This is a genomic window from Dechloromonas sp. A34, from assembly GCF_026261605.1.
In the GTDB taxonomy this organism is placed as follows: Bacteria; Pseudomonadota; Gammaproteobacteria; order Burkholderiales; family Rhodocyclaceae; genus Azonexus.
Genome location: NZ_CP102486.1, coordinates 223,048 through 277,548 on the forward strand (window position 1 = coordinate 223,048; position 54,501 = coordinate 277,548).

A 54,501-nucleotide genomic window follows, 5' to 3' on the forward strand; every position below is an offset into this window, starting at 1 on the left:
GATCGGCTTTGCCGGCCAGATCAGCCTCGGCCATGCCGGCTTCCTCGGCATCGGGGCCTATGCCTCGGCCGTGCTGCCGACCCATTTCGGCTGGCACCCGGTACTCGCCATGGCGGCCGGCGCCGTCGTCACCGGGCTGCTCGCCGGCCTGGTCGCCCGTCCGATCTTCAAATTGAAGGGTCATTACCTGGCGATGGCCACCCTCGGCCTCGGCATCATCCTGAATATCGCGCTCAGGAACGAAGCGACCTGGACAGGCGGCCCCGATGGCATGCCGGTGCCGGCGATGGGCCTCTTCGGCTTCGAGCTGACCAGCGACAAGCACTGGTACTGGGTCGTCGCACTGCTGCTTTCGGTCAGCGTCTGGGCCTCACTCAATCTGATCGACTCGCCCTTCGGTCGCGCCCTGCGGGCACTGCACGGCTCGGAAGTCGCTTCACAGGTGGTTGGTGTCGATGTCGTCCGCTACAAGGTCGCCATCTTCGTACTCTCCGCCGTCTTCGCCAGCCTGATGGGCAGCGTCACCGCCCACTACGTCGGCTTCGTGACCCCCAACCTGGCCGACTTCTTCCACTCCATCGAACTGGTGACCATGGTGGTGATCGGCGGCATGGCCTCGGTCTATGGCTCGCTGGTCGGCGCCGTACTGCTCACCGCGCTGCCCCAGGCGCTGGCCACCTTCGAAGGCTGGGAAACGGTGGCCTTCGGTTCGATCCTGATGCTGTGCATGATCTTCATGCCCAAGGGCCTGGTGCCGACCCTGGCCGCCAAGTTCGGGAAGGGAGACTGACATGGCGCTCCTCGATGTCAAAGACCTCTCCATCCACTTCGGTGGTGTCAAGGCCGTCCAGAACGTCAGTTTCAGTATCGACGCCGGCATCGTCTATGCCGTGATCGGCCCGAATGGCGCCGGCAAGACGACGCTGTTCAACCTGATCACCGGAGTCTACAAGCCTACCAGCGGGGACATCCGGCTCGACGGCGAGGCGATCGGCGGCAAGTCGCCCAACGAACTGGCCACTCGCGGCGTTGCCCGTACTTTCCAGAACCTGCAGATCTGCCTGAACATGACAGCGATCGAGAACGTCATGGTCGGCGCCCACCTGCGTCTCGACCGCAACCTGATCAAGGCCGCGCTGCGCTTCCCGACCCTGAAACGGCGTGATGCCGAGATGCGGGCCGAAGCCGCCGAGCTGATGCGCTTCGTCGGCCTGGAAAAATTCGTCGACTCGCGGGCCGACGCCATGCCCTACGGCGCCCTGAAACGTCTGGAAATCGCCCGCGCCCTGGCCATGAAGCCGCGCCTGATCTTCCTCGACGAGCCGGCGGCCGGCCTCAACCCCAAGGAAACCATCGAAGTCGACCATCTGGTGCGCAAGATCGCCGATTCCGGCGTCACTGTCGTGCTCGTCGAACACGACATGAAGATGGTGATGAACCTCTCGGACCGCATCCTGGTGCTCGACTACGGCAAGAAGCTGGCCGAAGGCACGGGTGCGGAAGTCCGCCAGAATCCCGACGTGATTGCCGCCTACTTGGGCGCTCACGCGTAACGAAGAGGGAACAGTATGGAAGCACTCAGAGTCATCAGCGAAGACCACCGCAACCTGTGGCGCATCGCGGCCACCATCGACCTCGTGGCCGATGAAATGGAAGCCGGCAGCAAGGTCGATCCGGCCTTCTTCACCTCGGTGTTCGACTACATCGAACAGTTCATGGATGCCTGCCACCACGCCAAGGAAGACGACTACCTTTTCCCGGCGCTGCGCGCGCGGAGCGCCGAAGCCGCTGCCGTCCTCGACCGCCTGCAGGCCGAACACCGCAACGGGCCGGAAATCCTCAAATCGCTGCGCGTCAAGCTGGCCGAAACGGCGGTCGGCAGCCTGGGCAATGGCGATTTCGCGGCGGCCCTGCGCATTTACACGCAAAGTCTGAAGAGCCACATCAGTACCGAAGAAAAGGATGCCATGCCCTTGGCGCGCGAAGTACTGAGCGCCGAAGACTGGGCCCGGATCGACCGTGCCTTCCTCGACAGCGAAGACCCGCTGTTCGGCGAGAAAGCGAAAGCCGAATTCCGTGAGCTCTATCACCGCATTGCCAGCCTGGCGCCGGAATCGGTCGGCCTCGGCGCGCAGAGCGCCGGCGAACTGCAGCGCGGTGCCGGCCCGGCCGGCGGCGACGTGCTGCTCTCGGTTTCCGGCATGGAAAGCTGCTATGGCCGGATCAAGGCCCTGAAGGGCATCGACCTCGAAGTACGGCGTGGCGAAACGGTCGCCCTGGTCGGTGCCAACGGTGCCGGCAAGACGACCTTCCTGCGCACCTTGTCCGGCGTCCAGCCGATGAGCGCCGGCAGCATCCGTTTCGATGGCGAAGACATCAGCAAGCTGCGCTCCGACATGCGCATGCGCCGCGGCATCTGCCAAAGTCCGGAAGGGCGGCAGGTTTTCGGGCCGCTGTCGATCGAGGACAACCTGCGCCTCGGCGCCTATACCCAGCCCAAGGGCCAGGTCGCGGAAGACATGGAAAAGGTCTTCTCGATGTTCCCGATCCTCAAGGAAAAGCGGAATCTGCCGGCCGGCACGCTGTCCGGCGGCCAGCAGCAGATGCTCGCCATCGGCCGCGCCCTGATGGGGCGGCCCAAGATGCTGCTGCTCGACGAACCCTCGATGGGCCTGGCGCCGCTGCTGGTCGAGGAAGTGTTCAATGTCGTCAAGTCGCTGAAGGCGCAGGGCATGACCATCTTCCTGGTCGAGCAGAACGCCTTCGCCGCCCTGGCCATCGCCGACCGCGGCTATGTGCTGGAGACCGGCCACATTACCTTGACCGGGACTGGGCAGGAACTGATCCGCAACGAGCAGGTGCGGGCGGCCTATCTCGGGATGTAATTAGAAACGGACCGGGCGATGCCCACCCGGCCTGTTTTCTCGTGTGGGCAGGGGCACGCAACCGCCTCCTAATCCGGAAAATTCACCATCCGGATTTGCTCTCTTGGAACTGTTGCGTTCCCCCATGGTGCTTCGCTGACGCGCTGGGGTATCCCCGGGGCCGCTAATCGCACTCGTCGGCATGACCGTGATCGCCCTGCAAGCTCCAGCGCAATGCCATGCAGCAGGCCAAGCCGAAATTTTGGAAATTGTATTTCGGCTCACAGGGATGCCCAGCTGACCAAAGCCCATCGGCAATAATTAGAAAGGCCCTCAGGGCTATTCGCCAATCAGAGGGCCTTGCCAGAAGCTAACTCGAATCACCATCCACATCCCCACTCCGCAGAGTGTTTTAGCCAAGACTGTGAACTAATTCGATTTATCTTGCTGGTAACTATTAGGCTATGGGAATCGGGATGAGTTCCGGTAATCAACTCTTCACTACCATTTATTTTCTGTTGCCAGCAGGCTGCGGTTTCACAGAACCCGCCAATCAAGGCTTGATGTTCGCCCAATCCTTCTTTGCCGGCAGGGCGATGCGTGCAATCGGGGCGCGTTCGGCGGCGATCACCTTGTCCATCACGTCGTAGAGCTGCTTGATCAGTTCCGGGCCGAAGGCCTGTTCGATGATCTTGTACTGCTCGACGATCAGCGGGCCGAGTTCGGAAACCAGTTTTTCGCTCTTCGGGGTCAGGCGGACGATGACCCGGCGCTGGTCTTCCGGCATGCGTTCGCGGGTGACCAGGTCCATTTCTTCCATGCGCGAGAGGACGCCGGTCATGCTCGGGCTCAGGATGTGGCAGATCTCGCAGATTTCCCGCGGCTCGAGCTGTGCCATTTCGGCGAGCGTGCGCAGGATGCGCCATTGCTGCTCGGTCAGCCCGAAGTGGGTGATGATCGGTCGGAAGTGGCACAATAGTTCTTCCCGGGCTTTCAGGAAGAGTTGCGGCAGGTTGCGGTAGGCGAGCTTGCGGGACATGGCGGGTGCTCTCTGGTCAGGTTCAGGGGCCGGCATCGAAAGCGGATGCGTTGCTTAAATGATACCAGTTGACTGACTAATATGTTAGTGATCGAATCGGCAATGTTGATTTGAGCAATACCGTGACGGGAGGTTTCGTGAATCCGAAGGAAGTGTGGGAATGACCGCGGCGCCGCTCCAGGCCATCCCGGATATCCATATCGGCCGGGTCTACGATCAGCGCGATCCGGAGTGCGAGATCCACTACGAGACCTTCGGCCGCCTGGCCCAGTTCTTCGGGCGCAACACGCCGCCTCATCGCCACTACTGCTTCTTCCAGGTCCATCTGCTGACCCGCGGCAGCATCCGCCTGAATCTCGACGAGGGCGTCTATTGCGGCGATGCGCCGCTGGTCATCTTCACGCCGCCGACCGTGCCGCATTCCTTCTATTCCGAGGAGGATACCGATGGCCATGTGTTGACCGTCCGCCAGGAAGTCGTGCGCAGCTGGTACCGGGCGATGCCCGGCCAGTGGCCGGATGCTTTGCTGCGCGAGGCGGCGTTTATCGAGCTGGCCAGCCTGCCGGCCGAAAGTGCCGCCGATTTCACGGCCCTGGTGGATACGGTCGAGTTGCTGCAACGCGAAACCGAGCGCGATGCCAAGGGGCATTCGGCGCTGGTCCGGGCTCTCGGCGAATGCGCCTTCATCCATCTCAGCCGCCTGCTCCTGGCCCACGAGCCAGCCTCGGCGCCGCGCCCGGAGCGCAGCGAGGATCTGCGCCTGTTCCTGCAGTTCTGCGATCTGGTCGAAGCGCATTTCCGCGATCACCTGACGCTGTCCGAATACGCCATCCGTCTCTCGGTCACCGAGGCCCGGCTCAACGACATCTGTCGCCGGATGGCCAACCTGCCTTCGAAGGAAGTCGTGCACGAACGGCTGCTCCAGGAAGCGCGCCGCCTGCTGCGCTTCTCCGCGGTGCCGGTCAGCGAGATCAGCTACCAGCTGGGTTTCGTCGATCCGGCCTATTTTTCGCGCTTCTTCACCAAGCGCACCGGCGTGCCGCCCAGCCAGTATCGCCTGGCCGGCCAGGCCTGATCCTCCCGGTTACGAAAAGTACAAGTCATTTCCCCAAACGTCCATTCATTAATATCTTAGTAAAAGATTTAATGTGCTTCATCAGAGAACTGCCCGACAAGGCGGTCTAACGAATGAGGAGCGAGACGACATGGCAGAAGGTAATTTCGACATCACGCGCAAGTTCGTGCGCGTCATGCGCACCCTGTCGAACGGCCTGATCGAATTCGAATTCGCCATCGGCGACCCCGATGTCGCGGTCGAGCTGGTCATGCCCAAGGCGGCATTCGACGAGTTCTGCGCCAACAACCGGGTCGAATTCATCACCGACGGGCCGGCCGTGGCCGTCGATGCCGATGCTGCCGATGCCGACTTCAAGTGGAACCTGCACCAGGCCACCCACCAGCGCTTCCGCTAAGGATTTTTGACTTTCCGGGGCGGGCGACCGCACCGATCTGTTTTTTGAGGAGACAAGCATGGCAATAGATTTGCGGACAGTCAGCATCACACCGCTGCGCCAGACCTTTGGCCATTTGGCCCGGCGCATGGGTGCCGACAAGCCGGCTTCGCGCTACATCGAAGCCACCATGGACCTGCAGCCAGTCGAGAACTACCACTACCGCCCGACCTGGGAGCCGCAGTACGAGATCTTCGATACCACCCGTACTGCGATCACGATGAAGGACTGGTATGCGCTCAAAGACCCGCGCCAGTACTACTACGGCGCCTGGACCCTGGCCCGCGGCAAGATGCAGGAAATCGCCGAAGGCGACTTCGATTTGGTTGACGAACTCGGGCTGGCCGCCGCCTATCCGGCCGCCGGCAAGGAGGAAGCGCTCAAGGTCTTCCTGCCGCTGCGCCACGTCGCCTGGGCCTCGAATCTCAACAAGGCTTACGTCTCGTCCTACGGCTACGGCATCGCCATTTCCCAGGCCGCCTGCTACGCCAGCATGGATCAGCTGGGCGTCGCCCAGTACGTGACCCGGCTCGGCATGGCCTTCAACGACCTCGATGCGCTGGCTACCGCCAAGACCGCCTGGCTGGAAGGCGCCGAGTGGCAGGAACTGCGCCGCTACGTCGAGGACCTGATGGTCGAGAAGGACTGGTTCCAGGTGTTGGTTGCCCAGGATTTCGCCCTCGAAGGTCTGCTCTATCCGCTGATCTACGAGCGTTTCAACGAAAAGCTCAACGCCGCCTACAGCCCGGTCTTCTCGATGCTGACCCGCTTCCAGCGCGAATGGTTCGGCGAAACCACCAAGTGGATGGATTCCATCCTCAAGACGACCGCTGCCGACAACGCCGAGAACAAGGCGCAACTGGCCGAGTGGGTCAAGCACTGGCGCGAGCGGGCGATCAAGGCCCTGAAGCCGGTCGCCGCCCTGGCCTTCGGCGGCGAAGCCGACCTCGTCATGGAAGAACTCGTTCTGAACCTGAATGCCCGCGCCGCCAAGGCCGGTATCACCCTGTAAAGGAAGCCGCATGTCCAACGCATTTATCGCATTCCAGAAGAACGACGACTCCCGCTGCATCATCGAGGCCATCCTCGACGACAACCCAGGGGCCATGGTCGACGATCAGCCGTCGATGGTGAAGATCGACGTGCCGAACCGTCTGGTCATCAAGCGCGAGACGGTCACGGAAAAGATGGGTCGCGAGTTCGATTTGCAGGAGCTGCAACTGCACCTGATCACCATCTCCGGCAATCTGGACGAGACCGACGACGAATTTACCCTGACCTGGAATTCCTGATTCCGGCCGCCAAGGAGAGAACACCATGGATATGAAAGCTGCCAAGAAGCTCGGCCTCAAAGAGCGCTACTCGCTGATGACCCGCGATCTGGCCTGGGACACGACCTACCAGAAAATGGAAGACGTCTTCCCGCAGACCACCTACGAGGGGATCAAGATTCACGACTGGGACAAGTGGGAGGATCCCTTCCGCCTGACCATGGACGCCTACTGGAAGTACCAGTCGGAGAAGGAACGGAAGCTCTACGCCATCCTCGACGGCTTCAACCAGAACAACGGCCACCTGTCGGTCACCGACGCCCGCTACATCAATGTCCTGAAGCTTTTCCTCGGCTCGACCCCGCCGCTCGAACTGATGGCAGCCCGCGGCTTCTCGATGATGGGCCGGCAGATGAACGGCGCCGGTCCGCGCGTCGCCTGCCAGATGCAGGCGGTCGACGAGTACCGTCACTTCCAGACGCAGATCCACTCGATCTCGAATTACAACAAGTACTACAACGGGATGGACGAGTTCGCCCATCAGCAATCCCGCATGTGGTACCTGTCCGACGGCAAGTCCTTCTTCGACGACGCGATCACCGCCGGCCCGTTCGAATTCATGGTCGCCATCGGCTTCGCCTTCGAATACGTGCTGACCAACATCCTGTTCGTGCCCTTCATTTCCGGCGCCGCCTACAACGGCGACATGGCGGCGATGACCGTCGGCTTCTCGGCGCAGTCCGACGAAGCCCGTCACATGACGCTCGGCCTCGAATGCATCAAGTTCATGCTCGAGCAGGACCCGGACAACCTGCCCATCGTCCAGCGCTGGATCGACAAATGGACCTGGCGCGGCACCCGCAAGCTGGCCTCGGTCGGCATGATGATGGATTACATGCTGCCCAAGCGCATCATGAGCTTCAAGGAAGCCTGGGAAATGTACGTCGAGGAAAACGGCGGCGCCCTGTTCAAGGACCTCGCCCGCTACGGCATCACCATCCCGAAGTGCTTCGGCCAGACCATCGAGGAAAAGGAACACGTCACCCACCAGTCGTGGATCGGTTTCTACATGAAGCCCGATGCGACGCCGTTCCATACCTGGATTCCGTCGCCCGACGAAATGGATTGGCTGTCCGAGAAATATCCCAACACCTTCGATAAATACTATCGTCCGGTGCTCGAGTACCTCGACGCCCAGGAAAAGGCCGGCAACCGCTACAACAACAAGACGCAGCCGATGAACTGCCAGGTCTGCGTCAGCACCATGAAGTTCAACGAGCCGGGCGACCCGATGGAAATGTGCTTCCGCGAGTCGGTCTATAAGGGCGAGAAGTTCCACACCTGCTCCGACCACTGCAAGGAAATCTTCGACAACGAGCCGGAGAAGTACATCCAGACCTTCATCTCGTCGCACCAGGCCCTGCAGGGCAACTGCGAACCGGACGGCGTCGATGTCAATGCGTCGGACTACAAGCCGGGCAGCCAGATGCTCGACTACTGGAAGCTCGACAAGCGCGCCACCGGCGACTTCAACGGCTCGGACGACCAGAAAAACTTCGCCGCCTGGCGCGAACAGGCCACCAAGAACTAAGGAGACAGCAATGACGATGTTGAAAACCCTGGCGCCGTACGAGTTCAAGTCCAGCGACGCCCTCGAGAACTACAAGGGCAAGCAGTTGCTGTACGTGAACTGGGAGCGCCACCGCATGTTCTCGCGCCCCTTCGTGCTGGCGTTGCCGCCGGAAACACCGTTTGCGGTGATCCTCGAGCAGATGGCCGAGTGCTTCAGCTACCACCCGGACTGGTCGCAGATCGACTGGAACACGGTCGTCTGGCAGAACGGCAACACGCCCTTCACGCCGGATCGCAACAAGAGCCTGAAAGAGAACGGCATCGGCCACAAGGACCTGATCCGTTTCCGGACGCCGGGTCTGGACGGTATTGCCGGTACCGGATATTGATTAGTTGCTAGTTATTAGTCGCTAGTTGTTAGCAAAGCAGCGCTGGTTCGCCTTTGCTAGCAACTAGTAACTAGAGACTAACAACTCAGGAGCAAACATGAGTTACGAACTGACCATCGAGCCGCTCGGCCGCAGCATCGAAGTCGAAGACGGCCAGACCATCCTCGACGCCGCGCTGCGCGCTGGCATCTACCTGCCGCACGCCTGCGGCCAGGGCTATTGCGCGACCTGCAAGGTGTGCATCACCGACGGCGAGGTCGATCACAACAACGCCTCGAGCTTCGCGCTGATGGACTACGAGCGCGAAGAAGGCCAGGCGCTGGCCTGTTGTGCGACGCTCGAAGCCGATACGGTCATCGAAGTCGAGATGGAAGTCGACGAGGATGCGCGCGACATCCCGGTCAAGGATTTCCATGGCACGGTCAGCCGCATCGAGAACCTGACGCCGACCATCAAAGGCATCTGGCTCAAACTGCCGAACGACGAGGTGCTCGACTTTCAGGCCGGCCAGTACATCAACCTCTACCTGCCGAACGACATGGGCCACCGCGCCTTCTCGCTGGCCAACGCGCCGTCGACCGGCAACGAGATCGAACTCAATATCCGCATCGTTCCCGGCGGCGCCGGCACGACCTGGCTCCACAACGAACTCAAGGTCGGCGACAAGATCACCGTCTCCGGCCCCTACGGCCGCTTCTTCGTGCACAAGTCGGCCAATGTGCCGTCCTTGTTCATGGCCGGCGGTTCCGGCCTCTCCAGCCCGCGCTCGATGATTCTCGAGCTGCTGGAGGAGGGCGGCGATCTGCCGATCACGCTGGTCTACGGGGCGCGCAATCAGGGTGAACTCTACTATCACCAGGAATTCGTCGAACTGGCGGCGAAGCATCCGCACTTCACCTATGTGCCGGCTCTCAACGACGAGCCGGCCGACAGCGGCTGGAGCGGATTCCGCGGTTTCGTCCATGAAGCGGCCAAAAACCACTTCGACAACGATTTTCGCGGCCGCAAGGCCTACCTGTGCGGGCCGCCGGTCATGATCGAGGCCTGCATCACGACCCTGATGCAAGGCCGCCTGTTCGAGCGCGACATCTACACCGAGAAGTTCTTCTCGGCCGCCGACGCCCAGCAGGTGCGCAGCCCGCTGTTCAAGCGGGTGTAACAACTTTTCTCTGCAGTACCCACCCTTTGAGGCCGCGCTTGTCGCGGCCTTTTTTTGACCAGACCTCTTCGATGACTGAATTCACCATTCCCCAGCAACTCGAAAGCGAACGCCTGATCCTCCGCATGTTTCGCGAAGACGACTGGCGCAGCATGCACGCCCATTATTCCAACCCGGAGTGCACCCGCTACACGCTGGGCCGGGTGCTGACCGAAGGCGAGAGCTGGCGGCAGACGGCCACCCTGGCCGGCCACTGGCTGCTCCGCGGCTACGGTCCCTACGCTCTGGAGGAGAAAGCGAGCGGGGCGATGATCGGCGCCGTCGGCCTGTGGTACCCGGTCGATTTTCCCGAGCGCGAAATCAAGTGGGCGCTCAATCCGGCGTGCTGGGGCAGGGGCTACGCTAGCGAGGCGGCGCGGGCGGTCCAGCGGGTGGCGCAGGCCGCCTACCCGGAGCAGCCGCCGATCAGTTTCATTCACCGCGACAATCTTGCCTCTCTGCGCGTCGCCCGTTCGGTGGGGGCGGTGTTCGAAGACGAAATCGATTTTCGCGGCAGGCGCTTCCAGATACATCGCCACCCGCTTATCGATCGGGCCTGACGTCGGAAAAGAATTCGCAAAAATATTATTCAAGAGCGTTGACTCACTAATATCGTAGTGATTTAATTGCTAACATATTAATGAAACTGGGTGCTTGCCCAAGTCCACAAAGAGGAGATGTCGCATGAACTACCGTCACATAGCCGTTCTCGGCGCCATGGCTGTTTCGCTGTCGGCCGCCGCCCAGGAAGTCACTTTCAAGATCGCCCACTTCCTGCCCTCCGCCGCGCCGACCCAGCAAAAGGTCCTGCAGCCCTGGTGCGACGAAATGAAGAAGGAATCGAACGGCCGCATCGCCTGCCAGTTCTACCCGGCCATGCAGCTCGGCGGCACGCCGGCCCAGCTGGTTGATCAGGTCAAGAACGGCGTCGCCGACGTGGTGTGGACCGGCCCGGGTTATTCGGCCGGCCGCTTCCCGGCGATCGAGGCTTTCGAACTGCCGTTCATGGTGGCCGACGCCACCTCCAGTTCCAAGGCGCTGTGGAAGTATTACCAGCAAAACGCCCAGCAGGAATTCGCCGCCTACAAGGTCCTCGCCTTCCATACCGACGGCGGCCAGGCCGTGCATACCGCGAAGAAGGCCGTAGTCGGTCTGACCGGCTTCAACGGCATGAAGCTGCGCACTTCGACCCGCGTCGGCGCCAAGACGCTGGCCGCGCTCAGCGGTTCGCCGGTCGCCATGCCTCCGGCCCAGGTCACCGAGGCCATCGCCAAGGGCGTCGTCGACGGCTCGCTCGGCGCCTGGGAACTGGTTTATCCGACCAAGCTGTCCGAAGTCACCAAGTTCCATGCTCAGCCGGCCGCCGGTGTCGCTCACCCGACCGCCACCGTGCTCACCGTGCTGATGAACAAGCAGCGCTACGACAGCCTGCCGGCCGACCTCAAGGCCATCGTCGACAAGACCACGGGCGAAGCCATGGTCGGCAAGTTCGGCGCCATGTTCGACGGTGTCGCCGCCGACACGCGCAAGAAAATCGCTGCCCAGGGCGACCAGATCACGACCTTCAGCGCCATCGAAGTCGCGGCCATGAAACAGGCCACGGCCAGCGTCGAAGAGGAGTGGGCCAAGCAGGTCGGCGACAAGGGCCTGGACGGCAAGAAGCTGATCGCCTCGGCCCGCGAATTGACCGGCACCAACAAATAAAAAGATCCGGGAAAGGAGAACAGCATGCACGATCCAATGGGGATACCCCATGAACTGGTAGAGCACGACAAGGTCGAGCACTACCTGATCATGGCGGGAAAAACGATGGCGATTTCCGGTGGCGTGCTGTTCATCGCCCTGATCGCGATGTCGCTGGTCTCGATCATCGGCCGCAAGCTGGGCTTCGGCTCGGTCGACGGCGATATCGAACTGATGCAGGCGGGTACGGCGGTGGCGGCAACGGCCTTCCTGCCGTACTGCACCCTGCTCGGCGAGCATATCAAGGTGGATTTCTTCACCGAAAGCATGCGTGATTCGCTGAAGCGGCCGATCGACGGCGCGACCGAATTGCTGTTCGCCATCGTCGCCGGCATCCTCGCCTGGCGGACCATCCTGTCGGCGATCGCCACCCACGAGTCGCAGGAAGTGACGACGCTGGTTTCTCTGCCGCTATGGATTCCGACGGCGCTGCTCGTGCCTGGCCTGGCGCTGATGATGGTCTGTGCCATCTATCGGGCCTATGCCCACTTCCATCCGACCAAGAAAATCCCGGGAGCACACAAATGAGCGGCACCACCATCGGCCTGATCGGCTTCGGCACGCTGTTGGCGATGCTCTCCATCCGGGTTCATATCGCGATGGCGATGTTCATCACTGGCTCCGGCATCTACCTGGTGATGAACAGCGGCGCCGCCAACGGCCTGCTGTACACCCTGAACAACCTGGTCTACGCCCGGGTTTCCAATTACGACCTGGCGGTCATTCCGCTGTTCATCCTGATGGGCCAGTTCGCCACCCACGGCGGCCTGTCCAAGGCGCTGTTCAAGGCGGCCGGCACGCTGATCGGCCACTGGCGCGGCGGCCTGGCGATGGCCTCGACGGCAGCCTGCGCCGCCTTCGGCGCGATCTGCGGCTCCTCGCTGGCGACCGCCGCCACCATGGGCCAGGTCGCCCTGCCTGAACTCAAGGCGGCTGGCTATTCCGGCAAGCTGTCGACGGCCACGCTGGCCGCCTCGGGCACGCTGGGCATCCTGATTCCGCCCTCGGTGCCGCTGGTCATCTACGCCGTACTGACCCAGGAATCGATCGGCAAGCTCTTCGTCGCCGCCGTGGTGCCGGGCATCATCGCCGCGCTGGGCTACATCCTGGTCATCGCCTTCATCGTCCGCCGCGACCCGGCGGCTGGTCCGGCCGGCAAGAAGGTGCCGTTCGCCGAAATGATCAAGGCCCAGATCAACATCATTCCCGTGCTTTGCGTCTTCCTCGTCGTCATCGTCGGCATCTACGGCGGCTGGGCCAACCCGACCGAGGCCGCCTCGATCGGCGCCGCCGCCTGCGGCATTATCGCCGCGGTTTCCGGCGGCATGCGGACCAAGGATTTCCTGCAGAGCGTCTACGGCACGGCCCACGCCACCGGCATGATCTTCATGGTGCTGATCGGCGCCGACCTGCTGAACTCCAGTCTCGCCCTGTCGCAAATGCCGACCGAGCTGGCGACCTGGGTGCAGCAGAGCGGCCTGCCGCCGCTGGTCGTGCTGTTCTCGATCCTCATCATCTACATCCTGCTCGGCTGCGTCATGGATTCGCTGGCCATGATCCTGCTGACCATCCCCATCTTCTACCCGATGGTCATGGGGCTCGACTTCTTCGGCATGAGCGTCGACGACAAGTCGGTGTGGTTCGGCATCCTGGCGCTCATGGTGGTCGAGATCGGCCTGGTCCATCCGCCGGTCGGCATGAACCTCTACGTCATCAACAAGATCGCCAAGGACGTGCCGATGAAGGAAACTGCCTGGGGGGTCATGCCTTTCCTGGCCTCCGATTTCATCCGCATCATCGCCCTCGTCTTTTTCCCCGTCATGTGCCTCGGCCTGGTGCACTACCTCGGCTGATTGGAGACTGAATCAATGATTGAACAGAAAGTCAGCGGCACGGTTTACGGCGTCGTCCTCAACGACCGCGCTTCCGTCCGCAAGATCGGCAGCGAAGCGCTGGAAGCGGCGCCTTACAAGGGCGCCCCGCAGGCCCCGGCGATGTACATCAAGCCGGCCAACACCCGGGTTGCCTGCGGCGGGACCGTCAGCCTGCCGGCCGGCGCGAATAACGTCGAAGTCGGCGCCACCATCGGTCTGGTCATCGGTCGCGCCTCCGGCCGCCTGAACCGCGACAATGCGCTGGCCGCCGTGGCCGGCATCGTGCTCGCCGCCGACCTCAGCCTGCCGCACGCCAGCTACTACCGCCCGGCGATCCGCGAAAAGTGCTTCGACGGTTCGCTGCCGCTGTCCTCGGTCAAGCCGCTGGTCGATCTGGCCCATCTGCAATTGCGCACCGAATTCGACGGCCTGCTCGTCGAGCAGCGTTCGTTGGCCGATCTGGTGCGCGATCCGGCGCAACTGCTGGTCGACGTCAGCGAGTTCATGACGCTCGCCCAGGGCGACGTGCTGCTGGTCGGAGTTAGCTACCAGGCGCCGCAGGTGGCGGCCGGCAGCCAGGTCAGGATTAGTGCCGAAGGCGTCGGCAGTCTCCAATTCTCGATTCAAGGAGCGCAGGCATGAAGCGCGGTCGCATTGCCTATCAGGGCGCCATCCACCAAGTGACGCAGGCCGCCGATGGCCGTGTCCGTCTGGCCGATGGCCGTTTGCTCAATGAAGCCGACGTCAGCTGGCTGCCGCCGGTCGTCCCCGGCGCCGTCTTCGCGCTCGGCCTCAACTACGCCGACCACGCCAAGGAACTGGCTTTCAAGGCGCCGGAAGTGCCGCTCGCCTTCTTGAAAGGGCCGAACACCATCGTCGGTCACCGGGCCCAGACCCGCCGCCCGGCCGACGCCACCTACATGCACTATGAGTGCGAGCTGGCCGTGGTCATCGGCAAGACCGGCAAGAACGTCGCCAAGGCCGAGGCGATGGAGATGGTTGCCGGTTACACGGTGGCCAACGACTACGCCATCCGTGACTACCTCGAGAACTATTACCGCCCGAACCTGCGCGTCAAGAACCGTGACGGCTGCACGCCGCTCGGCCCCTGGCTGGTCGACCGCGACGATGTGACCAACCCGATGGCACTGAAGCTGACGACGCGGGTCAACGGCAAGACGACCCAGCAGGGCACGACCGCCGACATGATTTTCGACATCCCGACTCTGATCGAATATCTGACCTCCTTCATGACCCTGAACCCCGGTGACATCATCCTGACCGGCACGCCGGAAGGCCTGGCCGACGTCAAGGCCGGCGATGTCATCGAGACTGAAGTGGAAGGTGTCTGCTGCCTGATCAACACCATCGTCGACGACCAGACGTATTTCGCCACCGTATAAAGAAAGCGAGAACAGCATGATTCATCACATCATCAACGGCCAGAAGGTCGGCAGCAAGGAAACCTTCGAAACCCTCAACCCGGCTACCGGCGAAGTCATCGACACCGTCGCCAGCGGCGGCCAGGAAGAAATCAACGCCGCCGTCGCCGCCGCCAAGGCCGCCTTTCCGGGTTGGGCCGCGACACCGGTCAAGGAACGCGCCCGTCTGGTGCGCAAGCTGGGCGAACTGATTGCTGCCAATGTCGAGCCGATTGCCGACATGGAAACCGCCGACTGCGGCCAGGTCACCAACCAGACCAAGCGCGTGCTGATTCCGCGCGCTTCCGACAACTTCAACTACTTCGCCGAGCTGATCCAGCACATGCATGGCGAAACTTACGATTCCGACACCGGCCACCTCAACTACACGCTGTGGCAGCCGGTCGGCGTCTGCGCGCTGATCTCGCCGTGGAACGTGCCGTTCATGACTGCCACCTGGAAGACCGCGCCCTGCTTGGCTTTCGGCAATACGGCCGTGATGAAGATGTCGGAACTCTCGCCGCTGACCGCCAATCGCCTCGGCGAACTGGCCCTCGAAGCCGGCATCCCGGCCGGCGTCTTCAACGTCGTTCATGGCTTCGGCGACAAGGCCGGCGAACCGCTGGTTTCGCACCCGGATGTCCGTTCGATCTCCTTCACCGGCTCCACCGCCACCGGCAACCGCATCGTCAAGGCCGCCGGCCTCAAGAAGTTCTCGATGGAACTGGGCGGCAAGTCGCCCTTCATCATCTTTGACGACGCCGATTACGAACGCGCCCTCGACGCCGCCATCTTCATGATCTTCTCGAACAACGGCGAACGCTGCACGGCTGGCTCGCGGATCATTGTTCAGGCCGGCATCTACGACAAGTTCGTCGCCGACTTCGCGGCCCGCGCCTCGCGCCTGACCGTGGGCGACCCGATGGACCAGAACACCATCATCGGCCCGATGATCTCCAAGGGTCACATGGACAAGGTCAATTACTACATCGAACTCGGCAAGCAGGAAGGCGCCAAGGTCGTCTTCGGCGGCGGCACGCCGCTGGTCGACGACAAGTTCAAGAAGGGTTTCTGGGTCCAGCCGACCGTCTTCGCCGATGTCGACAACAAGATGCGCATCGCCCAGGAAGAAATCTTCGGGCCGGTGCCCTGCATCATCCGCTTCAAGGCCGAAGAGGACGCCGTGCGCATCGCCAACGACACGCCCTACGGTTTGTCGTCCTATCTGTGGACCAACAACACCGGTCGCGCCATCCGCCTGGCCAAGGCCATCGAGTCGGGCATGACCTTCGTCAATAGCCAGAACGTTCGCGACCTGCGCCAGCCCTTCGGCGGTTCCAAGGCCTCCGGCACCGGCCGCGAAGGCAACCACTACAGCTACGAAGTGTTCTGCGAGGCCAAGAACATCGCCGTCTCCTACGGCAGCCATCACATCCCGCGCTGGGGGGTATAAGCCATGGGCAAACTCGTTCTCGCCGCCAAGATCACCCACGTGCCGTCGATGTACCTGTCAGAACAGGACGGCCCGCACAAGGGCTGCCGCCAGGCCGCCATCGACGGCCACAAGGAAATCGCCCGCCGCATGCGTGAGCTGAACGTCGATACCATTGTCGTCTTCGACACGCACTGGCTGGTCAATTCCGGCTACCACATCAATTGCGCGCCGAGCTGGGAGGGCATCTACACCTCCAACGAACTGCCGCACTTCATCAAGAACATGCCCTTCTCGTACCAGGGCAATCCGGAACTGGGCAAGGCCATCGCCGAGCAGGCCACGGCCGCCGGTGTGCTGACCCGCGCCCACGACGCGACCAGCCTGGCGCTCGAATACGGCACTCTGGTCCCGATGCGCTACATGAACGAGGACAAGCGTTTCAAGGTCGTCTCGATCTCCGCGCTGTGCACTGTGCATAACCTGCCGGACTCGGTCGAACTCGGCCGCGCCGTGCGCCGCGCCATCGAGGAAAACTGCGCAGGCAACGTCGCCGTGCTGGCTTCCGGTTCGCTGTCGCACCGCTTCGCCCAGAACGGCGTTTCCGACCAGTTCCTGCACAAGGTCTGGGATCCGTTCCTGGAAACCGTCGATCACCACGTCGTCGACCTGTGGCAGAAGGGCGACTGGAAGACCTTCTGCGGCATGCTGCCCGAGTACGCTGTCAAGTGCCACGGCGAGGGCAACATGCACGACACCGCGATGCTGCTCGGCGTGCTCGGCTGGGACCAGTACGAAGGCAAGGCCGAAGTGGTGACGCCTTACTTCGGTTCCTCCGGCACCGGCCAGATCAACGCCATTTTCCCGGTCTAAAAGAGCTTTAAGCCAGACGCCAGACCATTCGATTCCCCGATAGAGAAACCGACAACAATTCTTCAGGAGACAAACTCATGGGCGAAATCCTTATGGCCATCAAGTGCACCCACGTGCCGTCGATGCTTATTTCCGAAATGCCCGGCCCGGCCCAGGGCTGCCGCCAGGCGGCGATCGACGCCGAGCGCGAACTCGGCCGCCGTGCCGTCGAGCTGGGGGTCGATACCTTCATCGTGTTCGACACCCACTGGCTGGTCAATGCCGGTTACCACATCAACAACAATGCGGTGCACAAGGGCAACTACACCAGCCACGAGTTCCCGCATTTCATCCAGGACCTGCCCTACGAATTCCCGGGCAACCCGGAACTCGGCAACCTGATCGCCGAGGAAGCCACCGCCATGGGTGTCAAGACGCGCGCCCACCAGGTCGCTTCGCTCGATCTCGAATACGGCACGATTCTGCCCATGCGCTACATGAACCCGGAAGGCAAGATCCGCGTCATTTCGATCGCCGGCTGGAGCACCTTCGGCAGCCTGGAAGAGTCGCGCATCCTTGGCGAAGCGCTGGCCAAGGCAGTCGCCCGCAGCAACTGCAAGGTCGCCATCGTCGCTTCCGGTTCGATGTCGCACCAGATCTGGGAAAACCGCCTGGTCGAGGAAGGCTTCAATTCGATCAGCCGCGAATTCAACAAACAGGTCGACCTGCGCGCCCTGCAACTCTGGGAAGGCGGCGAGTGGGACACCTTCCTGCGCATGCTGCCCGAGTACGCCCAGTACTGCACCGGCGAAGGCAAGATGCACGACACCGCGATGCTGTTCGGCGCCATCGGCTGGGACAAGTTCGAAGGCAAGGCCGAGATCGTCTGCCCCTACTTCGAAAGCTCGGGTACCGGCCAGGTCGTCGTCAGCCTGCCGGTGGCCGGCATCCCGGCCGTCAGCCACCGCGAAGAAGCCGAACTGGCCCTGGCCTAACCTCCCAAGGAGCGGGAAATGCCCCATCTTGTTTATGAAATCACCAACAACCTCGATACGGCGAAAGCCGATATTCCGGGGCTGCTCAAGAAATCCAACCAGGTGCTGATCGCCCAGGGTGGGGTATTCCCGATCGGGGCATCCGCTCCCGCGTCGTCTGGCTCAGGGACTATTGCATCGCCGACGGCAGCCAGCCCGACGACGCCTTCGTCCATGCCTCGCTGAAGGTCGGCGCCGGGCGCTCTGAGGCGGAAAAGAAGAAAGCCTGCGACGAACTGTTCGCAATGATCACTGAACACTTCGCCGCCATTTTTGCCGAGCGCGGACTGGCGCTGTCGATGGAATTCTCCGAATTCAGCGAAGCCGGCACCTGGAAGAAAAACAATATCCACCCGCGCTACAAGAAGACCTAATTCCTTGCGCAAGCCAGCCGTGACTTTGTCGACATCGCCTTGCCGTGCTAATCGCACTGTCTGCGGCTCGTCTTCGCGTCACAACTGACTTGCACAAGGAATAGCCCACCAAGAGGACTGACCATGTTTCCCCAAGACCTGATCGAAGCGACCGCCCGCCGCTTCCACGAAGCCGAGAAGACCCGCCAGCAGATCCGCCAGGTCTCGCTGGACTACCCGGAAATCACCATCCCCGACGCCTACGCCATCCAGAAGGCCTGGGTCGACATGAAGATCGCCGAAGGCCGCAAGATCGTCGGCCACAAGATTGGCCTGACCTCACGCGCCATGCAGATGTCGTCGCAGATTGACGAGCCGGATTACGGCACACTGCTCGACGACATGGTTTTCGCCGATGGCGGCGAGATTCCGGTCGACCGCTTCATCGTGCCGATGATCGAAGTCGAGCTGGCCTTCATCCTGAAAGACCGCCTCGAAGGTGAAAACGTCACGATGCTCGACGTGCTGTCCGCCACCGACTACGTGATCCCGGCGCTCGAACTGATCGACGCCCGCTCGCAGCGCATCGACCCCGACAGCAAGCGGCCGCGCAAGGTTTTCGACACCATCTCCGACAACGCCGCCAACGCCGGCATCATCATGGGCGGCCGGCCGATCAAGCCGATGGATGTCGATCTGCGCTGGGTTTCCGCCTTGCTCTACCGCAACGGCATCATCGAGGAAACCGGCGTCGCCGCCGGCGTCCTGAACCACCCGGCGAATGGCATCGCCTGGCTGGCCAAGCGTTTCGCGCCGCACGGCGTGGCGCTCGAGCCGGGCCAGATCATCCTCGCCGGCTCCTTCACCCGGCCGGTGCCGGCCAGCCGCGGCGACACCTTCCATGTCGATTACGGCCCGCTCGGCAACATCACCTGCCGTTTCGTCTAAGCCACCGGAGCCGATCATGGACATGCCCCTCAACTCATTCAAGCGCGCGCTGGCCGCCGGCGAAACCCAGATCGGCCTCTTTCTCGGCCTGGCCAACGCCTACACCGCCGAAATAGTCGCCGGCACCGGATTCGACTGGCTGCTGATCGACGGCGAGCACGGTCCGAACGACCTGCGTTCGATCATCGAACAGTTGCAGGCCCTGGCCCCGTACCCGGTGCGGCCGGTGGTGCGCACCGTCGATCACGACGTGGCGCGCATCAAGCAGCTGCTCGACGGCGGCGTCCAGACGTTGATGGTGCCGATGGTCGAAAGCGCGGCCGATGCCGAAAAGCTGGTCCGCGCCATGCGTTATCCGCCGCACGGTATGCGCGGGGTGGGCACGGCGATGGCCCGGGCGGCGCGCTGGAATGGCGTAGAGGGCTACTTTGCTCACGCCGACGAGGAAATGTGTTTGATCGTGCAGATCGAGTCGATGGCTGGGTTGGTTGGGCTGGACGATATTTTGTGCGTTGAGGGTGTCGATGCGGTGTTCATCGGGCCGTCCGATCTTGCGGCTTCGATGGGGTATCTCGGGAATCCGGGGCATCCGGAGGTCAAGGCAGCGGTTGAGGGGGCGATTCGCAGGATTGCGGCGGCTGGCAAGGCGGCTGGGGTGTTCTCTGCCGATCCAGTGGCTGCCGAGGCTTATCGGCAGATTGGGGCAAACTTCCTGTTGGTTGGGGTGGATGCGCTGCTGCTGCGGAATTCGGCGGTGGCTCTGGCCGACAGGTTCAAGAAGGCTGAATCCGGGAAGACCGGGGCGGCTTACTAATGCTGTTTCCCGTGCTCGGGCTTGGGTTTCCGCCTTGTTGGCGGGCGTACTTTTTCTTGCTTCGCCAAGAAAAAGTAGCCAAAAAGAAGGCGACCCCGGGTTACGCGGTCGGCGTTGCCGACTGCCCTGCGCTACTCGAAGTCGGCGGGGGCTGCGGAACTCGGGCTACGCCCTCAGACAGTCCTCGCCCTTATCCGCCGGCTTCTGCGTTGCTCGGCGCTCCACACGGGGACCCGAAAGTCAAAACCGAGCCCGGCCCCAACCACCGTCACTCCCGCGCAGGCGGGAGTCCAGTCCCAGGCATGGATTCCCGCCTGCCCGGGAATAACGAGACAGACCGTTCAGCGCGCGTTGTTTCACCGGGCCCCTTGAGAGGTGCCGAGCAACGCAGAAGCGCCGGGGGCCTTCGGCGAGCACTGTTTGAGGGGCGCAGCCCCGAGTTGCGCAGCCGCCCGGCGTTTCGAGTAGCGCAGGGTACCGGCGTAGCCGGCACCGACCTAGGGTCGCCTTCTTTTTGCTTACTTTTTCTTGGCGAAGCAAGAAAAAGTGAGACGCCCCGCAAGGGCGGAACCCCGGCTAATTAGTCGCAAAATGCCCAATTAAAGAAACCAATAGGAGAACAACCCCATGCTGTCCCTAACTGACCCCAACCTCCTCCGCCAATCCTGCTACATCAACGGCACCTGGACCCCCGCCGACAACGGCGAAACCTTCCCCGTCACCAATCCGGCGACTGGCGAAACCATCGCCACCGTCCCCCGCTGCGGCACCGCCGAAACTGAGCGCGCCATCGCCGCCGCTGATGAAGCCCTCAAAACCTGGCGCGAAACCACCGCCGCCGAGCGTTCCCGCATCCTCCGCCGCTGGTTCGACCTGCTCATGACCCACCAGGAAGACCTCGCCGCGCTGATGACCGCCGAACAAGGCAAGCCCCTCGCCGAATCCCGTGGCGAGATCGCCTACGCCGCCGCCTACATCGAGTGGTTCGCCGAGGAAGCCAAGCGCGCTTACGGCGAAGTCATCCCGTCGCCCTTCAAGGACCGCCAATTGGTCGTCACCAAGGAACCAGTCGGCGTCTGCGCCGCGATCACGCCGTGGAATTTCCCGTCGGCAATGATCACCCGCAAGGTCGCCCCGGCCCTGGCCGCCGGCTGCACCATCATCCTCAAGCCGGCCGAGCAGACCCCGCTTTCCGCCCTGGCCCTGGCCGAACTGGCCGAACGGGCCGGCGTCCCTGCAGGTGTCTTCAGTGTGGTGACCGGCAAGGCGAGCGCCATCGGTGGTGTCATGACGGCCAGCCCGATTGTCCGCAAGCTGACCTTCACCGGCTCGACCCCCATCGGTCAGTTGCTGATGCAGCAGTGCGCCGGCACGGTCAAGAAAATGTCGCTGGAACTCGGCGGCAACGCCCCGTTCATCGTCTTCGACGATGCCGATCTCGACGCCGCCGTCGCCGGCGCCATGGCCTCCAAATACCGCAATGCCGGCCAGACCTGCGTCTGCTCCAATCGCTTCCTGGTCCAGGACGGCGTCTATGAGGCCTTCGCCGCCAAGCTGGCCGCCGCCGTTTCGGCGCTCAAGGTCGGCCACGGTACGGAAGAGGGCGTCACCCAGGGGCCGCTGATCGACGATGCCGCGATCAACAAGGTCGAGGAACTGGTCAAGGACGCCGTCGATAAAGGCGCCCGCGTCGTCACCGGCGGCAAGCGCCATGCGCTGGGCCGCACCTGGTTCGAGCCGACCATCCTGGCCGACGTGGTGCCCGGCATGGCGGTGGCGAAGGAAGAAATCTTCGGGCCGGTCGCCCCGCTGTTCCGCTTCAAGACCGAAGCCGAAGCCGTGCAGATGGCCAACGACACCGAATTCGGCCTCGCCGCCTACTTCTTCTCGAAAGACCACGGTCGCGTCTGGCGCGTCTCGAAGCAGCTCGAATACGGCATGGTCGGCGTCAATACCGGCCTGATTTCGACCGAAGTCGCGCCGTTCGGTGGCGTCAAGATGTCCGGCATCGGCCGCGAAGGTTCCAGTCACGGCCTCGACGAGTACATGGAGACCAAGTACCTGGCGCTGGGTGGGTTGTAGACAACCGTTGTCATTCCCGCGTAGGCGGGAATCCAGAAATGCACTGCGGCCTGGATTCCCGCTTTCGCGGGAATGACCTATCAAGCGGACACATTCTTAATGACCACTCCCGCCATCGAACCGGCCCGCGAGGGCCGTTTCATTTTGTTGCTCGGGGCGCTGGTCGCCTTCGGGCCGCTCGCCATCGACCTCTACCTGCCGGCCCTGCCGGCCATCGCGGCTGGCCTCTCGGCCTCGGCCGAGGCGGTGCAACTGTCGATCACCGTCTTCCTCGCCGGCTTTTCGCTGGGCATGCTGTTCTACGGCCCGATCTCCGACCGCTACGGCCGGCGCACGGTGATGCTGACCGGCATCGCGCTGTTTGCCCTGGCCAGCCTGGCCTGCATGTTGGCGACTTCGGTCGAGCAACTGATCGCCGCCCGCTTCGTCCAGGCCCTGGGCGGCGGGGCGGCCTCGGTGCTGGCGCGGGCCGTGGTCCGCGACGTTTACACGCCGACCGAAGCCATCCGCAAGCTGTCGCTGATGGCCATGGTGACAGCCATCGCGCCGCTGCTGGCCCCGGTGCTCGGCAGCCTGCTGCTCGGCCAGTTCGGCTGGCGCGGCACTTTCGCGGCGGTCGTTGTCTGGGGCGTGCTCAGCCTGCTGGTCGTCTGGTTCCAGCTGCCGGAAACCCTGCCCGCCGAGCGCCGCGGTCAACTGCCGCTGGGCCGGGCCTTCGCCATCTACGGCAGCCTGCTGCGCGACCCCGTGGCGCTCGGCCTGCTGTTGGCCGGCGGCATGTCCTTCGCCGCGATGTTCGCCTACATCACGGCCAGCCCCTTCTATTTCATCGAACTCAACGGCTTTTCGCCCACCGCCTACGGCCTGCTCTTCGCCGCCAACGCGGTCGGCATCTTTGCCGCCAATTACCTGAACAGCCGCCTGGCCAAAAGCCAGGGTCCGGCCGTGATGGCCGGCATCGGCTCGGCCGCCGGCTTTACCGGGGCGCTGCTGCTCTGGCTGGCGAGCGGCCTGGCCGACGCCGTGCCGGCAGTGATCGGCAGCCTGTTCATCGTGGTCAGCATGACCGGCCTGCTCGGCGCCAACTGCGTCGGCCTGCTCATGTCCCGTTACCCGCAGAATGCCGGCGCCGCGGCCGCCCTGTTCGGGGCCAGCCAGTTCGGCCTCGGCATGCTGGCCAGCGCGGCGGTCAGCTATCATCACGACGGCAGTGGGCGACCGATGGCATGGGCCATCCTGGCGACCACCGCCGCCTCGCTCGCCGGTTATCTGCTGTACCGGCGCGGCCAGCGCTGACTCCCGACCCTCGATGACCGCATCCTCCCCACGCACCAGCCGTCTGCCGGCCGGCATGCGCGCCTTGGCCCACCGCAATTTCCGCCTCTATTTCGCCGGCCAGGCGGTCTCCATCCTCGGTTCGTGGATCCAGCAGGTGGCGCTCTCCTGGCTGGTCTACCGGCTCACCGGCTCGGCCGCGCTGCTCGGCATCACCGCCTTCTGCGGCCTGATCCCGCAGCTGGTGGTCGGCCCGCTGGCCGGCGCCTGGATCGACAAGCACGACAAGAAAAAATGGCTGATCGGCGTCCAGTCGTTGATGGCCCTCCAGGCCTTCGTGCTCGCCGGCCTGTGCTGGCTGGACTGGATAACCCCCAGCTTCATCGTGCTCATGGCGCTGGCCCTCGGCACCCTGAGCAGCTTCGACGCGCCGCTGCGCCAGTCGCTGATCGGCAGCTTCGTCGGCAGTCGCGATGACCTGCCCAACGCCCTGGCCTTGAACGCCATGCTGTTCAACGCCGGCCGCTTCATCGGCCCGCCGATTGCCGGCCTGCTCCTCGGCGTGACTTCGGAAGCCTTCTGCTTCGCGATCAACGGTTTTTCCTTCCTCGCCCTGATCGCCGCCATCCGGCTGGTTCGCAGCGAACCGCCCAAGCGCGCCCAGGGTTCGGTCGGCCAGGTCTTCAAGGAAGGCGTGCGCTACGCCTGGCAGACCTGGGCCATCCGCTGGCTGATCATCACGCTCATCGCCCTCAACCTGACCGCCTCGGCCTACGCCGTGCTGCTGCCGGTCTTCGCCCGCGACGTCTTCGCCGGCGACGCGACGACCCTGGGCTGGCTGTGGGGGGCGGCCGGCTGCGGCGCCTTTGCCTCGACGGTCTTTCTCGCCACCCGCAAATCGGTCTCCGGCCTGATCGGCGCCGTGGTCGCCGGCGTCGCGCTCAGTGCAGCGGCGCTGCTGGTCTTCGGCGCGACGACCCGGCTGCCGCTCGCGCTGGCCGCCATGGTCGCCCTCGGCTTCGGCATCTCGGTGTGTAACGTCGGCATCAACATGATCCTGCAAAGCTCGGCCCCCGAACAGTTCCGCGGCCGCATCGTCTCCTTCTTCACCTCCGCCCGCTTCGGCTTCGACGCGCTGGGCGGTCTGCTCGCCGGCTTCGTCGCCGTCGTCCTCGGTGCCGGCCAGACCCTGCTGGTCGAAGGGGTGGTACTCACCGTTTTCGTATTATTCCTGCTGACCCTGCGCCAACGCCTGACGGCGCAGGTTTCGGCAACACATGGAGAAAGTCATGGACATTGAAATGATCGCCTCGCTCGGCCTGGGCAGCGCCGATGAACTCGCCAATCGGGCGCTCGCCGCCGCCAGCGAGGCCGGCGTCAAGATCTGCGTCGCCGTCGTCGACCGCGCCGGCTACCCGCTAGTCTTCAAGCGCCACCCGGGGGCGCCCTTCCACTCGATCGACATCGCGCTCGACAAGGCCTACACCGTGGTCAGCTTCGGCCCCGCCACCGCCAAATGGGACGCCCGCCTGGCCAAAGGCTCGGAAATGCTGCGCCACGGCCTGATGCAGCGCGAGCGCTTCGTCGGATTCGGCGGCGGCTTGCCGGTCAAGCACGAGGGCGTGCTGGTCGGGGCGATTGGCGTTTCCGGGGGGAGCGAGGCGCAGGATGTGGCGTTTGCTGAGGCGGCGCTGGCGGGGTTGGGTGCTGGCGGGTGATTTGTCAGGCCTTTGGGAAGTGTCAGTCCCTAGCGTAGGATCCGTCTACCCCGTACACGCTTTTCTCCTCGACGACAGCCCGCCACGCAGCGAGTGCGGGAAGCTCTAGGGCTTGGTCTGCAAGGCGTTTGTTTGCATGCTTCTTTAGTTCCTTCAATGAGCAATAGGCTTCTATCTTTGAACGGTCGTCAGGAAGCGAATAACGCTGGCCCTTAGTGGAGTCGAAACTGTGACTAAGTATGGCAAGTGAGAAGTCATCGAGCGAAGGGTTCGCGAACTTCATGGCTGCAAATACCTTCGAACACTCACTGGGCGCCACACTGCTCAGTCTCCAAAGAATCAAGCCTGGGTTGCATGTCGTTAATAATCGGCCTGCTTTGGCGGCTTCCAGGATGTTTTTTGCTAGCTTGTCCGCGAGCCTCGCTTGGGCCTCGGGGGGCAGCGCAGCATTTCATCTTGCTTCTTATCGAATAGATAGCTGTCCGAGAATAGCTCTATGGCAACCGTGAGGTTGTTGGGATCGAGAACGATCTTCTCGGCCAGATTCGCCTCTTGGCCGGTAGCAGCGGCCTTGACGATCAGTCGAATGGCTCTTACTGCCACATCCTCGACCGGCAACCGGAAAAACCCGGAACGGTCTTTCGACCTCGCCGGAAACGGCTCTATATCAGCCAAACGTGCGATGTCCGTAAGCGCCCGGCGAACTCAGGTCAGTCGGTGATTTGAGGTTGCCAGCGGTGCGGCAGCAGGTCGCCGACGCGGCTTGCCGGTTGGGTCGGCAGGCGGGTCAGGACATCCTTCAGGTAAGCCAAAGGCTCGTGACCATTGAGCTTGGCGGATTGGATCAGGCTCATGATCGCGGCGGCGCGTTTGCCGGCGCGCAAGCTGCCGGCAAATAACCAGTTCTTGCGGCCGAGCGCGATCGGCCGGATCTGATTCTCGATCCAGTTGTTATCGATCGGCACCTGGCCATCCGTTAGGTAATGCGTCAGCGCCACCCAGCGTTTCAGGCTGTAGTCGATCGCCCTGGCGGTCCCCGAGCCATTGGGTACCACCTGTCGTTGCCGGGTCAACCAGGCATGCAATTCATCGGCAATCGGTCGGGCTTTCGCCTCCCGAATTCGTCGTCGCTCATCGATGTCGAATCCGGCAGCTTCCTGCTCGACCCCATAGAGTTTGCCGAAACAATCCAGTGCCTCGCCGGCGATCAGGCTCTGCTTCTGGCTGTGTAGCTCGAAGAACTTGCGCCGGGCATGCGCCATGCAGCCGGCTTCAGTCAACCCATTGGCCAGCAGTGCCTTGTAGCCTGAGTAATCATCGCAAATCAGTGTGCCGCGCCAGTCACCCAGGAATTCCTGGGCGTGCCTGCCGGCACGGCTTTCAGCAAAGTCATAGATCACCGCCTTGGTCGGCTCGAAGGCGCCGATGCTGTAGGACCAGAGGTAGGCTCGATGCGTCTTGCCAGCCCCCGGATCAAGCATGGCCACCGGCGTTTCATCGGCATGCAGCACCCGATGCCCGAGCATCTCATCCTTCAGGGCATCGACCAGGGGCTGGAGTGCCACACCGCATTTCCCTACCCACTGGGCGAGTGTCGATTGCGGAATGGCCAGTCCGGCCCGACCGAAGATCGCTTCCTGACGATAGAGCGGCAGATGGTCGAGGTATTTGGCAACCAGCACCTGCGCGAGCAAGCCGGTCGTCGGAATACCCTTGTCGATAACGTGCGCCGGAACAGGCGCCTGGATCAGCGTTTCGCACTGCCCGCAGACCCACTTGCCACGAATGTGGCGCTCGACGCTGAAGACGCCTGGCGTGTAATCGAGCTTCTCGGCCACATCCTCGCCGATGCGCTTCATCGTGCAGCCGCAAGGGCAGACCGTGGATTCAGGCTCATGATGAATGTCGGCACGCGGCAGACTCGCCGGCAGCGGCTGGCGTTTGGCCTGGCCTTTCGCCTTCGGTGGCGTCGGCGACAGTTGTGCGAGTTCTTCTTCCATCGCCGCCAGATCGGCATCGATGGTTTCCTCGAATAGTTGCGCCTGCTCGACCGGCCAGTGCTCGGTCTTGACCCCGAAGCGCCAGCGCTTGTGCATCGCCAGTTCATGCGTGAGTTTGTCGATCTTGGCTTGGCGCCAGTCCAACTCGCGGTCTTTCTCGACCAGCAGGCGACGCAGTTCGTCAGCGCTGAGTTGGTCGAGGTGGGTTGGCAAGGACATGGCCGGCATGATGCCGTCCGCCGCCCGATCTGACCATCGTGGACTTCCCCAATGGTGGACCGTCAAACAATCCGGATCACACCGCCGTCAGCCAGTCGTTCCCATGGCAGACCGAGGACGAGTGCATCAAACTGCGGCCGGCTGAGCTCGACGCTGCTGTTGCCGTGCCGCCAGCAGAATCGCCCCTGATTGAGCCGACGGTTCGCTAGCCAGATACCGTATCCATCATGGACCAGCACTTTCATCCGGTTGGCTCGGCGATTGGCAAACAGATAGGCATGGTGGGGTCGGGCTTCGCCAAACATCGAGACGACCCGGGCCAGGATCGTCTCGGTCCCCGCCCGCATATCCAGCGGCGTGGTCGATAACCACAGGGCATCGACCCGAATCACCGTAGCCAATCTCGCAACCAGGCGGCGCAATCGCTCGCCGCCTGTCCAGGCCATTCAATCTTCACCGCCGTGTTGCCACGCCGAACTTCGATCCGAATGTCGGGGATACTTGAGACGATGGGTGGCATCGGTACCGGCACAAAGGCGGGTTCTGTGCCGCGCGCCGGTGAAATCGACCGTGCCGGCAGGCTGCGGCTCGGTGGCTCAATGCCCCGTTCCCGCATCCAGCGACGGACCTGATTCGCATTGACGCTATTGGCCAACGCAATGCCGGCAACTGAAGCGCCGGCCTCACAACAGGCAGCAATCACTGCCTGCTTGAACTCCTCGGGGTGAGTCCGCCTGCGGCGGCTCGGCTTCTTAACTTCCATCGATCGTGTCCACCATCTTTTTTAGTGGACACTATCTTCACGGTCTAAGCCGTCAATTCACAGATGAGTTCGCCGGGCGCTTACCGATGTCCAGGCAGAGCCTCTCAATATCATCAACACCCCTAGCAGCTATGGCCTCGGCAACGTCACCGATACATTCCAAAAATTCGAGGCAGTTTTGCTGTGTTAGCGCGCTAACAATTTGGCTTCTCTGGTCAGCGTGAATCAGGTAACGGCGAGCCATGACGAAGCTAACGTCGGCACCGCTGACATGAAGCTGAAGCGCAACAAGCAGTCGCGCTGGCGCCGCGATATGCCCCTCGACATCGAGCACACGTCCCATCGTAAATTCATCATCTGCCCGTGCCGTGAGAGGAAACAGGCGATGTACCAACCTGCGAACGGCACTCGGTTTGCTGCACTGGTCAAATGCCACATCGCGATCTGTTGCTCCCTCCTTGATAAGGTCCTCGCTCTTCTTAAAGAGAGCACGATCTGCAGGTAGTAATCCCACAAACCATCGAGGCTCCATACGCATGAGTTCGTAGACGCTTGGTGCTTTTACCATTAGCGCTGCGAACCCAATGATGTCTGCCAACACCACCTCTCCGCGCAGCATGGGTTCGATGACTGCGACGGTGTTAAAGACTCGCGCGAAGTCTCGTGGCTGCTCCAGTAGTTCGCGTAGACCAGAGAAGTACAACTCCCCTAACCGGTCCTGGGAATTGGCAAAGTAGGGCCTGTCTGCGTCGAGATGCAGTCGTGCGAGAGCGTCGTTGATGAGGGCGCCACGAGCTTCCAGACTGATAGCGGGCAGTGGAAGCCGTAGCTGGACGACCTTGTCCAGGTACGTCGTTGAGCGTGGCACATTGACCGCCTTCAATGCGTCGCTCACGTACTCCGGGTCCCAGGCCAGGACGTAGCCCACATTCGGTAAGTCGCCAACCGCTTTGACGATACGGACCATCTCGAACACTTCGGACGGGAATAGACGGTCGATGTCATCAATGAAGACGATAACCGGTCGCCCGAAGCGTCGCAGTGCCTCCTCAACCTTTTTCTTCCTGACCTCGATATCAGGTGTTTTATAGCTAGCTACCGAGTCGACCGTTTCACCAGTAGACTCAATGACGGTCTTAACCAGCGATGCCCAGGGTTCTGCGCCCGGGACCAACTTGATGAAGTCGAAAATCTTGGCGTAGGCCTTGAGCTCGCGGGCGACCTTCTTACCGTTGGTAGCATGGTCGGCAAGCTTTACCTCGGAGGCAATCTTCGAGAGGAAGTGAATCGCCCCGGTTTCCGTGGAGGCCGGTTGGTTTAAGTCAGGCCACGATGGCGGCCTGATCGGCGAGTTGCCTGTAGTAGTTTGCCTCAGCTTCTGCGGGGGGGATATAGCCAATCGGTTCAAGCAGCCTGTGGTGGTTAAACCAAGACACCCATTCCAGAGTTGCCAGCTCCACGGATTCCCTGGTTTTCCAAGGGGCGCGCCGGTGGATCATCTCCGCCTTGTACAAGCCATTAATCGTCTCGGCTAGCGCGTTGTCGTAGCTGTCGCCCTTGCTGCCGACTGATGGCTCAATCCCGGCTTCGGCCAGTCGCTCGCTGTAGCGGATCGAGACGTACTGCGAGCCCCTGTCCGAGTGGTGGATCAAGGCCTCGTCGGGACTCGGCTGACGGGCGTACAGCGCCTGTTCCAGCGCATCGAGCACGAAGTCCGTATGCATGGAACTGCTCACTCGCCAACCCACGATACGGCGGGCAAAAACGTCGATGACAAAAGCCACATATAACCAGCCTTGCCAGGTCGAGACATAGGTGAAGTCCGAGACCCACAACTGATTGGGACGGTCGGCCTTGAACTGTCGATTGACCCGATCCAGCGGGCAAGCCGCTTTGCTGTCGCTGATCGTGGTGCGCACCACCTTGCCGCGCATGACTCCGCGCAAACCTTGACGCCGCATGAGTCGCTCGACCGTACAACGGGCCACCGCGATGCCTTCGCGGTTCAGTTGCCGCCAGACCTTGTCGGCACCATAGACCTGCAGGTTGGCCTGCCAGACGCGCTTGATCTCGGGCACTAACACCTCGTCACGCCGCACTCTCTGACTGCGCTGTTCAGGATTGCGCCGCCGAGCGACATGACGCCGGTAGCCCGACGGGGCAATCTGCAATTGCCTGCAGATCGGCTCGACCCCGAAGGCAGCACGATGCTCGTCGACGAAAGACCTCAAGACTTGAATCGGCGGTCGAGCTCCGCCTGGGCGAAAAACGCGCTGGCAAGCTTGAGGATCTCGTTGGCTTTGCGCAGCTCTTTGACCTCGCGCTCCAGTTCCTTGACACGCTTCTGGTCCGCCGTGGTCGGCCCTTCGCGCTGGCCGGCATCTCGTTCGTGCTGACGCACCCAGGTCAGCAGCGTCTGCGGCGTGCAACCGATCTTGACCGCAATGGATTCAACGGCTGACCACAGCGACGGATGATCGGCACGGCTTTCGGCAACCATGCGCACGGCGCGCTCACGAAATTCGGGGGAGAACTTAACTGACTTCTTCATGGCTCTATCTTCTCAAGAGTTAGAGCCTCCACCAAACCCGGGGCGATTCAGAAGTGACGCAGCAGCGCGTCGCGGTCACCGACAAGCCAGGGGTTGAAGTGCACAATAACTGGCGCGGGGTTCTTGGTTCGAAGCAGCGCCTCCATCATGGCCAGTGTTGACGTCTTACCGCTTCCCCAAGCGCCTTCGACTGATATGACAAACCCGGCCATTGAGCTCACTCGTCCCAAGGCATTGACCGCAGCCTGCGCGTAACCTTGGCGCCCAAGCTTATCAGCTATGAGTGCATCTTTCGGGCTTAGTGGCCGGTCGAAGCCGAGCTCCACGTTCTGGTCGTTCGAATTCTCCATGTTCTTCTTCTCTGTTCGATTGGGTAGCTGTTGGACCCATATCCTAGTCGATTGTACGCACGCGGCATCAGGACCAGAGGCCGCCTATGACCCGACAGTTGTCTGTTATGTGGCGAAAGGTTGCGATAGCTGACCGGACCACTTTGGCGCATATTCGGGAGATGCTTACTTTACGGATCGGGCAATAGCCAACGAGGGAGGGGAAGATGGACGAATTCATGCAAGCCGCCATGGCGGAGGCCCTGGCCGGGTTGGGCGAGGGCGGCATTCCGATCGGGTCGGTCCTCGTGCATCGCGGCGTCATTCTCGGTCGCGGCCACAATCGGCGCGTGCAGCAGGGCAGCGCGATCCGGCACGGCGAAATGGATGCCCTGGAAAACGCCGGTCGGCAGCCGGCCGATGTCTATCGGGAGTCCGTCCTCTATACGACCTTGTCGCCCTGTGCGATGTGCAGCGGGGCGATTCTGCTTTATGGTATTCCCCGGGTGGTCGTTGGCGAAAACCGGACCTTTCTGGGCGAGGAGGATTTGCTGCGCTCCCGGGGCGTGCAGGTGGAGGTCCTCCAGGACTCGACCTGCATGGCCATGATGCAGGGCTTCATCGCCAGCAATCCGAGACTCTGGAATGAGGATATTGGCGAAACCGACTGAGCGGGTGCCGAGAACGTCGGGCTCGCCGTTCAGCGAATCAGCAGCCGCTTGAACCAGCGCGTTTCCGGCGCGATCTCCGAACGGTCCACCGGTCCGTAGGGCGGCGTCGAAGGGTCGGCGGGTGGGGCGCCGATCTGGGCCAGATCGACGGCCTCCGGTGTGCCGACCAAACCTTGGTCGGTTAGTTGCAGGCGGTAATAGAGGCCATTCCAGAGTATGGCGCCGAATTCCTTCTGCGCCTTGAATAGGAACAACAGCGAGTGTTCGAGCCAGCGCAGGTCGGCCGCGCTGACCGTACGCGGATTCGCGTAAGGGTAGGGCACATGGCACTGGATTTCGCTCTGCCCCTCGAGACACTTGAATTCCTTCATCGACAGGAAATAGTCCTTGAAGACCTGGTGATCGAGCTTGATCTCGAACTGAGTCAGCTCACCCGCCGGCTTGAAGACTATCGTCCCCAGACGAAGCGGACTGCCTTCGCGGGGTTCGATGAGCAGCGTTTTTTCGCCGCGCATTTCCCAGGCCAGTGCCGGCCATGCGAACAGCAGCGGCAGGGCAAGCAGTCCGCAGGCAATCTTTCCGGCCAGTGTCTTCATTGCATTCCCTCTCTTCGTCGTCGCGCTGATTGGCAACCGGCCATTCGCCGCTGGCTTGCCTTTCCGGGTTCGCCCACTAACATGAATATACGTTGTTTATTTGTGTGCTGTAGCGCTCCCGGTGCCGTCTCCGGCACCGGAAAACAGAGAAAGCGGTAAGCCAATCTGAAAGGCTCGTGTGGAGGGGCAATGAGCTACGCCGAACGGGCGCTTAAAACCTTGAGCGCGGGAAATCGCACTCTGTTGCGGGCAGTGGACGAACCCAGCCTGCTGCAGGACATGTGTCGCGTCATTGTCGAACTCGGCGGCTATCGCATGGCCTGGGTCGGCCGGGTTGAGCAGGATGCCGAAAAAACCATCCGGCCGCTTGCCCATTACGGCTTTGAGACCGGTTTCCTGGAGATGGGGCATTTCACCTGGGCCGGCGACGGCGACGACCACGGTCCGACCGCCCAGGCTGTGCGCACCGGCAAGCCTGCCATCGTTCAGGACATCGCGAGCTTGACCAGCCAGACCTTGCCGGTTCCCCTTAACGAGCCCCTGAAGCGCGGCTATGCCTCGGTCGCCGCCTTCCCGCTGATCATCGACGGCCAGGCGATCGGCAACCTGAGCATTTTCGCCGCCGAGCCGGATGCCTTCGACGAACGGGACACCCAACTGCTCGGTGAAATGGCAGACGACCTCGCCTTCGGCATCGCCACCCTGCAAATTCGCGAGCGCCATCGCGAGGCCGAGGCAACCATCCGCCGCATGGCCTATTTCGATGCCCTGACCGGGCTCCCGAACCGCACCGCGCTGCAGGAAAAGCTGGATACGGCAATCGATCAGGCGCGCCAGCTGCATCACCCGCTGGCCGTGCTGCTGGTCAAGGTCGGGCGTTTCCAGGAAATCAGCGACACCCTGGGCTACCAGGAGGGCAACGCCTTGCTGCTGGAAATGGCGACGCGGCTGCAAGGCATCTTGCCGACGCAATTTATTGCCCGGGTCGGCGAGGACGAGTTCGCCTTCATTCTGGCCGGTGTCAGTGCCGAAGCCGCCACCCAGACGGCCCGCCAGATTACCCGCAACATTTGCCAGCCGGTCAATCTGGCCGGGCTCGACATCGATGCCCACGCGCATGTCGGCATGGCGCTGTTTCCCGGCCATGGCGGCACGGCGGACGAATTGATGCGGCGGGCCAAGATCGCTGCCACCCAGGCCCGGCAGAACGTCGGCAATTACGCCATCTACAAAGGCGCGGCCGATCAGGAATCGCGGCGGCGGCTCGCACTGATGAGCGATCTGCGGCGAGCGATCGACAGCAACGAATTGCAGCTCTATTGCCAGCCCAAGGTGGGCATCGCCTCCGGCGCCATCTGCGGTGCCGAGGCGCTGGTGCGCTGGTTTCACCCCGAACATGGCGCCGTCGCCACCAGCCAGTTCGTCGCCCTGGCGGAGCGGGCCGGCCTGATGATGCCGCTTACCCGCTGGGTACTCGAAACCGCCTTCCGGCAAAGCCATAGCTGGCATGAAATGGGCATCGATTGTCCGCTGGCGGTCAATCTCTCGGCCCAGGACTTGCGCGACCCGCAACTGATCGAGCGCATCGCCGGCCTGTTCGCCACCTGGGCCGTGCCGCCCCGGCTGATCCAGTTCGAATTGACCGAAAGCGCCCTGATGGAAGATCCGGCCGGGGCGCTGGACACCATGTTCCGCCTGAAGGATCTCGGGGTCGAACTGTCGATCGACGATTTCGGTACCGGCTATTCCAGCCTGAGCTATCTGCAAAAACTGCCGGTCGATTCGTTGAAGATTGATCAGTCCTTCGTCGGCAGCATGCTGAGCAACAGCGGCTCGGCGGTCATCGTGCGCTCGACCATCGAACTGGGCCACAACCTGGGGCTCGGGGTGGTCGCCGAAGGCGTCGAAACCGAGGATCTGTGGAACAGCCTGCAGCAACTGGGCTGCGATACGGCGCAGGGCTACTTCGTCAGCCACCCGGTGCCGGCCGAAGGTCTTCCGGCCTGGCTCGGCAATTCGCCCTGGCGTGGCGGGGCGCTGGCAGCGACTGGGTAAACAAGATTTGAACCAAAGGCCGATCAGCCGCCGCTCAAGCGAGTTCCCAGGCCGGATTCTGGCCGAAGCGGGCGACCAGGAAATCGAGCAGGGTGCGCAGTGAAGCCGGCACGTGGCGGCGGGTCAGGTAGACACCCCAGATGGTGAGTTCCGGCGGCTGCCAGTCGGGCAGCAGATGGACCAGTTGGCCGCTGCGGATCAGCGGCCCGGCGAGGTAGGTGGGTTGCAGGGCGATGCCGGTGCCGGCCAGGGCGGCCTGGGTCAGGACGGTGGCTTCGTTGGCGCTGAGATTGCCGGCAATCGGCACGGCGATGTCTTCGCCGGCCCGGCTGAAGCGCCATTCGCCCTTGCCGAAGTTGGAGTAGGTCAGGCAGTTGTGGCGGGCAAGATCGGCCGGTGTCTGCGGCGAGCCATGGCGGGCGAGGTAGTCGGGCGCGGCGCAGATTACCGAACGACAGGGAGCGATGCGCCGGGCGACCAGGTTCGGGTCGAGCTCGCCGGAGATGCGGATGGCTAGATCGACGCGATCCTCGATCAGGTTGATGGCGCGGTCGAGCATCAGCATGTCGACCGAAACGGCGGGGTATTGCCGCAGGTAGTCGCTGACCGCTGCGGCCAGGTGGGCGACCCCGAAGGACATGCTGGTCGTGATGCGCAGTTGCCCTTTCGGCGCCTGGTCGCGCTGGCCGGAACGGTCCTGCATTTCGGCCGACAGATCGAGCATTTGCCGGCATTGGGCGAGACAGGATTCGCCGGCCTCGGTCAGCGAGATGCGTCGCGTCGAGCGTTGCAGCAGGCGCCCGCCCAGCCATTTTTCCAGTTGCGTGACGTAGCGCGTGACCATGACCCGGGTCATGCCCAGGTGGTCGGCGGCGGCCGTGAAGCTGCCCCGTTGCGCGACTTCGCTGAAGACTTGCATTGCGGTCAGGCGGTCCATATGAACATTTCGTGAAACAAAGATGCTCATATTTGTCTATTTATCCGAGCTTATCAAGCGCCTAAAGTTCGCAGCACTTCACCACCACTCAGGAGATACCCATGAAGACGCTACGTAATTTTGCCGCCGGTTCGCTGCTGGCGATCGCCACGCTCGGTAGCGCCCTGGCTGATGAAACGCCGGCACTGGCCCTCAAGGTCTATAACGCCGACGGCAACAGCTTTCACGTTAATTCGGTGCTGGTCACCGGCAAGCAGGACGCCATGCTGATCGACGCGCAATTTACGCGGGCCGATGCCCACCGCCTGGTCGCCGACATCCTGGCCAGCGGCAAGACCCTGAAAACCGTCTATGTCAGCCATGGTGACCCGGATTACTACTTCGGCCTGGAAGTCATCAAGGCCGAGTTTCCAGACGTGAAGATCGTCGCCAGCGCGCCGACCATCGCCTGGATCAAGAACACGGTGCAGAAGAAGGTGGCCTTCTGGGGGCCGAAGCTGGGCGCCAACGCGCCGCGCACGCCGATCATCCCGGACGCGCTGCCCGCGGAAGGCCTGACGCTCGAAGGGCAGAAGCTCGAAGTGCTCGGGCTGGATGGCGCGCTGCCGGGCCGCAGCTTCGTCTGGATACCGTCGATCAAGGCCGTGGTCGGGGCGTGAACGTCTTTGGCGGGTTGCATTTGTGGACGGCCGATACGCAATCCGTTGCCCAGCGGGCGGAGTGGCTCAAGATTCTCGAGCGGATCGAGGCCCTGCAGCCGGCCACGGTCGTTCCCGGCCACGCCAGCGCAGCGGACAAGGGCGGTCTCGACGCCGTGCGTTACAGCAAGACCTACCTGCAGCGCTACGAAACCGAACTGGCACGGGCGGCAAACGCAGCCGAACTGATCGCGACGATGAAGCGCTTGTACCCCGAAACCGGCCTCGGCATCGCGCTGGACATTGGCGCCAAGGTCAACAAGGGCGAGATGAAGTGGTAGCGGCGGAGAATTGAACATGGTTTTGCATTACATCTACGATCCTTTCTGCGGCTGGTGCTACGCCGCCGCGCCGTTGGTTAGTGCGGCGCGCCAGGTGCTGGCCGTGCAGGCGCACGGCGGCGGCATGATGGCCGGGCGCCAGCGGCAAACGGTATCGCCGCAGTTGCGCGACTACGTCATGCCGCACGACCGCCGCATCGCCGAGCTGACCGGCCAGCCCTTCGGTGAGGCCTACTTCAACGGGCTGCTGCTGGACCGCGAGGCGGTCCTCGACTCGGCGCCGCCGATCGCCGCGATGCTGGCGGCCGAGCTCCTGGGCGGTCGGGGGCTGGATCTGCTGGGTCGCCTGCAGACGGCGCATTACGTCGAAGGGCGGCGGATCGCGGAAACGCCGGCGCTGATTGAGCTGGCCGGGACGATAGACCTGGAGCCGGCGGCTTTCGCGACGGCGCTTGAGGAGATGCAAGGCGAAGTGACGCTGGCGCATATCGAGGAAAGCCGGCGCCTGCTCGCCGAGGCCGGCGGCAGCGGCTTTCCGACCTTCGTGCTCGAGCAGGCGGGGTACCATGCGGTGCTCGACAGCTCGGTCTATCTCGGCCGCCCCGAAGCCTGGCAGGCGTTTCTGGAAGATTCGATCAGGCCGGGAGGGCGGGAGAAATGAAATATTCCTTCCGTTGCCTTCGTTTTTCGATAAAATGCGCGGCCTTTCGAGTCTGCCCAGGTGGCGGAATTGGTAGACGCACTAGTTTCAGGTACTAGCGGGTAACTCCGTGGGGGTTCGAGTCCCTTCCTGGGCACCAGACGCGAAAGCACATTCAGACGGGTTCCCATCGTCTAGAGGCCTAGGACACCGCCCTTTCACGGCGGTAACCGGGGTTCGAATCCCCGTGGGAACGCCAGCCTTCTGACGGCTGGCCAGCAAAACTGGAGTGGTAGTTCAGTTGGTTAGAATACCGGCCTGTCACGCCGGGGGTCGCGGGTTCGAGTCCCGTCCACTCCGCCAACACTTAAGGCGCTTGCCGCCGCCCTTTGGGCACACACTTACACCCTGCAGGCTGTGACCGCGCATTTCAGCCAGCGCGCCAGGCCGGCCAGTTATCCGGCGGTCAGTCGAGCGCCTGGCGCAACTGCCTGGCGTAGGCGTCGAGCAATTCGCGTGGCGGATTCTTGCGCGGCCAGGAGAGCGCGATGCCGTCGTTGCCGTGTCGCGGCACCACGTGCAGGTGGAAATGGAAGACGGTCTGGTCTCCTTCCTTGCCGTTGGCTTGCAGGAGGGTAATGCCCGGCGGGTCGAATGCCGCCTGGACCGCCCGGGCGACGCGTTGCGCCGTGCGCATGACGGCGGCCGCTTCCTCGGGGCTCAGGTCGAGCAGCGTTGCCGCGTGGCGCTTGAGGGCGACCAGCGTATGCCCCGGGTTCAACTGGCCGAGGTCCATGAAGGCCAGCGTCAGTTCATCCTCATAGACCCTGGCGGCGGGAATCTCGCCGGCGATCAGGCGGCAGAAGACGCAGGAATCGGATGTTGTGGGATCGACGGAAAGGGGCATGGCGAATATCTCCTTGGCGAAAGACTCGGACAACGGTGGCTGTCGGCCGATTGGCCCACATATTAGCCGTTCGCCTCCGGTTTCGCGGCTGCCGCCCTCGAGCGGCGAAAACCAGCCTCAAGCCTGACGTCCGGCGGCGCATTTCGGTAACATCGTGCCCTTATCCTTTTCGTTTCAGCCCGAGGAACCGACATGCAATACCGCGACGCCAGCACCGACTCCCTGATGTTCATCACCCCCCGCCCGGATATCGTCTTCGAGCGCGGCGAGGGTTCCTGGCTCTACGATCATTCGGGCCGCAAATACCTCGATTTCATCCAGGGCTGGGCGGTCAACTGCCTCGGCCACTGCCCGCCGGAAATCGCCCAGGCGCTGGCTAGCCAGGCTGCCAAGCTGATCAACCCGAGCCCGGCCTTCTACAACGGCCCGATGGTCGAACTGGCCGGCCTGCTCACCGCAAACTCGGTGTTCGACCGCGTCTTCTTCGCCAATACCGGCGCCGAGGCCAACGAAGGGGCGATCAAGCTCGCCCGCAAGTGGGGCCGGCTGCACAAGGACGGCGCCTACGAAATCATCACTTTCGGCCATTCCTTCCACGGCCGCACGCTGGCCACCATGTCGGCCTCCGGCAAGGCCGGCTGGGACACCATCTACGCGCCGCAGGTGCAGGGCTTCCCGAAGGCGACCTACAACGACATCGCCTCGGTCGAGGCGCTGATCGGGCCGAAGACCGTTGGCGTGATGCTCGAACCGGTGCAGGGCGAGGGCGGGGTGATCACCGCCGATATCGAATTCCTCAAGGCCCTGCGCGAACTGACCGCGGCGCACGGCCTGCTGCTCATCGTCGATGAAGTGCAGACCGGCATGGGCCGCACCGGCAAGCTGTTCGCCTACGAACACGCCGCCATCACCCCGGATATCATGACGCTGGCCAAGGGCATCGGCGGCGGCGTGCCGCTCGCCGCGCTGTTGGCCCGCGAGGCCATCTGCTGCTTCGAACCGGGCGACCAGGGCGGCACCTACAACGGCAATCCGCTGATGACGGCGGTCGGCCTCGCGGTCTTGCAGCGTCTGCTCTCGCCGGGCTTCCTGGCCGGGGTCGCAGCCCGCGGACAGTACCTGTCGCAACGGCTGCGCGAACTGTCGGCCAAGCACGGCCTGAAGGGCGAGCGCGGTTCCGGCCTGCTGCGCGCCCTGATCCTCGACGACGAACGCGGTCCGGACCTCGTGCGCCGGGCGCTGGAAGCCCAGCCCCACGGCCTGCTGCTCAATTCGCCGCGCCCCAACCTGCTGCGCTTCATGCCGGCGCTGAACGTCAGCGAAGGCGAGATCGACCTGATGATCGAGCAACTCGACGGCCTGCTGCGGAAATGACGGCCGCCCGGATTCCCGGCAAGTGTCCGGTCGATGACAGTCGACCACGCCGACTTGCTGCTATCTTCTGACGGTATATCCCGCCGGCCAGCCCGGCGCGGAACAAAAATCCAGGAGACAAGATGACCGAAGCCGTCGCTGCCAAGCCTTTGTGGCAACCCAATCCCGCCACCGTTGGCGATACCCGCATGGCGCAGTTCATGCAGGCCACCGGCCACGGCCGCTATGCCGATCTCTGGCAATGGTCGGTCGACCAGCCCGAGGCCTTCTGGTCGACGATCTGGCGCTTCTGCGGTGCGGTCGGCGAACCGGGTGGCGTGGTTTTGGCCGATGGTGACAAGATGCCCGGCGCCCGCTGGTTCCCCGAAGCCCGGCTGAATTTCGCCGAAAACCTGCTGCAGCACCGTGATGACGCGGAGGCGCTGGTTTTCTGGGGCGAGGACAAGGTCAAGCGCCGGCTGAGCCGCGCCGAGTTGTACCGCGAAGTCGCCCGCTTCCAGGCTTTCCTGGTCGCCAACGGGGTCGGGGAGGGCGACCGCGTCGCCGGCTACCTGCCCAACCTGCCGGAAACCCTGATCGCCATGCTGGCCGCCACGGCGCTCGGCGCCATCTGGTCCTCGGCCTCGCCGGATTTTGGTGTGCAGGGCGTGCTCGACCGCTTCGGCCAGATCGAACCCAAGGTGCTGATCTGCGTCGACGGCTACTGGTACAACGGCAAGCCCGTGGACTGCCTGGCCAAGAACGCGGAGGTCGTGGCCCAGATGCCGTCGCTGCTCAAGACCGTGGTCGTGCCCTACCTGAACGCGGCGCCGGCGATCGCCGGCATCCGGAACGCCGTTGCCTGGAACGACCTGCCGGCCGGGGGCGGGAATGTCACCTTCAAGCGCGTCGCCTTCGATCACCCGCTGTTCATCATGTTCTCCTCGGGCACCACCGGCGTCCCCAAGTGCATCGTCCATTGCCATGGCGGCGTGCTGCTCCAGCATCTTAAGGAACACCAGCTGCACAGCGACGTGCGCCCCGGCGACCGCCTGTTCTACTTCACGACCTGCGGCTGGATGATGTGGAACTGGCTGGTCTCCGGCCTCGCCGCCGGCGCCACGCTGCTGCTCTACGACGGTTCGCCCTTCGCCGGCGGCGGCACGGTGCTCTTCGACTACGCGGCGGCCGAGAAGATGACCCACTTCGGCACCTCGGCCAAGTTCATCGACGCCGCCGCCAAGCTCGGCTTGAGGCCGGGCAAGACCCACGATCTGTCTGCGCTGCGCGCCATGTTCTCGACCGGCAGCCCGCTGTCGCCGGAAGGCTTCGACTGGGTCTATCAGGAGATCAAGCAGGACATCCTGCTCGCCTCGATTTCCGGCGGCACCGACATCGTCTCCTGCTTCGTGCTCGGCCACCCGGTGCTGCCGGTCTGGCGCGGCGAAATCCAGTGCCGCGGCCTGGGCATGGCGGTCGATGTCTTCAACGACGACGGTCAGCCGGTGCGCCGGGAAAAAGGCGAGCTGGTCTGTACCAAGCCTTTCCCGGTGATGCCGGTCGGCTTCTGGAACGACCCCAACGGCGAGAAATACCACGCTGCCTATTTCGAGCGCTTCGAGAACATCTGGTGCCACGGTGACTTTTCGGAACTCACGGCGCACGACGGCATGATCATCTACGGCCGTTCCGACGCCACGCTGAACCCCGGTGGCGTGCGCATCGGCACCGCCGAAATCTACCGCCAGGTCGAGCAGTTGCCGGAAGTCGTCGAAGCCCTGGTCATCGGCCAGGACTGGCCGCCGGGGCGCCATGACGACGTCCGCGTCGTGCTCTTCGTCCGCCTGCGCGAGGGGGTGACGCTCGACGAGGCGCTGACCGAGCGCATCAAGCGCCAGATCCGCGACAACACGACGCCGCGCCACGTGCCGGCCAAGGTCGTCCAGGTCCAGGACATTCCGCGCACCAAGTCGGGCAAGATCGTCGAACTGGCCGTGCGCAACGTCGTACATGAGCGGCCGGTGAAGAACGTCGAAGCACTGGCCAATCCGGAAGCGCTGGACTTCTTCCGCCGACGTAGCGAACTGGGCGACTAGCACGGCTGAAAAATCCGCGAACCCGGCTACCATCAGGGTAGAGGGGGAACGGAACGATGAGCTACCAGGTCCAGGACGTCGCCAGCGGCAAGCCGATCAAGCTGTGGACCGACGGCGTGCCGGTCGAGGCCGAGGCCCGCCAGCAGTTGATGAACACCGCCCGGATGCCCTTCATTTTCCGGCATCTGGCGGTGATGCCGGATGTTCATCTCGGCAAGGGTTCGACCATCGGCAGCGTGATTCCGACGCAAGGGGCGATCATTCCGGCCGCCGTCGGGGTCGATATCGGCTGCGGCATGATGGCTGCCCGCACGACGCTGACCGCGGCCGACCTCCCCGACCACCTGCGCGGCCTGCGCAGCGCCATCGAGCGTGCGGTACCGCATGGCCGGACCACGCCGCGCCACGGGCGCGACCAGGGTAGTTGGGAAAATCCGCCGGCCGCCGTCGACGCGATCTGGGCCGGCCTGCTGCCGGGCTTCCGGCGCATCACCGAGAAATACCCGCGCCTGCTGAAGACCAACAACCACAAGCATCTAGGGACGCTGGGCACCGGCAACCATTTCATCGAAGTCTGCCTCGACGAGGCCGATCGCGTCTGGTTCATGCTGCATTCCGGGTCGCGCGGGGTGGGTAACGCCATCGGCAACCTGTTCATCGAACTGGCCCAGGCGGACCTCCGGAAACACATCGCCAACCTGCCCGACAAGGATCTCGCCTATTTCGAGGAAGGCAGCGCGCACTTTGCCGACTACATCGAGGCCGTCGGCTGGGCTCAGGATTACGCCCGCCGCAACCGCGACATGATGATGGCCAACGTCGTGGCCGCCGCCCGTTCGGTGATCGCCAAGCCGTTCACGACCGATGTCGAGGCGGTCAATTGCCACCACAACTACGTGCAGCGCGAAACCCACTTCGGGGCCGAGGTGCTGGTCACCCGCAAGGGCGCCGTGTCGGCACGCCGGGGCGAACTGGGCATCATTCCCGGCTCGATGGGGGCCAGGAGCTACATCGTGCGTGGCCTGGGCAACGAGGAGGCTTTCTGTTCATGCAGCCACGGAGCAGGGCGGGCGATGAGCCGCAACGAGGCCAGGCGCCGCTTCACGGTCGCCGACCAGATCAGGGCCACGGCCCACGTCGAGTGCCGCAAGGATAGCGAAGTGATCGACGAAATCCCGATGGCTTACAAGGACATCGATGCCGTGATGCGGGCGCAGAGCGACCTGGTGGAAGTGGTGCACACCCTCCGTCAGGTGGTCTGCGTGAAAGGTTGAGCCAGCAATATCCGCAGCCTGGCAACGCCGGAAGGCGGCGATAGGGGAAGCTCGGCAGTCATGCGACGGGCCGCTTGTCTGGATGGACGACTAGCGGAGAAAGCCGAAGCGACTCAGTCCAGGCACCTTGCGCACCATTTCCAGGCCTTTGCCGAACAGCCAGGCGAAGGCCGTGGTGATGCGCCGGCTGGCTTCCGGGCTTTCGATCCAGCGGTAGAAGTAGTTCGCGGCGACGATGCTGGCGGCCAATGCCAGAATCAGGCCAAGGAGGGCGCTGGCCGGCGACGACAGCTCAAGCTGGGCATAGAGACCGTTGGCGAGCAGCAGAACCGGGAAGTGCACGAGGAAGAGCGAGTAGGAAATCTGGCCGAGGAAAGCCAGCGCTCGGGCATTCGGCCATTGCTCTAGGAAGCCGGCCCGGCGACCGAAGCCGAGCAACAGGGCGACGCCCAGGGCGAGCACGATGCGCAGCCGGAAATCGACGATCAGCGCGGCAATCGCCACGGTGGCGATGACGCCCAGCCAGGAAGACATTTGGCGGCGCTCGGAGGCCCACCAGGCGGCAGCGCCGAGTCCGTAGGAGCCGAAGAAGTAGAGCGCCCAGTTGTCCCAGCTGGCATCGCGATTGAACCAGAACAGCGAGGCGCTGGCCACGGCGAGGACCAGCGCCGGGGCGACGCGCTTGATCTGGCCGCCCCAGAGCAGTAGGGCCATCAGCGCGAACAGTTGGAAATCGATGGCGATGTACCAGACGCCGGCCGACAGCGAATCGAAACCGAGCAGGCTTTGCAGCAGCAGGGCGTGGGCCAGCCACTGTTTGAAGGTGGCGCGGTCGGGAATCGCCTCGTCGTCCATCCAGTGGTCGGCAACGGCGGCAGCGGCGATGGCGAGGCCGATCGCCGCCAGGTAGGGCACGACGAGGCGCAGGTAGCGTTTCCAGATCAGCGGCAGCGGCGAGACGGTGAGGGCCTGGCCGTGGCCGGACAATGCGCGGGCAGCGAGGAAGCCGGCGATCACCAGAAAGACCTGGACAGCCATCCGGCCATAGCCGTAGAACCAGTCGACGATGCCCGGGAAGGCTTCACGGGTAGCCTCGGCCAGCGGACCGTAGGACGAGAAATGGTTGAGCAGGACGAGCAAGGCCGCAATCGCCTTGAGGGCGTCGATCAGCGGCATGCGGTTGGCGGGTTGACTCATATCAATAATTTTACACCGTATGCTGCGGTGCACCAATGTAATTCAGGCTTGATTCGTAAAGGGTTATCTATACAAAACGCGCGACGAAGCAATCGGTGTACCGCGCCGGCAAATCAACCCAGACCCGGTGGCCGCTGCCGGGGGCGACGCTGACCGCCTCGCCGGCCTGGTTTTCCATGCGGCTCAGCGTCCAGCTATGGTTGCCGGACGGGTGCACGCATTCCAGGCGGTCGCCGATCGAGAAGCGGTTCTTGACCACGATTTCCATCAGGCCGCGGGCTTCGTCGAAGCAAACCGCATCGCCGACATAGAGGCTGCGGTCGGATTCGGAATGGCCGCGCAGGTAGTTCTGGTAGTCGGCGTCGTGGTGGCGCTGGTAGAAACCGTCGGTGTAGCCGCGGTTGGCCAGGCCGTCGAGCTCGCCCAGCAGCTTCGGGTCGAGCGGCCGGCCGGCGACGGCATCGTCGATCGCCTGGCGGTAGGCCTGGGCGGTGCGGGCGACGTAGTAGGGGCTCTTGGTGCGGCCCTCGATCTTCAGCGAATCGACGCCGATCTCGACCAGGCGCTGGACGTGCTCGATGGCGCGCAGGTCCTTGGAATTCATGATGTAGGTGCCGTGCTCGTCTTCCTCGATCGGCATCAGCTCGCCCGGGCGCTGCCTTTCCTCGAGCAGGATTTCCTGGTCGGGGTGGGTGTAGAACGATACCGGCTGCGTCGTTGCCACGCCGGGGTTGTCCGAGGTCGAGACCTTGTAGTCCCAGCGGCAGGAGTTGGTGCAGCTGCCCTGGTTCGGGTCGCGGTGATTGAAGTAGCCGGAGAGCAGGCAGCGGCCCGAGTAAGCGATGCACAGCGCGCCGTGTACGAAGACTTCGAGTTCGATGTCCGGGCACTGCTGGCGGATTTCGGCGACCTCGTCGAGCGACAGTTCGCGCGACAGGATGATGCGAGTGAGCCCTAACTTCTTCCAGAAACGCACGGCCGCCCAGTTGACGGTATTCGACTGCACCGAGAGATGCACCGCCTGCTCGGGCCAGGTCTCGCGCACCATGTCGATCAGGCCGGGATCGGACATGATCAGCGCGTCCGGCTTCAGCTCGATGACCGGCGCCATGTCGGCGAGGTAGGTGGTCAGCTTGGCGTTGTGCGGGAAGATGTTGCTGACCACGAAAAACTGCTTGCCGCGGGCATGCGCTTCGTCGATGCCTTCCTTGAGCCGGGCGATGGTGCCGAACTCGTTGTTGCGGACGCGCAGGCTGTAGCGGGGCTGCCCAGCGTAGATCGCATCGGCGCCAAAATCGAAGGCGGTGCGCATCATTTCGAGCGAGCCGGCCGGGGCGAGAAGTTCGGGCGCCTTGCGCATAGTAGAATCCAGCAAAAAACCGCGAATTGTAGAGCGTATGAGCGAAGAAATACTGATCAATTTCACGCCGCAGGAAACCCGCGTTGCCGTTATGCAACAAGGAGTTGTCCAGGAATTGCATATCGAGCGCACCTCGAGTCGCGGCCTGGTCGGCAACGTTTATCTCGGTCGCATTTGCCGCATTCTGCCCGGCATGCAGTCGGCATTCGTCGATGTCGGCCTCGACCGCACCGCCTTCCTGCATGTCGCGGACATCTGGCAACCCCGCGAGACGGCCACCGACCGGCCGATCGAGAAGATCCTGGCGGAAGGGCAGAGCATCGTCGTCCAGGTTGTGAAAGACCCGATCGGCACCAAGGGGGCGCGGCTGTCGACGCAGATCTCGATTGCCGGCCGCATGCTGGTCTACCTGCCGCAGGAAAAGCACATCGGCATCTCGCAGCGCATCGAGTCGGAAGCCGAGCGCGAAGTGCTGCGCGAAAAGATCACCCGCCTGGTGCCGGAGGACGAGAAGGGAGGCTTCATCGTCCGCACCATGGCCGAGAACGCCAGCGACGAGGAATTCGCCACCGACATCGCCTACCTGCGCAAGACCTGGGCCGACATCCGCGACAAGGCCCGGACCTCGGGGCCGCCGACCGTGCTCTACCAGGAGCTCTCGCTCGGCCAGCGCGTGCTGCGCGACTTCGTCAATCCGGACACCGCGCGCATCGTCATCGACTCCCGTGAGAACTTCCAGAAGCTCAATGCCTTTGCCGATGAATACACGCCGGCGGTGCTGCCGCTGCTCGACCACTACACCGGGCAGCGCCCGCTGTTCGACCTGCACGGGGTCGAGGAAGAAATCCAGAAGGCGCTGGCCCGCCGCGTCGACCTCAAATCCGGCGGCTACCTGATCATCGACCAGACCGAGGCGATGACCACCATCGACGTCAATACCGGCGGCTTCGTCGGCGTCCGCAACTTCGACGACACCATCTTCAAGACCAATCTCGAAGCGGCGGTCACCATCGCCCGCCAGCTGCGGTTGCGCAACCTCGGCGGCATCATCATTGTCGATTTCATCGACATGGAGAACGAGGAACACAAGAAGGCCGTGCTCGACGAGTTCAACAAGGCGCTGGCCCGCGACCACACGCGGCTGACGGTCAACGGCTTCACCGCCCTCGGCCTGGTCGAGATGACGAGGAAGCGCACCCGCGAATCGCTCGCCCACGTGCTGTGCATGCCCTGTCCGACCTGCGGCGGGCGCGGCGAAGTCAAGACGGCGCGCACCGTCGCCTACGAAATCCTCCGCGAACTGCTGCGCGAGGCGCGCCAGTTCAATGCCCGCGAATACCGCATCCTGGCCGGCCCGGCCGTCGTCGATCTCTTCCTCGACGAGGAATCGCAAGCCCTGGCCATGCTCTCCGACTTCATCGGCAAGGCGGTTTCGCTGCAGTCCGAGCCGAGCTATTCACCCGAGCAGTACGACATCGTGTTGATGTGACGAGCATGCAGGAGAAGCGCCATGAACCCCAATCCGGAATTCGACAGCCTCGTGCCGGGGCAAACCTATGACCGCCGGAGTTTCATCGTGACCACGCTGGGTGCCGGCTTTGCCCTGGCCACGCAGCCGGTGATGGCGCAGACCGCGATCAAGACCGACGATGCCGGCCTGGTCGCCGGCGAAATCAAGGTCCCGGTCAGCGACGGCGAGCTGGTCGCCTACCGCGCCTTGCCCAAGGGCGCGGCCAAGCCGCCGGTGGTGCTGGTGGTCTCCGAGATATTTGGCGTTCATGAATACATCAAGGACACCTGTCGCCGCCTCGCCAAGCTCGGTTACTGCGCCATCGCTCCCGAGCTTTTCGCCCGCCAGGGCGACCCGCGCACGATCGAAAGCATTCCCGACATTCTCAGCAAGATCGTCTACAAGACGCCCGATGCGCAGGTGATGAGCGACTTCGATGCCTGTGTCGCCTGGGCGGCCAGCCAGGGCGCCGACAGCCAGCGCCTGGCGATTACCGGCTTCTGCTGGGGCGGCCGGATTGCCTGGCTGTACAGTGCGCACAACCCGCAACTGAAGGCAGCCGTGGCCTGGTATGGCCGGCTGGTCGGTGTCGCGAGCGAGATCACGCCAAAGCATCCCGCCGACCTGGTCGGGCAGATCATGGCGCCGGTGCTCGGGCTTTACGGCGGCCTGGATGCCGGCATTCCGCTCGAAACCGTCGAGGCCATGGAAAAAGCCTTGGCGCAGGGCAGTGCGGCGGCAAGGCTTTCGGAAATTCATGTTTATGACAACGCCCCGCACGCCTTCCATGCCGACTATCGCCCCAGCTACCGCAAGGCAGAAGCCGAGGATGGCTGGCAGCGCATGCTGGCCTGGTTCAAGAAGAGTGGTGTCTGAAATCCTGATTTTGCGGCAGCGCAGCCGGCCTTCGTGCTACGCTTCGCGCCTTGACCGACCTGTGCACCATCATGACCACTGCTGAATCCACTCCCGCCAAGCCGACCGATGCCCGCGTCCTGCTCAAGGACCTGCAAGCCCGCTTCGATGTCTTCCGCAACCACAGTCCGCTGGCTATCGGCATCGACAAACAGGTCTTTGCCCAAATGCCGGAGCTGGAAAAGAAGGCGCTGCGCATAGCCATGCGCAGCCATACCATTTCCACCCGCTATCTGAAGGAAATGGAAAAAGGCACGGTGCGCCTGAACCTCGACGGCACGCCGGCCGGCGAGGTCACCGACGAGAACCGTCAGCACGCCGCGGAACTGCTGCGCGAACGCTTCAAGAAGCAGGTCGAGCAGCGAAAGGCCGCCGAAGCCACGGTCAAGGCCGCCGAAGCCGCAGCCAAGGCCGAACAGCAGCGCGCCGCGAAGCTCAATCAGCTGGCCGAAAAGTTCGCTCGCCGCTAGGCGGATTGCGGACGGCGTCCGGCGCCGAACGGAAGGCCAAAGGCCAGTCGATTCGACTGGCCTTTTTGCTTTTCCGGAGGGCCTTTCTGCGCCCCCTTCTGTTGTCACGCCGTCTGGATGCAAGGGGTAAATTGACAACGATTATGAAAACAATATCCTCTGGCCAATCCCAGCTGGATAAACAATTTACTTCCTGCTGCTGGTTGAATTGAAGCCAGCAGCACGCAAGCAAATGGATAACTAGAACGTATAAAAAGGGGGAGGAAAATGCGCAACAATCAACCTGTTACTTCGGTCGAGACGCCATTACCCGACAATCTGTTCATCTACTCGACCACCGACCTGAAGGGCGTCATCTCCTCGCTCAATGACGCCTTTGTCGAAATCAGCGGCTTTTCCCGCGAGGAGCTCGTCGGCAAACCGCATAACGTCGCCCGCCACCCGAATATGCCCGAGGCTGCCTTTGAGGACCTGTGGCGCGACCTGAAAGCCGGTCGGCCGTGATGCGGACTGGTCAAAAACCGGTGCAAGGATGGCGGTTACTACTGGGTCGAAGCCAATGCTTCGCCAATTCGCGAAAACGGCAAGATCGTCGGCTATGGCTCCGCCCGCAACCAGCTCTCCCTGGTTCTCGGCGTCACGGCCGGTAGCGCCTTGGTCGCCGCGCCGAACCTGGCGATTCCCGGTCTGCTTTGGGGCAGCGCCGGCCTGTTGCTGGCTGCTCTCGCCATCCTGCTGCTGATCTGGCTGCCGCGCCTCTTCAAGGACCTGCAGGGGGGGGCGCCGAGGTGAACGGCATGCAACGCGATGGCGACTTCTCTGCGCATGTTTCTGTAAAGGGCCAGGGGCTGCTCTCCGAGGTCGCGCAGGGCATCATCGCCCTGGCCATCGACGTCGAAACAGTACTCCATGAAACCCAGACCGGCGCTCGGCGCGTCGCGGATGGTGCCAGCAGCCTGCGACAGGCCATGCAGCACGTGAGCGAGGCGCAAAGTAGCCTGTGCAATTCATCGACCGCTGCCGCCGTAACGCTGGAGCAAATCACCGTTGCCATCAACGAGGCGGCGATGAATGCCAGCGAAGGTGTCGACGCGTCGGAGGAAAATCAACGCACATCCGCCGCCGCCGAGGATGCCGTCGCCGAGATCGGCCAGATCGCTGAACGCGTCCGTTCTGCCGGCGATGCGGTGTCGCCCCTAAGTCGGCGCTCGCAGGAGATCGGCAGCATGGCCGGCGTGATCAAGGATATTGCCGACCAGACCAACCTGCTGGCGCTCAATGCCGCCATCGAGGCCGCCCGCGCCGGCGAGCAGGGCCGCGGGGTTGCAGTGGTCGCCGACGAAGTTCGCAAACTGGCCGAGCGCACGGCCAAGGCGACGATGGAAATCGATGCCACGATCCAGGCCATTCAGGACGAGATTGGCAGTGCCGTCGGCACCATGCAGGAAAGCTGCTGCCTGATGGGCGATGGAGTGCATCGCGTGCAATCGGTGCGCGACGCATTGTCGCTGATCCAGACTACGTCGCAACGCGCCCTGGAAAGAGCCCAGGCCATCGCCGACGCCTCGAAGGAGCAGGGTGTTGCTGCCAACGACATTGCCCGCAATGTCGAACACATTGCCCAGGCGATCGACACGCAGTCCGGCGACATCGTCGCCATCGAACAGCTGACGGCCGATTTCCAGAAAACCTCGGAGACCCTCCGCCGCAAACTGACTCACTTCCGCCTCAACGGATGATTGAAGCGGACCGTTGCCCCCGCCGCAAAAACAAAAAATGACCAGCGGCAGTTAAGCCGTTGGTCCTTCGCTGTGTTTCGTGGTTGCGGGGGCAGGACTTGAACCTGCGACCTTCGGGTTATGAGCCCGACGAGCTGCCAACTGCTCCACCCCGCGTCCGTGAGGCTTACTGATCGTCATCCGCGCTTGTGCGCAAGGCTGACGACCTTAAGGCAAAAAGCCTCGGCAAGTCGCCGAGGCTAGGTGCTTTTGAATCTGGTGGGGCGCGACAGATTCGAACTGTCGACCTACGGATTAAGAGTCCGCTGCTCTACCAACTGAGCTAGCGCCCCAGATTTTCCCCATTGGCGACTTGGTGGGTCGGGCGAGATTCGAACTCGCGACCAACGGATTAAAAGTCCGCTGCTCTACCGACTGAGCTACCGACCCGCCTTGGGAGCGCGAATTATATAGATCGACCTATTTGGCGTCAACGAAATTGCCGATCTTGAAGCATAGTTTTTTGCGAATTAGCCAACGCCGGCCGATTTTCATGGCTCGGCGCCGTGCGCTTGATGGATTCTTCAGGAAAGTCGGACTCTGACAACGAAATGACCCGGCCCGGAGCACGGTCTGCTACATTTCCCGTCTCAAGGAGGTAACGAACATGAACGATTTGCTACTTTGGTTGGGACGCGGCGTTGGACTCGGTGGCGCGCTGGTATGTTTGCTGAGCGCCATTGCGCGCCTCAGGGGCGATTACTTCGTCGCTGGATTCCAGGTCGGGACGCTGCTCCAGGCGGGAATCGCGCTGATGACCTTCGCCTGCCTCTGTCTGCTTGCCCGCCGCTAGGTCAGGATCGAGGCGAAACGAAGCCACGTAAAAGGAAAAAGCCATCCCGCGGGATGGCTTTTTTGCTTTTACGGGGTCAGCCGAGTCGTTTGCAGATTTCCGTGGTCAACGCCGACTGGTTCATGCTGTAGAAGTGCAGGCCGGGAGCGCCGCCCTTGAGCAGGCGCTCGCACAATTCGGTGACGACATCGAGGCCGAAGGCGCGGATCGAGTCGGCGTCGTCGCCGAAGCTCTCGAATTTCTTGCGCATCCAGCGCGGGATTTCGGCGCCGCAGGCATCCGAGAAGCGGGCCAGCTTGGTGAAGCCGACGATGGGCATGATGCCGGGGACGATCGGCAGGTCGGCGCCGCGTGCCCGGGCTTCTTCGACGAAGCTGAAGTAGGCGTCGGCGTTGTAGAAATACTGGGTGATGGCCGAATTGGCGCCGGCCTTGACCTTGCGCACGAAGGCGTCGAGGTCATCCTTCGGGCTGCGCGCCTGCGGGTGCCATTCCGGGTAGGCGGCGACTTCGAGACTGAACCAGTCGCCGGTTTCGGCCCGGATGAATTCGACCAGTTCGTTGGCGTAGCGGAATTCGCCGGTCTCCGCCATACCCGAGGGCAGGTCGCCGCGCAGGGCGACGATGCGGCGGATGCCGGCGGCCTTGTACTCGCTCAGGATCTCGCGGATGCTGGCGCGTGTCGAGCCGATGCAGGACAGATGCGGAGCGGCCGCGAAGCCTTCGGCGGCGATTTCCTTGACCACCGAGAAGGTGCGTTCGCGGGTCGAGCCGCCGGCGCCGAAGGTGACTGAAAAGAAGCTAGGCTTCAGGGGCGCCAGTTCAGTGCGGACGATGCGCAGCTTGTCGACACCTTCCGGGGTCTGGGGCGGGAAAAATTCGATGGAGATTTCGGGTTTCATTTGTTTAACCAGATGAAGAATTCGCGGTTGCCGTCGCCGCCGGTGATTGGGCTGTCGAGCCAGGCGCGGACGGTCAGGCGGAGGCCGGCAGCGCAATTGCGCAGCTTGGTTTCGACGTCCTTGTAGAGTGCTGGGTCGCGCACGATGCCACCCTTGCCGAGATTGCCCGGGCCGACTTCGAACTGCGGTTTGACGAGCAGCAGCAGGTCGCCATCGTCGGCGAGCAGCGCCGGCAACTGGGGCAGGACCAGGGTCATCGAGATAAAGGAAACATCGCCGACGATCAGGTCGAAGCCGCCGGCCGGGAAGGCAGAGCCGAGATCGGCGGCGGTCAGGGCGCGACAGTTGATGCCTTCGATGGCGGTAACCGCCGAATCATGGCGCAGTTGCGAGTGCAACTGGTCGTGGCCGACATCGACGCCGACCACATGTCGGGCGCCGGCCTGCAACAGGCAGTCGGAGAAGCCGCCGGTCGACTGGCCGACATCGAGGCAATGCTTGCCGGCAACCTTGAGACCGGTCTGGGCCAAAGCGCCGGCCAGTTTCAGGCCGCCACGCGAAACGTAATGGGCGTCGGGGTCAGCGGCCACGACCAAGGGTGTGGCGTCGGGCAATTCCAGTGCCGGCTTGTTGATCGGCCCGCCCGCCCAGCTGACGCGCCCGGACTTGATCATCCATTGTGCTGCGGTACGGGAAGGCGCGAGCTTCTGGGCCACGAGCAGGGCATCCGCCCGCAGCATCCCGTTCGGCCGCTCATGGGCCACCTGTGGCGCCGGGCGCGGCTTTTTCTGCCGCGCGTGGAAGGAATTCATGCTCATCGGTTGCCAGGTTTAGCTCTTGCGCAGCAGGAGCGCGCTCAACAGCCAGGAAATCAGGCTGTAAGCGATCGAGCCGAGCAGCGCCGACCAGAAGCCGCCGACGTGGAAGCCATCGATCAGCATGCCGGCCAACTGGAAGAGCAGGGCGTTGATGACGAAGATGAAGAGGCCCAGGGTCAGCAGCGTCACCGGCAGGGTGAGCAGCAGCAGCAAGGGCCTGAGCAGCGTGTTGATCAGGCCGAGTACGACGGCGACCAGCAACGCGGTGCCGAACCCGGCCACCTGGATCGACGGTACGACATAAGGCAAGGCCAGCAGGGCCAGCGCATTGACGATCCAGAGGGCGAGCAGGTTCAGCATGGTGGTTGCTTAGTAGCGGTAGTGGTCGGCCTTGTACGGGCCTTCCTTCGGCACGCTGATGTAGGCGGCCTGTTCGTCGGTCAGTTCCGACAATTGGGCATTCAGCGTCTTCAATTGCAGGCGGGCAACCTTTTCGTCGAGGTGCTTGGGCAGGGTGTAGACGCCGACCGGGTACTTGTTGGAACCCTTGACTGCTTCGGTCCACAGTTCGATCTGGGCGATCGTCTGGTTGGCGAAGGAGGAGGACATGACGTAGGACGGATGGCCGGTGCCGCAGCCGAGATTTACCAAACGGCCCTTGGCCAGCAGGATGATGCGCTTGCCGTCCGGGAAGATCACGTGATCGACCTGCGGCTTGATCTCTTCCCATTGGTACTTCTCGATCGAGGCGACATCGATTTCGTTGTCGAAGTGACCAATGTTGCAGACGATGGCGTTGTTCTTCATCGCTGCCATGTGGTCATGGGTGATGACGTGGAAGTTGCCGGTGGTGGTGACGAAGATGTCGGCCTTGTCGGCGGCGTATTCCATGGTGACGACGCGGAAGCCTTCCATGGCAGCCTGCAGGGCGCAGATCGGGTCGATTTCGGTGACCCAGACTTGGGCAGACAGGGCGCGCATGGCCTGGGCCGAGCCCTTGCCGACGTCGCCGTAGCCGGCGATGAGGGCGACCTTGCCGGCGATCATCACGTCGGTGGCGCGCTTGATGCCGTCGACCAGCGATTCGCGGCAGCCGTAGAGGTTGTCGAACTTGGACTTGGTGATCGAGTCATTGACATTGATGCCCGGGAACTTGAGTTCGCCGCGCTGATGCATCTGGTACAGGCGATGGACGCCGGTCGTTGTTTCTTCGGTAACGCCCTTGATAGCGGCCAGGCGCACGGAATACCAGGCCGGATCGGCGGCCAGCTTGGCCTTGATGGCGGCGAAGAGGATGGTTTCTTCTTCGGAGCCCGGCTTGGCCAGCACTGAGATGTCCTTTTCGGCACGGGCACCGAGGTGCAGCAGCAGGGTGGCATCGCCACCGTCGTCGAGGATCATGTTCGAGTAGCCGCCGTCGGCCCATTCGAAGATGCGGTGGGTGTAGTCCCAGTAATCGACCAGGGTTTCGCCCTTGACGGCGAAGACCGGGATGTTTTGCGCGGCAATTGCGGCGGCAGCGTGATCCTGGGTCGAGAAGATGTTGCACGAGGCCCAGCGGACTTCGGCGCCGAGCGCGGTCAGCGTCTCGATCAGCACGGCGGTCTGGATGGTCATGTGCAGCGAGCCGGTGATGCGGGCGCCCTTGAGCGGCTGAGTCTTCGCGAATTCTTCGCGAATGGCCATCAGGCCCGGCATTTCGGTTTCGGCGATGAGGATTTCCTTGCGACCCCAGTCGGCAAGGTTGATGTCAGCGATAACGCAGTCTTTGAATTCAGCCACAGTAAGCTCCTGATGAACTGTGGCCGGGAGGGGATGCTCACCCGGCATCCCGTGCCCGGCACGGATTAAATGGGTGAGCGCAGTTGCAAACCGAGCCTGGGAGATTCCTCCTGCAGCGCTCCTCGGTAGGCGGCGGATTATAAACCGCTTTCCGTTTTTGGGCGATTGTGTCCCCGGAGCAGCAGGCGACAAAAAAGGGAGCCGCGTGGGCTCCCTT

Annotated in this window: 56 protein-coding genes, 6 tRNA genes, 1 pseudogene, 1 riboswitch and 1 other annotated feature (1 of these 65 only partly in view); of the genes and pseudogenes, 44 read left to right on the forward strand and 19 right to left on the reverse strand. The window is 63.1% G+C overall.

Annotated elements, in window-relative coordinates; translation table 11 throughout:
- The 3 genes in view from NQE15_RS01100 to NQE15_RS23745 are tightly spaced (at most 15 nt apart) and all read left to right on the forward strand, a layout consistent with a single transcriptional unit that may run on beyond the window.
- On the forward strand, nt 1-790 hold the 3' portion of the coding sequence (locus tag NQE15_RS01100) for a branched-chain amino acid ABC transporter permease (RefSeq protein ID WP_265945804.1). Its footprint begins 143 nt before the window's first position; 790 of the gene's 933 nt are visible here — the last part of the coding sequence; its start codon lies off the left edge, out of view; the stop codon is at nt 788-790.
- 1 nt (nt 791) lies between these two features.
- Nucleotides 792-1,553, forward strand: coding sequence for an ABC transporter ATP-binding protein (locus NQE15_RS01105; RefSeq protein WP_265945806.1), 762 nt, complete (start codon nt 792-794; stop codon nt 1,551-1,553).
- A 15-nt stretch (nt 1,554-1,568) separates the two neighbouring features.
- Complete coding sequence (locus tag NQE15_RS23745) at nt 1,569-2,885, forward strand: ATP-binding cassette domain-containing protein (protein ID WP_323054932.1); 1,317 nt, start codon at nt 1,569-1,571, stop codon at nt 2,883-2,885.
- A 532-nt stretch (nt 2,886-3,417) separates the two neighbouring features.
- On the opposite strand, the gene hpaR is transcribed toward NQE15_RS23745, so the two are convergent.
- Nucleotides 3,418-3,903: a homoprotocatechuate degradation operon regulator HpaR gene (gene hpaR, locus NQE15_RS01120; RefSeq protein ID WP_265945808.1), complete on the reverse strand. Its 486-nt coding sequence runs from the start codon at nt 3,901-3,903 to the stop codon at nt 3,418-3,420.
- A gap of 160 nt (nt 3,904-4,063) precedes the next feature.
- Between hpaR and hpaA the strand changes: the two genes are divergently transcribed.
- The 23 genes and pseudogenes from hpaA to NQE15_RS01235 all read left to right on the forward strand — a co-directional run bounded on the left by hpaA (nt 4,064) and on the right by NQE15_RS01235 (nt 25,390).
- Nucleotides 4,064-4,978, forward strand: coding sequence for a 4-hydroxyphenylacetate catabolism regulatory protein HpaA (gene hpaA / locus NQE15_RS01125; protein ID WP_265945810.1), 915 nt, complete (start codon nt 4,064-4,066; stop codon nt 4,976-4,978).
- 130 nt (nt 4,979-5,108) lie between these two features.
- Nucleotides 5,109-5,375, forward strand: coding sequence for a phenol hydroxylase subunit (locus tag NQE15_RS01130; protein ID WP_265945812.1), 267 nt, complete (start codon nt 5,109-5,111; stop codon nt 5,373-5,375).
- Between the two features lie 58 nt (nt 5,376-5,433).
- Nucleotides 5,434-6,426, forward strand: coding sequence for a phenol hydroxylase (locus NQE15_RS01135; RefSeq protein ID WP_265945814.1), 993 nt, complete (start codon nt 5,434-5,436; stop codon nt 6,424-6,426).
- Nucleotides 6,427-6,436: 10 nt separating this feature from the next.
- Nucleotides 6,437-6,706, forward strand: a complete 270-nt coding sequence (locus NQE15_RS01140) for an MmoB/DmpM family protein (protein WP_066886238.1) — start codon at nt 6,437-6,439, stop codon at nt 6,704-6,706.
- Nucleotides 6,707-6,731: 25 nt separating this feature from the next.
- Nucleotides 6,732-8,276 carry a YHS domain-containing protein gene (locus NQE15_RS01145; RefSeq protein WP_265945816.1) on the forward strand — a complete coding sequence of 515 codons (1,545 nt, stop codon included), beginning with the start codon at nt 6,732-6,734 and terminating at the stop codon, nt 8,274-8,276.
- A 10-nt stretch (nt 8,277-8,286) separates the two neighbouring features.
- Nucleotides 8,287-8,646: a phenol hydroxylase subunit P4 gene (locus NQE15_RS01150; RefSeq protein ID WP_265945817.1), complete on the forward strand. Its 360-nt coding sequence runs from the start codon at nt 8,287-8,289 to the stop codon at nt 8,644-8,646.
- Nucleotides 8,647-8,743: 97 nt separating this feature from the next.
- Nucleotides 8,744-9,805, forward strand: a complete 1,062-nt coding sequence (locus NQE15_RS01155; RefSeq protein WP_265945818.1) for an NADH:ubiquinone reductase (Na(+)-transporting) subunit F — start codon at nt 8,744-8,746, stop codon at nt 9,803-9,805.
- Between the two features lie 71 nt (nt 9,806-9,876).
- Nucleotides 9,877-10,404, forward strand: coding sequence for a GNAT family N-acetyltransferase (locus tag NQE15_RS01160; protein WP_265945819.1), 528 nt, complete (start codon nt 9,877-9,879; stop codon nt 10,402-10,404).
- A 124-nt stretch (nt 10,405-10,528) separates the two neighbouring features.
- A complete protein-coding gene (locus NQE15_RS01165) occupies nt 10,529-11,548 on the forward strand; it encodes a TRAP transporter substrate-binding protein (RefSeq protein ID WP_265945820.1) in 1,020 nt (339 codons plus the stop codon).
- Nucleotides 11,549-11,572: 24 nt separating this feature from the next.
- Nucleotides 11,573-12,115, forward strand: a complete 543-nt coding sequence (locus NQE15_RS01170; RefSeq protein ID WP_265945821.1) for a TRAP transporter small permease — start codon at nt 11,573-11,575, stop codon at nt 12,113-12,115.
- Complete coding sequence (locus NQE15_RS01175) at nt 12,112-13,440, forward strand: TRAP transporter large permease (RefSeq protein ID WP_265945822.1); 1,329 nt, start codon at nt 12,112-12,114, stop codon at nt 13,438-13,440. The genes NQE15_RS01170 and NQE15_RS01175 overlap by 4 nt, the downstream gene beginning before the upstream one ends.
- Nucleotides 13,441-13,455: 15 nt before the next feature.
- Nucleotides 13,456-14,103, forward strand: a complete 648-nt coding sequence (locus tag NQE15_RS01180; RefSeq protein WP_265945823.1) for a fumarylacetoacetate hydrolase family protein — start codon at nt 13,456-13,458, stop codon at nt 14,101-14,103.
- Nucleotides 14,100-14,864, forward strand: a complete 765-nt coding sequence (locus NQE15_RS01185; RefSeq protein WP_265945824.1) for a fumarylacetoacetate hydrolase family protein — start codon at nt 14,100-14,102, stop codon at nt 14,862-14,864. The genes NQE15_RS01180 and NQE15_RS01185 overlap by 4 nt, the downstream gene beginning before the upstream one ends.
- 16 nt (nt 14,865-14,880) lie before the next feature.
- Complete coding sequence (gene hpaE / locus NQE15_RS01190) at nt 14,881-16,335, forward strand: 5-carboxymethyl-2-hydroxymuconate semialdehyde dehydrogenase (protein ID WP_265945825.1); 1,455 nt, start codon at nt 14,881-14,883, stop codon at nt 16,333-16,335.
- Nucleotides 16,336-16,338: 3 nt separating this feature from the next.
- Complete coding sequence (gene hpaD / locus NQE15_RS01195) at nt 16,339-17,187, forward strand: 3,4-dihydroxyphenylacetate 2,3-dioxygenase (protein ID WP_265945826.1); 849 nt, start codon at nt 16,339-16,341, stop codon at nt 17,185-17,187.
- Nucleotides 17,188-17,264: 77 nt separating this feature from the next.
- Entirely contained in the window at nt 17,265-18,161 is an 897-nt protein-coding gene (gene hpaD, locus NQE15_RS01200; protein ID WP_265945827.1) for a 3,4-dihydroxyphenylacetate 2,3-dioxygenase, read from the forward strand.
- Between the two features lie 18 nt (nt 18,162-18,179).
- A pseudogene (locus NQE15_RS01205) lies at nt 18,180-18,574 on the forward strand (5-carboxymethyl-2-hydroxymuconate Delta-isomerase).
- A 123-nt stretch (nt 18,575-18,697) separates the two neighbouring features.
- Nucleotides 18,698-19,501, forward strand: a complete 804-nt coding sequence (hpaH, locus tag NQE15_RS01210; protein WP_265945828.1) for a 2-oxo-hept-4-ene-1,7-dioate hydratase — start codon at nt 18,698-18,700, stop codon at nt 19,499-19,501.
- 16 nt (nt 19,502-19,517) lie between these two features.
- Nucleotides 19,518-20,315 carry an HpcH/HpaI aldolase/citrate lyase family protein gene (locus NQE15_RS01215; RefSeq protein WP_265945829.1) on the forward strand — a complete coding sequence of 266 codons (798 nt, stop codon included), beginning with the start codon at nt 19,518-19,520 and terminating at the stop codon, nt 20,313-20,315.
- Nucleotides 20,316-20,942: 627 nt separating this feature from the next.
- On the forward strand, nt 20,943-22,397 hold the full coding sequence (locus tag NQE15_RS01220; RefSeq protein WP_265945830.1) for an NAD-dependent succinate-semialdehyde dehydrogenase: 1,455 nt from the start codon (nt 20,943-20,945) through the stop codon (nt 22,395-22,397).
- 99 nt (nt 22,398-22,496) lie between these two features.
- Nucleotides 22,497-23,693 (forward strand): Bcr/CflA family multidrug efflux MFS transporter, encoded by a 1,197-nt coding sequence (locus NQE15_RS01225; RefSeq protein WP_265945831.1) that lies wholly within the window; start codon nt 22,497-22,499, stop codon nt 23,691-23,693.
- A gap of 13 nt (nt 23,694-23,706) precedes the next feature.
- A complete protein-coding gene (locus tag NQE15_RS01230) occupies nt 23,707-24,972 on the forward strand; it encodes an MFS transporter (RefSeq protein ID WP_265945832.1) in 1,266 nt (421 codons plus the stop codon).
- Nucleotides 24,962-25,390: a GlcG/HbpS family heme-binding protein gene (locus NQE15_RS01235; RefSeq protein WP_265945833.1), complete on the forward strand. Its 429-nt coding sequence runs from the start codon at nt 24,962-24,964 to the stop codon at nt 25,388-25,390. Before NQE15_RS01230 ends, NQE15_RS01235 begins: the two co-directional genes overlap by 11 nt.
- A gap of 710 nt (nt 25,391-26,100) precedes the next feature.
- On the opposite strand, the gene tnpC is transcribed toward NQE15_RS01235, so the two are convergent.
- The 6 genes from tnpC to NQE15_RS01265 all read right to left on the reverse strand — a co-directional run bounded on the left by tnpC (nt 26,101) and on the right by NQE15_RS01265 (nt 31,273).
- A complete protein-coding gene (tnpC, locus tag NQE15_RS01240; protein WP_265950075.1) occupies nt 26,101-27,609 on the reverse strand; it encodes an IS66 family transposase in 1,509 nt (502 codons plus the stop codon).
- A gap of 62 nt (nt 27,610-27,671) precedes the next feature.
- Complete coding sequence (gene tnpB, locus NQE15_RS01245; protein WP_265942632.1) at nt 27,672-28,055, reverse strand: IS66 family insertion sequence element accessory protein TnpB; 384 nt, start codon at nt 28,053-28,055, stop codon at nt 27,672-27,674.
- Nucleotides 27,998-28,372, reverse strand: coding sequence for a transposase (locus NQE15_RS01250; protein ID WP_265942633.1), 375 nt, complete (start codon nt 28,370-28,372; stop codon nt 27,998-28,000). The genes tnpB and NQE15_RS01250 overlap by 58 nt, the downstream gene beginning before the upstream one ends.
- Nucleotides 28,373-28,424: 52 nt before the next feature.
- Nucleotides 28,425-29,771: a KAP family P-loop NTPase fold protein gene (locus NQE15_RS01255; protein ID WP_265945834.1), complete on the reverse strand. Its 1,347-nt coding sequence runs from the start codon at nt 29,769-29,771 to the stop codon at nt 28,425-28,427.
- Nucleotides 29,695-30,923 (reverse strand): IS3 family transposase gene (locus NQE15_RS01260; protein ID WP_265941681.1). Its coding sequence is split into 2 segments (ribosomal slippage): nt 29,695-30,635 and nt 30,635-30,923, totalling 1,230 coding nucleotides; the frame shifts between segments, so codons are not numbered across the junction. Before NQE15_RS01260 ends, NQE15_RS01255 begins: the two co-directional genes overlap by 77 nt.
- Nucleotides 30,529-30,645, reverse strand: a sequence feature (AL1L pseudoknot). (Overlaps the previous gene by 117 nt.)
- A 47-nt stretch (nt 30,924-30,970) precedes the next feature.
- Nucleotides 30,971-31,273 carry a P-loop NTPase fold protein gene (locus NQE15_RS01265; protein WP_265945835.1) on the reverse strand — a complete coding sequence of 101 codons (303 nt, stop codon included), beginning with the start codon at nt 31,271-31,273 and terminating at the stop codon, nt 30,971-30,973.
- A 206-nt stretch (nt 31,274-31,479) separates the two neighbouring features.
- Here NQE15_RS01265 and NQE15_RS01270 point away from each other — a divergent pair, with 206 nt between their 5' ends.
- Nucleotides 31,480-31,923 (forward strand): nucleoside deaminase, encoded by a 444-nt coding sequence (locus NQE15_RS01270; RefSeq protein WP_265945836.1) that lies wholly within the window; start codon nt 31,480-31,482, stop codon nt 31,921-31,923.
- A 29-nt stretch (nt 31,924-31,952) separates the two neighbouring features.
- Here NQE15_RS01270 and NQE15_RS01275 read toward each other — a convergent pair whose 3' ends face one another.
- Complete coding sequence (locus NQE15_RS01275) at nt 31,953-32,519, reverse strand: hypothetical protein (protein WP_265945838.1); 567 nt, start codon at nt 32,517-32,519, stop codon at nt 31,953-31,955.
- Between the two features lie 189 nt (nt 32,520-32,708).
- Here NQE15_RS01275 and NQE15_RS01280 point away from each other — a divergent pair, with 189 nt between their 5' ends.
- Nucleotides 32,709-34,574 carry a GGDEF domain-containing protein gene (locus NQE15_RS01280; protein ID WP_265945840.1) on the forward strand — a complete coding sequence of 622 codons (1,866 nt, stop codon included), beginning with the start codon at nt 32,709-32,711 and terminating at the stop codon, nt 34,572-34,574.
- A gap of 34 nt (nt 34,575-34,608) precedes the next feature.
- On the opposite strand, the gene NQE15_RS01285 is transcribed toward NQE15_RS01280, so the two are convergent.
- Nucleotides 34,609-35,511 (reverse strand): LysR family transcriptional regulator, encoded by a 903-nt coding sequence (locus NQE15_RS01285; RefSeq protein ID WP_265945842.1) that lies wholly within the window; start codon nt 35,509-35,511, stop codon nt 34,609-34,611.
- 101 nt (nt 35,512-35,612) lie between these two features.
- Between NQE15_RS01285 and NQE15_RS01290 the strand changes: the two genes are divergently transcribed.
- From NQE15_RS01290 to NQE15_RS01315, 6 genes are all read left to right on the forward strand, one after another.
- Nucleotides 35,613-36,170 carry an MBL fold metallo-hydrolase gene (locus tag NQE15_RS01290; protein ID WP_265945843.1) on the forward strand — a complete coding sequence of 186 codons (558 nt, stop codon included), beginning with the start codon at nt 35,613-35,615 and terminating at the stop codon, nt 36,168-36,170.
- The gene (locus NQE15_RS01295; protein WP_265945844.1) at nt 36,167-36,490 is read left to right on the forward strand and encodes a hypothetical protein; all 324 of its coding nucleotides are present in this window, start codon (nt 36,167-36,169) and stop codon (nt 36,488-36,490) included. The genes NQE15_RS01290 and NQE15_RS01295 overlap by 4 nt, the downstream gene beginning before the upstream one ends.
- A gap of 16 nt (nt 36,491-36,506) precedes the next feature.
- The gene (locus NQE15_RS01300) at nt 36,507-37,151 is read left to right on the forward strand and encodes a DsbA family protein (protein ID WP_265945845.1); all 645 of its coding nucleotides are present in this window, start codon (nt 36,507-36,509) and stop codon (nt 37,149-37,151) included.
- A 54-nt stretch (nt 37,152-37,205) separates the two neighbouring features.
- Nucleotides 37,206-37,290 (forward strand) — tRNA-Leu (locus tag NQE15_RS01305).
- A 23-nt stretch (nt 37,291-37,313) separates the two neighbouring features.
- A tRNA-Glu gene (locus NQE15_RS01310) sits at nt 37,314-37,389 on the forward strand.
- 27 nt (nt 37,390-37,416) lie between these two features.
- Nucleotides 37,417-37,493, forward strand: a tRNA-Asp gene (locus tag NQE15_RS01315).
- A 103-nt stretch (nt 37,494-37,596) separates the two neighbouring features.
- Here NQE15_RS01315 and NQE15_RS01320 read toward each other — a convergent pair.
- On the reverse strand, nt 37,597-38,037 hold the full coding sequence (locus NQE15_RS01320; RefSeq protein WP_265945846.1) for an HIT family protein: 441 nt from the start codon (nt 38,035-38,037) through the stop codon (nt 37,597-37,599).
- Nucleotides 38,038-38,229: 192 nt separating this feature from the next.
- On the opposite strand from NQE15_RS01320, the gene NQE15_RS01325 reads away from it, so the two are divergent.
- The 3 genes from NQE15_RS01325 (at nt 38,230) to NQE15_RS01335 (ending at nt 42,760) form a co-directional block, all read left to right on the forward strand.
- On the forward strand, nt 38,230-39,411 hold the full coding sequence (locus NQE15_RS01325) for an acetylornithine transaminase (RefSeq protein WP_265945847.1): 1,182 nt from the start codon (nt 38,230-38,232) through the stop codon (nt 39,409-39,411).
- Nucleotides 39,412-39,599: 188 nt separating this feature from the next.
- Entirely contained in the window at nt 39,600-41,486 is a 1,887-nt protein-coding gene (locus tag NQE15_RS01330; protein WP_416336523.1) for an acetoacetate--CoA ligase, read from the forward strand.
- A gap of 56 nt (nt 41,487-41,542) precedes the next feature.
- Entirely contained in the window at nt 41,543-42,760 is a 1,218-nt protein-coding gene (locus tag NQE15_RS01335; protein WP_265945849.1) for an RtcB family protein, read from the forward strand.
- A 90-nt stretch (nt 42,761-42,850) separates the two neighbouring features.
- On the opposite strand, the gene NQE15_RS01340 is transcribed toward NQE15_RS01335, so the two are convergent.
- Both NQE15_RS01340 and yegQ read right to left on the reverse strand, forming a co-directional pair.
- Complete coding sequence (locus NQE15_RS01340) at nt 42,851-43,957, reverse strand: acyltransferase family protein (RefSeq protein WP_265945850.1); 1,107 nt, start codon at nt 43,955-43,957, stop codon at nt 42,851-42,853.
- A 67-nt stretch (nt 43,958-44,024) separates the two neighbouring features.
- On the reverse strand, nt 44,025-45,317 hold the full coding sequence (gene yegQ, locus NQE15_RS01345) for a tRNA 5-hydroxyuridine modification protein YegQ (protein WP_265945851.1): 1,293 nt from the start codon (nt 45,315-45,317) through the stop codon (nt 44,025-44,027).
- Between the two features lie 37 nt (nt 45,318-45,354).
- On the opposite strand from yegQ, the gene rng reads away from it, so the two are divergent.
- From rng to NQE15_RS01375, 6 genes are all read left to right on the forward strand, one after another.
- A complete protein-coding gene (gene rng, locus NQE15_RS01350) occupies nt 45,355-46,806 on the forward strand; it encodes a ribonuclease G (protein WP_265945852.1) in 1,452 nt (483 codons plus the stop codon).
- A gap of 21 nt (nt 46,807-46,827) precedes the next feature.
- The gene (locus tag NQE15_RS01355) at nt 46,828-47,703 is read left to right on the forward strand and encodes a dienelactone hydrolase family protein (protein WP_265945853.1); all 876 of its coding nucleotides are present in this window, start codon (nt 46,828-46,830) and stop codon (nt 47,701-47,703) included.
- A gap of 71 nt (nt 47,704-47,774) precedes the next feature.
- Nucleotides 47,775-48,212 (forward strand): ProQ/FINO family protein, encoded by a 438-nt coding sequence (locus tag NQE15_RS01360; protein WP_265945854.1) that lies wholly within the window; start codon nt 47,775-47,777, stop codon nt 48,210-48,212.
- Nucleotides 48,213-48,479: 267 nt separating this feature from the next.
- Nucleotides 48,480-48,716 (forward strand): PAS domain S-box protein, encoded by a 237-nt coding sequence (locus tag NQE15_RS01365; RefSeq protein ID WP_323054933.1) that lies wholly within the window; start codon nt 48,480-48,482, stop codon nt 48,714-48,716.
- 150 nt (nt 48,717-48,866) lie between these two features.
- On the forward strand, nt 48,867-49,004 hold the full coding sequence (locus NQE15_RS01370) for a hypothetical protein (RefSeq protein WP_265950425.1): 138 nt from the start codon (nt 48,867-48,869) through the stop codon (nt 49,002-49,004).
- A gap of 5 nt (nt 49,005-49,009) precedes the next feature.
- Complete coding sequence (locus tag NQE15_RS01375) at nt 49,010-49,951, forward strand: methyl-accepting chemotaxis protein (RefSeq protein ID WP_323054934.1); 942 nt, start codon at nt 49,010-49,012, stop codon at nt 49,949-49,951.
- Between the two features lie 80 nt (nt 49,952-50,031).
- Here the strand turns inward: NQE15_RS01375 and NQE15_RS01380 are convergent.
- The 3 genes from NQE15_RS01380 to NQE15_RS01390 form a co-directional block, all read right to left on the reverse strand.
- Nucleotides 50,032-50,107: transfer RNA gene (locus NQE15_RS01380), tRNA-Met, on the reverse strand.
- Nucleotides 50,108-50,207: 100 nt separating this feature from the next.
- Nucleotides 50,208-50,283, reverse strand: a tRNA-Lys gene (locus NQE15_RS01385).
- A gap of 21 nt (nt 50,284-50,304) precedes the next feature.
- A tRNA-Lys gene (locus tag NQE15_RS01390) sits at nt 50,305-50,380 on the reverse strand.
- Between the two features lie 217 nt (nt 50,381-50,597).
- On the opposite strand from NQE15_RS01390, the gene NQE15_RS01395 reads away from it, so the two are divergent.
- The gene (locus NQE15_RS01395) at nt 50,598-50,783 is read left to right on the forward strand and encodes a hypothetical protein (protein ID WP_265945855.1); all 186 of its coding nucleotides are present in this window, start codon (nt 50,598-50,600) and stop codon (nt 50,781-50,783) included.
- A gap of 76 nt (nt 50,784-50,859) precedes the next feature.
- Here the strand turns inward: NQE15_RS01395 and metF are convergent, their stop codons facing one another.
- The 4 genes from metF to ahcY are packed head-to-tail and all read right to left on the reverse strand — an operon-like array spanning nt 50,860 to nt 54,332.
- Nucleotides 50,860-51,684: a methylenetetrahydrofolate reductase [NAD(P)H] gene (metF, locus tag NQE15_RS01400; RefSeq protein ID WP_265945856.1), complete on the reverse strand. Its 825-nt coding sequence runs from the start codon at nt 51,682-51,684 to the stop codon at nt 50,860-50,862.
- Nucleotides 51,681-52,496: a TlyA family RNA methyltransferase gene (locus NQE15_RS01405; protein ID WP_323054935.1), complete on the reverse strand. Its 816-nt coding sequence runs from the start codon at nt 52,494-52,496 to the stop codon at nt 51,681-51,683. Before NQE15_RS01405 ends, metF begins: the two co-directional genes overlap by 4 nt.
- Before the next feature lie 18 nt (nt 52,497-52,514).
- Nucleotides 52,515-52,862, reverse strand: coding sequence for a phage holin family protein (locus NQE15_RS01410; RefSeq protein WP_265945858.1), 348 nt, complete (start codon nt 52,860-52,862; stop codon nt 52,515-52,517).
- A gap of 9 nt (nt 52,863-52,871) precedes the next feature.
- A complete protein-coding gene (gene ahcY / locus NQE15_RS01415; protein WP_265945859.1) occupies nt 52,872-54,332 on the reverse strand; it encodes an adenosylhomocysteinase in 1,461 nt (486 codons plus the stop codon).
- A gap of 20 nt (nt 54,333-54,352) precedes the next feature.
- A riboswitch (S-adenosyl-L-homocysteine riboswitch) is annotated at nt 54,353-54,414 on the reverse strand.
- Between the last annotated feature and the right edge of the window lie 87 nt (nt 54,415-54,501).

What these genes read in the sequence shown, in the direction of transcription:
- NQE15_RS01105 (WP_265945806.1), top strand. Translation starts at nt 792, where the DNA reads ATGGCGCTCCTCGATGTCAAAGACCTCTCCATCCACTTCGGTGGTGTC.
- NQE15_RS23745 (WP_323054932.1), top strand. Translation starts at nt 1,569, where the DNA reads ATGGAAGCACTCAGAGTCATCAGCGAAGACCACCGCAACCTGTGGCGC.
- hpaR (WP_265945808.1), bottom strand. Translation starts at nt 3,903, where the DNA reads ATGTCCCGCAAGCTCGCCTACCGCAACCTGCCGCAACTCTTCCTGAAA.
- hpaA (WP_265945810.1), top strand. Translation starts at nt 4,064, where the DNA reads ATGACCGCGGCGCCGCTCCAGGCCATCCCGGATATCCATATCGGCCGG.
- NQE15_RS01130 (WP_265945812.1), top strand. Translation starts at nt 5,109, where the DNA reads ATGGCAGAAGGTAATTTCGACATCACGCGCAAGTTCGTGCGCGTCATG.
- NQE15_RS01135 (WP_265945814.1), top strand. Translation starts at nt 5,434, where the DNA reads ATGGCAATAGATTTGCGGACAGTCAGCATCACACCGCTGCGCCAGACC.
- NQE15_RS01140 (WP_066886238.1), top strand. Translation starts at nt 6,437, where the DNA reads ATGTCCAACGCATTTATCGCATTCCAGAAGAACGACGACTCCCGCTGC.
- NQE15_RS01145 (WP_265945816.1), top strand. Translation starts at nt 6,732, where the DNA reads ATGGATATGAAAGCTGCCAAGAAGCTCGGCCTCAAAGAGCGCTACTCG.
- NQE15_RS01150 (WP_265945817.1), top strand. Translation starts at nt 8,287, where the DNA reads ATGACGATGTTGAAAACCCTGGCGCCGTACGAGTTCAAGTCCAGCGAC.
- NQE15_RS01155 (WP_265945818.1), top strand. Translation starts at nt 8,744, where the DNA reads ATGAGTTACGAACTGACCATCGAGCCGCTCGGCCGCAGCATCGAAGTC.
- NQE15_RS01160 (WP_265945819.1), top strand. Translation starts at nt 9,877, where the DNA reads ATGACTGAATTCACCATTCCCCAGCAACTCGAAAGCGAACGCCTGATC.
- NQE15_RS01165 (WP_265945820.1), top strand. Translation starts at nt 10,529, where the DNA reads ATGAACTACCGTCACATAGCCGTTCTCGGCGCCATGGCTGTTTCGCTG.
- NQE15_RS01170 (WP_265945821.1), top strand. Translation starts at nt 11,573, where the DNA reads ATGCACGATCCAATGGGGATACCCCATGAACTGGTAGAGCACGACAAG.
- NQE15_RS01175 (WP_265945822.1), top strand. Translation starts at nt 12,112, where the DNA reads ATGAGCGGCACCACCATCGGCCTGATCGGCTTCGGCACGCTGTTGGCG.
- NQE15_RS01180 (WP_265945823.1), top strand. Translation starts at nt 13,456, where the DNA reads ATGATTGAACAGAAAGTCAGCGGCACGGTTTACGGCGTCGTCCTCAAC.
- NQE15_RS01185 (WP_265945824.1), top strand. Translation starts at nt 14,100, where the DNA reads ATGAAGCGCGGTCGCATTGCCTATCAGGGCGCCATCCACCAAGTGACG.
- hpaE (WP_265945825.1), top strand. Translation starts at nt 14,881, where the DNA reads ATGATTCATCACATCATCAACGGCCAGAAGGTCGGCAGCAAGGAAACC.
- hpaD (WP_265945826.1), top strand. Translation starts at nt 16,339, where the DNA reads ATGGGCAAACTCGTTCTCGCCGCCAAGATCACCCACGTGCCGTCGATG.
- hpaD (WP_265945827.1), top strand. Translation starts at nt 17,265, where the DNA reads ATGGGCGAAATCCTTATGGCCATCAAGTGCACCCACGTGCCGTCGATG.
- hpaH (WP_265945828.1), top strand. Translation starts at nt 18,698, where the DNA reads ATGTTTCCCCAAGACCTGATCGAAGCGACCGCCCGCCGCTTCCACGAA.
- NQE15_RS01215 (WP_265945829.1), top strand. Translation starts at nt 19,518, where the DNA reads ATGGACATGCCCCTCAACTCATTCAAGCGCGCGCTGGCCGCCGGCGAA.
- NQE15_RS01220 (WP_265945830.1), top strand. Translation starts at nt 20,943, where the DNA reads ATGCTGTCCCTAACTGACCCCAACCTCCTCCGCCAATCCTGCTACATC.
- NQE15_RS01225 (WP_265945831.1), top strand. Translation starts at nt 22,497, where the DNA reads ATGACCACTCCCGCCATCGAACCGGCCCGCGAGGGCCGTTTCATTTTG.
- NQE15_RS01230 (WP_265945832.1), top strand. Translation starts at nt 23,707, where the DNA reads ATGACCGCATCCTCCCCACGCACCAGCCGTCTGCCGGCCGGCATGCGC.
- NQE15_RS01235 (WP_265945833.1), top strand. Translation starts at nt 24,962, where the DNA reads ATGGACATTGAAATGATCGCCTCGCTCGGCCTGGGCAGCGCCGATGAA.
- tnpC (WP_265950075.1), bottom strand. Translation starts at nt 27,609, where the DNA reads ATGTCCTTGCCAACCCACCTCGACCAACTCAGCGCTGACGAACTGCGT.
- tnpB (WP_265942632.1), bottom strand. Translation starts at nt 28,055, where the DNA reads ATGGCCTGGACAGGCGGCGAGCGATTGCGCCGCCTGGTTGCGAGATTG.
- NQE15_RS01250 (WP_265942633.1), bottom strand. Translation starts at nt 28,372, where the DNA reads ATGGAAGTTAAGAAGCCGAGCCGCCGCAGGCGGACTCACCCCGAGGAG.
- NQE15_RS01265 (WP_265945835.1), bottom strand. Translation starts at nt 31,273, where the DNA reads ATGGAGAATTCGAACGACCAGAACGTGGAGCTCGGCTTCGACCGGCCA.
- NQE15_RS01270 (WP_265945836.1), top strand. Translation starts at nt 31,480, where the DNA reads ATGGACGAATTCATGCAAGCCGCCATGGCGGAGGCCCTGGCCGGGTTG.
- NQE15_RS01275 (WP_265945838.1), bottom strand. Translation starts at nt 32,519, where the DNA reads ATGAAGACACTGGCCGGAAAGATTGCCTGCGGACTGCTTGCCCTGCCG.
- NQE15_RS01280 (WP_265945840.1), top strand. Translation starts at nt 32,709, where the DNA reads ATGAGCTACGCCGAACGGGCGCTTAAAACCTTGAGCGCGGGAAATCGC.
- NQE15_RS01285 (WP_265945842.1), bottom strand. Translation starts at nt 35,511, where the DNA reads ATGGACCGCCTGACCGCAATGCAAGTCTTCAGCGAAGTCGCGCAACGG.
- NQE15_RS01290 (WP_265945843.1), top strand. Translation starts at nt 35,613, where the DNA reads ATGAAGACGCTACGTAATTTTGCCGCCGGTTCGCTGCTGGCGATCGCC.
- NQE15_RS01300 (WP_265945845.1), top strand. Translation starts at nt 36,507, where the DNA reads ATGGTTTTGCATTACATCTACGATCCTTTCTGCGGCTGGTGCTACGCC.
- NQE15_RS01320 (WP_265945846.1), bottom strand. Translation starts at nt 38,037, where the DNA reads ATGCCCCTTTCCGTCGATCCCACAACATCCGATTCCTGCGTCTTCTGC.
- NQE15_RS01325 (WP_265945847.1), top strand. Translation starts at nt 38,230, where the DNA reads ATGCAATACCGCGACGCCAGCACCGACTCCCTGATGTTCATCACCCCC.
- NQE15_RS01330 (WP_416336523.1), top strand. Translation starts at nt 39,600, where the DNA reads ATGGCGCAGTTCATGCAGGCCACCGGCCACGGCCGCTATGCCGATCTC.
- NQE15_RS01335 (WP_265945849.1), top strand. Translation starts at nt 41,543, where the DNA reads ATGAGCTACCAGGTCCAGGACGTCGCCAGCGGCAAGCCGATCAAGCTG.
- NQE15_RS01340 (WP_265945850.1), bottom strand. Translation starts at nt 43,957, where the DNA reads ATGAGTCAACCCGCCAACCGCATGCCGCTGATCGACGCCCTCAAGGCG.
- yegQ (WP_265945851.1), bottom strand. Translation starts at nt 45,317, where the DNA reads ATGCGCAAGGCGCCCGAACTTCTCGCCCCGGCCGGCTCGCTCGAAATG.
- rng (WP_265945852.1), top strand. Translation starts at nt 45,355, where the DNA reads ATGAGCGAAGAAATACTGATCAATTTCACGCCGCAGGAAACCCGCGTT.
- NQE15_RS01355 (WP_265945853.1), top strand. Translation starts at nt 46,828, where the DNA reads ATGAACCCCAATCCGGAATTCGACAGCCTCGTGCCGGGGCAAACCTAT.
- NQE15_RS01360 (WP_265945854.1), top strand. Translation starts at nt 47,775, where the DNA reads ATGACCACTGCTGAATCCACTCCCGCCAAGCCGACCGATGCCCGCGTC.
- NQE15_RS01365 (WP_323054933.1), top strand. Translation starts at nt 48,480, where the DNA reads ATGCGCAACAATCAACCTGTTACTTCGGTCGAGACGCCATTACCCGAC.
- NQE15_RS01375 (WP_323054934.1), top strand. Translation starts at nt 49,010, where the DNA reads ATGCAACGCGATGGCGACTTCTCTGCGCATGTTTCTGTAAAGGGCCAG.
- NQE15_RS01395 (WP_265945855.1), top strand. Translation starts at nt 50,598, where the DNA reads ATGAACGATTTGCTACTTTGGTTGGGACGCGGCGTTGGACTCGGTGGC.
- metF (WP_265945856.1), bottom strand. Translation starts at nt 51,684, where the DNA reads ATGAAACCCGAAATCTCCATCGAATTTTTCCCGCCCCAGACCCCGGAA.
- NQE15_RS01405 (WP_323054935.1), bottom strand. Translation starts at nt 52,496, where the DNA reads ATGAATTCCTTCCACGCGCGGCAGAAAAAGCCGCGCCCGGCGCCACAG.
- NQE15_RS01410 (WP_265945858.1), bottom strand. Translation starts at nt 52,862, where the DNA reads ATGCTGAACCTGCTCGCCCTCTGGATCGTCAATGCGCTGGCCCTGCTG.
- ahcY (WP_265945859.1), bottom strand. Translation starts at nt 54,332, where the DNA reads ATGCCGGGTGAGCATCCCCTCCCGGCCACAGTTCATCAGGAGCTTACT.